Below are 57,671 nucleotides of genomic sequence, written 5' to 3' on the forward strand. Positions count from 1 at the left end.
ATAGGATATGGATTCAAACGTCTCATTCATCGGTAGGAATTAAACCTACATGAGTTTAGAGTTATTGTATTTTCTAGGTTCTAGAGAATACCCTCAGCGTTCCTACAATTGTAGTTAGGCTGAAACGGGTCGCACTAATTCATAATTGTCGTAATCGGTGAGCTAATTCTTGACGGTTATTTTCCCAATGGTTCGTGCCGTCTGCGTCGTCTTACAGCAGAGTCCCGTCAAGCGAGATAAGCCCTAAAGGATATGACTCCGCTACGAGATAATCTGTGACTTGACCACTCTTGAGCCAATAGAGCATTGGCAGTCGTTTTTTTTCTTGACCGCTCAATGCGCTGATAGCAGACAGTTTCAGCAATTTCTACTTTCAGTTTGTTACCCCTGAAAATCTATCTTGCACTTCTGTGTTGTTAATTTAGTGCCTTACTTCTGAGAATTGGTATGAGCAGCAAGTTTTAAATCAATAGCAATGTTGTTAACTAACTCGGCGACTATAGCTTTGCACCGTATTACTCAACAACATTGCTACCGTCATTGGACCAATGCCTCCAGGGACGGGGGTAATATGGCTGGCTACTGTCGATACTTCCTCAAAAGCCACATCCCCAACTAGCTTGGATTTTCCCGAACCAGTTTCTACTCGGTTAATTCCCACGTCAATTACTACTGCACCAGGTTTAACCATATCGCGGGTAATCATTTCTGGTCTTCCTACCGCAGCCACAATAATATCTGCTTCACGACATACTGCGCCTAGATCTTGAGTACGGGAATGAGCCATCGTCACGGTAGCATTTTTGGCTAATAACATTAGCGCGATCGGTTTACCTACCAAAATGCTTCTGCCAATTACCACTGCTTTCTTACCTTCTAGAGCAATATCGTATTCTTGTAGTAGCCTCATGACTCCCGCTGGAGTACAGCTACGTAAACCAGGCTCAGAGCGCACTAGCTTGCCCAAATTAACAGGGTGCAAGCCATCGGCATCTTTATCAGGATCGATACAGTGCAACAAGGTAATAGAGTCTAAATGTTTTGGCAAAGGAAGTTGAACCAAAATACCGTCTATGCGATCGTCTTGGTTGAGTCGGGCAATTACCTGTTCTAGTTCTGCTTGAGTAGTATGTTCGGGAAAATGCTGACCCATCGAGGCAATTCCTACCCTTTGACAAGCTTTTTCTTTATTACGAACATAAACAGCACTAGCAGGATGATCTCCGACCATTAATACTGCTAGACCAGGAGGACGATCCATGTTTGGCTCAAGCTGGACAATTTTAGCTTTTAATTCGAGCTGGATTTTTTTGGCTAAGGCTTGACCGTCTAACAGACAAGGGGTTGATGCAGACATAAATAATTTTAATAATAAAAAAAAGTTAAGCTGGACGTTGATCTTTGGTAAAGAGATAACCAATGTTGATTTCTAATTTAAGATTTAAACTAGTTATAGATAAACTTATACAAATTAGTGCTTGGAGCACATTATTGATTAGTTTAGTTGGTTGTCGAGCGTCCTTAATTGCTATTGAAGGAATTTCTGCCCAAAAAATCGGCAAAACGGTATATCTCAAGGGAAAAGTGGTGAATTTAGCTCCTTTTTTGGATTATGCTGCCTATCAAATTGAAGATGCTACAGGGAAAATTTGGGTTGTTACGACTCAAAAACCACCTGAGTTTGGTCAACCGATCGATATTAAGGGCAAAATTCAATATCAAAGCCTGATGTTTGCCAAACAAGAATTAGGAGATTTTTATGTAATTGAGTTAGAACAATTGTCGCTACCCACTGGGAAAAAATGACAAACAGCCTTTAGGGTAACTGTAAAGTAAAATTGCTCGGTATTTTTTTAAAATATATTAAATATATTAAAAATAAACTAAGTTTTATGAACAATCATCAAACTCAACAATTAATCTCTGTAGCTATGGCAATTATTTATCAAGATGGTAAGTATTTAATGCAGTTGCGCGATGATATTGCAACAATTGTTTATCCTGGGGTTTGGGCTTTCTTTGGTGGTCATTTAGAAGCTGGGGAAGAACCAGAAACAGCATTAAGAAGAGAATTAATTGAAGAGATTAACTATCCAGCTAAGCAGTTAACCAAGTTTTGCTGTAATAAGGCTGGTAATTATGTCCGACACTTATTTTCTTGTCCTTTGACAATACCTTTTAACGAATTACAGCTTCAGGAGGGATGGGATTTGAAATTACTGACTCTAGCTGAAATTAAGCAAGGATATGCTTATTCTACCAGAGCTAGAGCCAATAAAGCTCTAGGGAATATTCATCGTCAAATTATGCTCGACTTTATTACCTTTACAGAGCAAAGTTAAGTATGAAATACTACGAATTTAAGTTGATTACAATAGCAAAATGTTATACATATATAAAATACAGGCTTTTGTATGATGGAGTGAGATCAGCGCCGAATTTCACCCTAGAGTAAATTGGTGCAGCAAGTTTTTAATTAAATTAATTATTAATCCTATTTTTAGTAAATTCTTGATTGATACTTGACATACTTTTGAGGTGAGAAAAACAGGTCATCTTTACATTGATTTTCCTGCTTGTTTAAAAAAAGGTTCAATTTTTTTCGGTAACTTAACTGTAATAATCTTTACTATATATTGCATATAGCTCATGAACTATTCCTCCAAACGTTTTGGTTTAATTTTCAAATTAATCAACTCAAAAAGCTATCGTTTAGGAACAACAAAACTATTTGCTGCTGCTGCTGTTAGTTCGCTGCTTTTATCTCAAAGTAGTTCTCCAGCCAAGGCAGCATTAGAAGATAGCCCCAAAAACGTTATTGATGAAGTATGGCAAATCATTAATAGCGAGTTTGTTGATCGCGGATTTAATCATGTTGACTGGAAGCTAAAGCGACAAGAATTATTAAAGGGAGAGTATAGCGATCGCACCGCTGCCTACAAGACGATTCGCAAGTCTCTTGAGGGTTTGGGCGATCCCTATACCAGATTTCTAGCTCCAGAAGAATATGAAGATCTTACTAGTCAAACTTCAGGAGAGCTTTCAGGAATTGGTATTCGTCTAGGAGTCGATGAAAAAAACAGCCAGCTAACGATAGTAGAGCCGATCCCCAATTCTCCTGCCAGCAAAGCTGGATTGGCAGCAGGAGATCATATTGTCAGCATAGACGGTAAGCCTACTAAGTCGATGAGCTTGGAACAAGCCTCGGCAAAAATCAAAGGAGAAATCGGTACAAAAGTTAAGTTAAAAATTGCTCGTGAAGCCAAGCCAGATTTTGAAGTTGCGATCGCCAGAGAGCAGATTGAACTTCCTTCGGTGAGCTACAACCTTAACCAAGAGCAGGATTCCAAGGTAGGCTACATCAAGCTTGATGAATTTAGCTCCCATGCTGCCGAACAGATGCAGAAAGCCATTACCGACTTAAGCAAGAAGGAAGCTTCTGGCTTTATTTTAGACCTGCGGGGCAATCCAGGGGGTCTACTTTTCTCTAGTGTCGAGATTGCTCGGATGTGGATGGAAAAAGGCGCGATCGTGTCAACTATCGATCGCAAAGGTGGTAACGAAAAATTTTCCGCCAACGGTAAGGCATTAACCGATTTACCTCTAGTAGTTTTAGTAGATGGCTATTCTGCCAGTGCTAGTGAAATTTTAGCGGGAGCTTTAAAAGAAAATCATCGAGCCAAAGTAGTCGGCAGCCGTACTTATGGCAAAGGAACAGTACAATCAGTCCATTCCCTTTCTGATGGCTCTGGTTTAGCAGTTACTATTGCGCGCTACTATCCGCCCAGCGGTATTGATATCAATAAAAAAGGCATTGCTCCAGATATTAAAGTCGATCTTACCCGTGAAGATCAAACTAATCTCAGCATAAATCCCAACTTGATCGGCACTAATGCAGATCCTCAATACGCCAGAGCCGTTAACATCTTAAAAAACGAGTCGATTAGTAGCGATCGCACTTCTTCCGAGTCTCTAACCAATAGGCAGTTTACCCCTAATAAGCTCAAGATCGACTAACGCCATGACTTACGCAGACACACTGAGCAATTGGCGAAAGCGAAAGAGAAGTAACCAGGAAAATGATTTGCTTGGTACTTAATTTTAAGTTCCTCGCTGCTATTTTCTATGGAACTGTGTAAGTCCAATAAAATAATTCCAGCATTTACTTCATGTCTAAATATCATCTAAAACCGTAATTAGCTCAAAATATTCCAATACACTGTGAGTTTCAGCCTTTTTTTGGGCAACTTAACTTATATCCATAAGTTACAATTTTGGCTAAATAAATTTTCATGAGAACATCAGACATAGCATCCACCGTTAATTCACCCAGTAAAACTAGATTTATTGAAGAAATCTCAATCATCATTACAGCCCAGGATTTAACTCCGACTATGATGAGCCAAGATTTTCTTAAATTTAGCGGAATTATCCCCACAGAATGGGAACTATCTCAGCAGCCCATACTCAATCCCAATTTTGCTCAGCTCAACTTTACCAATGGTGTGGGGATCAATGCTCAACCGCGCACTATTACCTTAACTGAATCTTTAAACGACCAAAAATTAGACCAGCTGGCAATTCGCCAAGTAGCAGGCAAATATATTGAAAAGCTGCCTTATGCAGAATATATGGGATTAAGCTTTAGTCCCAAAATCTTGCTTCCGTTTCCTGACGCTCCTGCATCAGTGCGCCAATATATTACGGAAACTTTACTGGCTTCTGGTTCTTGGAAAAGGATTGGTAGATTTCCCGTACAGGCTGGCATTAACTTAATGTATCTTCTAGATCGATGTCAGCTGACAATCAGTATTTCTGAGGCTAAGTTACAGAAACCACAAGAACAGCCAATTACGGCAATTTTGTTTTCGGGCAACTTCAACTACAGCGTCAATTTAGGACAACACTCAGAAGATAGAATAGCTCAGGTTAATGATTTTTTGAACAATTGGGAAACTGATATTGAAGAGTTTAGGACAATAGTAAATCAGAAGTTTCTTGATTCTGGTAGCACCGATTCTAGCCAGTCTATTGGTGAAACCTGTCTATTTCCTGGTCAAACTCTCTAGCTTTTTTTGGTTAAACAATTACAATAGAAAGGTTGTCTTTTTAAAAAAAATAATTATGGCGGTACCAAAGAAGAAAACTTCTAAGTCAAAGCGTGATAGTCGCAAGGCTACCTGGAAACATAAAGCATCAGTAGAAGCACAAAAAGCCTTGTCTTTAGGCAAATCAGTATTATCTGGACGTTCTAACAGTTTTGTCTATCCTCAAGATGATGAGGAAGATAACGAAGAATAAAATAACTTGTGTCGGTATATTAAATCGGTAAAATGATGGTGTGTTTCCTTAAGGGTACGCACCTTTGTTTGTAGTAGTTGTTTAAGTTATGCCCAGAAAATTTTTTGAGAAACCCGAACCCTCCCAAAGCGATCGCGTTCCTCCTGGTCAATATTTAGCCAAAGGATTTCCTATCCTGTCCTATGGTGAAACCCCACAGGTTAGTACCGATGATTGGCTGTTTAAAGTATGGGGTTTGGTAGAAGATAAATCTTTTGACTGGTCAGATTTTATGAACTTACCCCAGCAAGATTTTACTGCCGATTTTCACTGTGTTACTCGTTGGTCAAAGTTAGATGTGACCTGGACAGGAGTAAAGGTTACTGATTTTCTCGATGCGATTAATCTCGACCCCAAAGCAACTCATATTCTGCAACACTGCTACGGTGGCTATACGACTAATCTATCTTTAGAAGATTTTGTTCGACCAGAAAACTTTTTTGCCCATACTCTCAACGGTCAACCTTTACCCGCCGATCATGGTGGACCGATGCGGTTGGTAGTGCCTCATCTTTATGCTTGGAAAAGTGCCAAGTGGATTAACGGTATTGAATTTTTAGACCAGGATCGAGAGGGTTTTTGGGAACGTAACGGCTATCATATGCGGGGAGAACCTTGGGCAGAAGAACGCTATGCGGGACGTTAGTCGTTCTTTACTGAGACAGAGATCGGCAAGTAGCGAGTAGCAAAATTATTGGTGGTATTATTGAGATTGAGATTCGGTGATTATTTCCTTGATTTTTGTCAGATCTAAAGGAGATAGAGCAGATTCTGCTGCACTTAACCACAATAAATACTCTATATTACCCGCAGGACCTGTAATCGGGGAAGTAGTTAAACCCTGATATTGCCAACCTAGTATTTGAGCTGCTTGCCATACCTGTAAAATTGCCGAAGCTCGATCTTCTAGGTTACGCACCACGCCTTTTTTGCCAATTCGTTCTCGCCCTACTTCAAACTGCGGTTTGACTAGTAATACTACTTCTTTGGGTGAAGCTAATAAGTTCCACAGAGGTTCAAGTACCTTAGTTAAAGAAATAAAAGACAGATCCATCACTCCCAAGTCTGCCATTTGCCGATCTTTATATAGCTCATGGGGAGTCAAATGACGAATGTTGGTTCTTTCTTTGAGGATTACGCGATCGCAAGTGCGAATACTCCAAGCTACTTGTCCATAACCCACATCCACGCCATAAACTAGCTTTGCTCCTGACTGTAGCAAACAATCAGTAAATCCTCCCGTAGAAATGCCACCATCTAAACAAATGCGATCGCTCACCTTAATCTCAAACTTTTGTAAAGCTTTAATTAATTTTTTTCCCCCACGGGACACATAAGGCGGTTGTTCCTTAACCTCAATCTCAGCCGTAGTTTTGACCTCTGTACCAGGCTTGTCGATAATTTCTTGATTGACCTTGACTTTTCCCGCCCTAATTAAACGCTGCGCCAAAGCCCTAGAATCACAAAGTTCCAGATTTACTAATAATTTATCTAACCGCTGTTTTGCCAATATTTATTTCAGTAGATGGGCAAATCACGCCCAAAGTATCTCTAACTAAGTCTATGTATTATATCGTTTTACTTTTCAGTTAAAACAAATGATTGAGCGAAAATACCATACACAAGCAGTTTGCCGGATCGAGAATGAGAAATAATTGAACCTCTGTTGCCCAAGAAAAAGCAGACAAGACCACGTAAGTAAAGCAAAAGAGATATTTTGAACGCCAGGTTCTGTGGCAGAAAATCAAACGGACAGAAAAATGCAGTGAACAACTAATTTTTTAGACAACAGTCCAAATAGAAAGTGAATGAAATCTCTGTCCCAAAATATCACCTTGATTAATATATTGAACTTGACTTTTGCCAATGAAATTCATCTAGACGGCTTGTTGAGTTCATTTAGCTTAGTAGTTATCAATACCCAGATTGTATTACAATTTGAGCTACGATTTTTGCAACACAACCTTGTAAAGTGAGGTACAAGTAAATAAAAGCATCAGGAGCAGTTATGTACGTGCTAATTGGTGGAGCAGGATTAGTAGGGCTTTCTTTGGCTCAAAAATTGGTAGAACTAGGTCATACTGTTGCCGTTATTGACATTGACCCGACCGCTTGCCGATATGCCCGTGAACAAGTGGGAGCGATGGCTTTTGAAGGAAGTGCAGTCAGTACAGAAGTGTTGTTAGAAGCTGGAATTCGTAAAGCTAACGCTTTGGCAGCTGTTTTGAGAAGCGATGCTTTGAACTTAGCAATGGTAACTCTTGCTAAACACTACGGTGTTCCCCATATTCTGACTCGGATGCGCCACTCTGATTTTGTTGAACCGCTGCGTTTGGTAGGAGCAAATCACATCATTAGTACTGTGGATCTAGCAGTTTCAACCATGGTGAATGCCATTGAGTACCCTCAAGTAGAATCGATGATGCATTTCGAGCAAGGGCAAATTGAGGTGTTGAAACTTTCCATTCCCAAAAATTGCTATGTTGTTGGTCGTAGCCTTGCCGAAATTGCTCAGGATTCGCGTTTTCCTAATGGCTCTTTAATTATTGGTTATCAACCCCATCCCCACGAATATTTAACGATTCCTAACGGTAGCACCGTACTCGAACCTAACTCAACTGTGCTAATTGTGACAAAACCTGGGTCATTGCATCAAGTGATTGATTTTATTGAAGGCTGCAAATAAATTTAATGAAGCTATATCCACATTTTTATTTAGCAATTGCTTTGATTTTTCTTGCGTCTTGCACATCATCAAAGAGTTCCCCAAAGTCACAATCTGATACTAATCAGGCAAATTCAGCTCAAAAGATAGTGACACTGAATAACAATTTCAAGATAGCAATGGGTCAAACTATCTATGTACCTGTCTATTCCCATATTTATCATGATGATCGACAAAGGATTTTAGATTTAGCAGCTACACTCAGTATTCGTAATACAGATTTGACCAACTCTATTATCGTTACTTCTGTACGCTACTATGACTCAAACGGTAAATTAATCAAGCAGTATTTGGAGCAGCCTGTTCAACTTGAGGCGCTAGCTTCTTATGATTTTTTTGTAAATAGAACTGATACCAATGGAGGTTTAGGAGCAAATTTTATTGTGGAGTGGGTAGCCCAAACAGAAGTTTATGAACCGATAGTAGAGGCAGTTATGATTGCTACCGAATTTCAGCAAGGAGTTTCTTTTGTTAGTCCTGGTAAGGTAATTAAAAGTCAAAATAGCTACAAAGGCTTATTGCCGAAACAAGGGTCTTGAACAGCTATTAATCATCTTCAAGTCGGAGTAATTGTTCATCAATTTTTTTTAGCCTGACACGCGCAATTTCTTCTGAGAGAATTTGCTGCCGCATTGCCCCATTGAGTGCAGCTTTCTCCGCTAGTAGCAATCGACGGCGAACGGCATCAAGTTTACCACTGTTGCCACTTTTGTTATCCAACTCATCAGGACGACGATTATAAAGCTCCCGCAGTGTCTTTTCTGCACTGGCAATTCGTACCTGATAAGCTGAACGCATCTCTTCATACACAGCTTTTGGTAACACTCCTGATTTCAACAAACTATCTAATTCATCTTGTGCTGCCTTACTTGTGATCAACTGGGCTTGCAATTCTTCAACTTGCTGCTGAGTCGCTGAAAACTTAGATAATTTTAAGCGTTTTACTAGCCAAGGCAAACTTAATCCCTGACCGACTAATGACACTAGCACACTGCCGAAGACTAAAGCGATGAGAACTTCTCGCCCTGGCAGGGTAGTGGGTAAGCTCAAAGCCAGTGCCATTGAAAGTGAACCTTTAATGTTGCCTAAAAAAAGTAAATGTTGCCAACGCAACGGAATTGGACGGTCAAACCAACGCACTATAGCGAGCAGAGGATAGACTGTAAGAACTCGTCCGACTTGATACGCCAAAACTGCAAGTAGAATTGCAGGTAAAGTCCTCCAGAGAATTACCAAATTTATTTCTACACCAATCAGCAAAAAAATAAAGGTGTTGACAGTAAAACTGGCATATTCCCAAAAACTCAACAAAGTGATGCGACTAGAAGCGGAAGTATTGCGAGAAAACCCTAAATTCCCAAAAATTAATCCAGCTACAACTACAGCCACAGCACCGGATACACCAATAAATTGCCCAACTTGAAAAGTTCCCAAGGCAACTGCCACTGTCAATAAAAGACTGCTAAGAGGATCGTCTAAACGGGCAAATATAGGTATGCTCAAGTAGCCCAGAACTAACCCGACGAGGCAGCCTCCTAGAGCGATAAATAGTAGTTGTTGAATTCCCTCTAGTAACGTGAGCGAACCCGTCGAATATACTTGCAAAATCAGATTGAACGAAACTAGAGCAGCAGCATCATTAAATAGGGTTTCTCCTTCAACAATGGTGGAAAGTCGAGAGGGTACTGGTATCTCCTTAAAGACAGCAATCATTGAAACTGTATCAGTGTTTGCCAGAATTACTCCTACAAAAAGAGCGGGTATCCAAGTCAGTCCCAGTCCAAATTTCAACACAACGGCAATAATAGCACTGGAAAGCACAGCTCCAGGCACTGCCAACAGAGCAATTGGTTTAAACGTGCTGCGTAGGCGGCTGACATCTGTATTAATGCCAGCTTCAAAAATGAGAATTGGCAGGAAAAGATTTAAAACAAGGGACGGGTCTAAACCAATGCGACGTGACAATAACTCAGTAAACGGCAAACCTGCCAACACTAAACCAGTGACATAAGGAAATCGTAACCGACGGGATAGTAGGGCTACACCAGTGGCAACGAGCAGGAGAATAATTGAAATCTTGACTAATTCGGTAACATTCACTTAGATACTGAGAATTTATTTGAATTCTATTAATAAACGTTGCCAAAAAGGTAATACAAAAGTTAAATTTCTGTAATATTTCTGTTGGTATAGAAGTAGCAAAGTCGACACTAGCCGCAATCATCTTCAGAAAGCGCGATCGCTTTAACTCAACTCAAGTAGTATCGTCAAATAGAAGCATTTATATGAACTAAATTAGTTCATCAAGTAAAAGTTAAACCTAGTCCAACTAAAAGCTAACATCGCCAAAATGTAACTCAGTTTAAAAAAAAAATAGAATTAATGTAATGGCTGAAAAGTAAAACCAGAGCCTGCAATATATTCTCACCATGCAAACCCTGGATCTGTTCGAGAAGTATCTTTTATCATATTAATTACTGTCCTTGGTCAAAGGCATCCGTCATTTGACTTAATTAACCAAAAGAAGTCAGCAAGATGACTTAGGTTGATAATTTAAAACCATTGTGGCGATAGACGTTAGCTATTAAATTACAAAAAGCTCGCTCAATACCTCAAAATTATTAAGTAAGTAAAAAATAAAATCCAAAAATTATTTTATGTTTGATGCTCTAGCAGATCGCTTGGATGATGCTTGGAAAAAGCTCCGCGGTCAGAATAAAATATCCAAAGCCAATATTCAAGATACCCTCAAGGAAGTCCGTCGCGCCCTATTATCTGCCGATGTAAATCTTCAGGTAGTCAAAGCTTTCATTGCTGATGTCGAATCAAAAGCTTTGGGAGAAGGAGTCATTTCTGGGGTTAATCCAGGTCAGCAGTTTATTAAAATTGTTTACGACGAGCTGGTCAAGGTTATGGGAGAAAGTAATGTTCCTCTGGCGCAAGCAGAGCAACCTCCTACGGTGATTTTGATGGCTGGTTTACAGGGTACTGGTAAAACTACCGCCACGGCAAAATTAGCTCTGTATTTACGTAAGCAAGAGCGTTCTTGTTTGATGGTGGGAACAGATGTGTATCGTCCGGCGGCGATCGATCAGCTGCTTACTTTAGGTAATCAAATCGATGTTCCAGTGTTTGAAATGGGAACTGATGCCGATCCTGTAGAAATTGCTAAGCAGGGTATAGAAAAAGCCAAAGAGCTTGGGGTGGATACTGTAATTGTCGATACCGCAGGACGACTCCAGATAGACAATGACATGATGGGGGAACTATCCCGCATCAAAGATACAATTAAGCCTGATGATACGCTTTTAGTAGTAGATGCGATGACAGGACAGGAAGCAGCTAGCCTGACCTACACTTTTCATGAGCAAATTGGTATTACAGGAGCGATCTTAACTAAGTTAGACGGTGATAGTCGTGGCGGTGCTGCCCTATCCGTTAGACAGGTTTCTGGACAACCAATTAAATTTGTCGGGGTTGGAGAAAAAGTTGAAGCCTTAGAACCCTTTTATCCAGACCGTTTGGCATCCCGTATTTTAAATATGGGAGATATTTTAACCCTGGTAGAAAAAGCTCAAGAAGAAATCGATTTAGCTGATGTCGAAAAGATGCAGTCGAAAATCATGGAGGCAAAGTTTGATTTTAATGACTTCATCAAACAAATGCGCTTGCTCAAAAACATGGGTTCTTTAGGGGGAGTTCTTAAGTTAATCCCTGGAATGGGCAAAATTAGCGGTGCAGACTTGGCTAAAGGTGAAACCCAGCTAAAGCGTACCGAATCGATGATTAATTCGATGACCAAAGCGGAGAAAGCCGAGCCTGACTTATTAGCCCAGTCTCCTAGTCGTCGTCGTCGAGTAGCCAGAGGCTCTGGGTTTGAGGAGAAAGACGTATCTAAACTAGTCAAAGACTTTACTAAAATGCGTTCGATGATGCAAAATATGGGTCGTGGGATGCCTGGAATGGGGATGCCTGGAATGGGAATGCCTGGAATGGGAATGCCTGGAATGGGTGGTGCGGGAATGCCGGGAATGGGAATGCCTGGAATGGATGATTATCCAGACCAGAGTAGAAGGAAAAAGAAAAAGAAGAAGAAAAAAGGCTTCGGCACATTATAGACTAGGAAATTGCCCAACTTAAGGCTAGGGAAAAATAGATAGATAGATTACAATCGTAAAGGACAAATTTGAATAACTAATGATTAAATTACGTTTGAAACGCTTCGGCAAAAAAAGAGAAGTTAGCTACCGCATCGTAGCTATTGAAAGTAAGACTCGTAGAGACGGTCGCCCGATTGAAGAACTAGGTTTTTATAATCCCAGAACAGATGAGACTAGATTAAATGTTCCTGCTATTGTCAAAAGATTACAACAGGGAGCGCAACCCAGCGAAACTGTAAGAAGTATTCTTAACAAAGCTCAAGTTTTTGAACAAGTAAATGCCAAATAAGACCGAATTATCTGGCGGTCAGATAGCGGGTAGTCCCGATTATGAGAAATTAGCTCGCTTTGTGATCGAACCTTTTCTCGAAAATCCTCAAACTTTATGCGTCAATTCTGAAATAAATCAGAGTAACGGCAAAATCTGGCTGAGAATTGCTTTTGAGCGAGACGATCGCGGTAAAGTCTTTGGGCGTGGCGGTCGCAATATTCAAGCCATCAGAACTACGATCAAAACCGCAGCGGTGACTCACGATGAGTCGGTCTTTATAGATATCTACAGTGATGAACCGCCCCAATCTGATGATTCTGGTCATCACGGTAGCGCACCTGGTAACTCCCGCAGAAGAAAAAGCCCTGGAAAGCCTGCACCCAAGATTGCAAAAAAGTAAAATTCTTGGTGTCATAAAACTAGACTTTGTTTGGGACAGTTATTGGTTAGCAGTTAGTTATTCCTCAACAACTGTTGACTGAAGAAGTCGTTGATGACTAATTTGGATTGCTAATTTAATGGCGGCTTTCATGCTACTGGCGTTAGCAATTCCTTGACCTGCAATGTCAAAAGCGGTGCCGTGGTCGGGAGATGTACGAATGAAGGGCAGTCCGATAGTAGTATTGATTGCCTGGTCAAATGCCATTAGCTTAACGGGGATTAATCCCTGGTCGTGGTAGAGAGCTAGGTAGGCATCGGCAATATTGGGTTTGACCTCATAGTTGCCGTACCAAGCCTGTCCTGGTTTTACCCACATAGTATCGGGTGGAATTAGCCCAACTAATTTTGCTTGAGGATAAGTAGCTTGGGCTTGTTTTAACCAGCCAAAGAGCCAATCTTGTTCTTCTGTGCCTAACTGTCCCGCTTCCCCACTATGGGGATTTAAACCCGCGATCGCAATTTTAGGCTGTTCGATCCCAAAATCTTGTTTTAGGCATTCAATCAATAAATCTAGCTTTAAGGTCATTAGCTCTGGAGTCAAGGCTTGAGACACATCTGCTAAAGGAATATGGGTTGTTGCCAACAGGCTGCGTAACATCCACCCTGTATAAGGAGACTGCCCAATAAACATCATGCCAAACTTAGCTACTCCTGCTCTTTGTGCCAAAACTTCCGTCTGACCAGGATATTCGTGTCCTGCTGCTTTCCAAAGTGATTTAGCGATCGGTGCGGTGACAATACCCTGAAATTTGTTCTCGAGGGTTAAAGCGATCGCTTTGTCTAAACAAGCAAAACTAAACTTCCCGCTGACGACATCTCCTTGTCCCAAAGTTATAGTCCCATCTATCGGGACATCTAAAATTGATAATGTCTGAGGATTAACTAAATCTTGTTGGGTTAACTCAGTTTGCTGTAGTAAATGTTCATAAGTAAACTGCAATAGTTGTCGATTGCCAATCACCATTATTTGAGATTTGGCAGCCAAAGAATCATCTGCTAAGGCTTTGAGAATAATTTCAGGGCCAATCCCCGCTGGATCGCCCATGCTGATAGCTAAAGAAGGAATTGTAGACATTTGAGATTCGCGATAATTAACTATAGATAATCTGACCTGATGATTTAAAATACCTATTATTGATTATGGTTGAGAATTAAAAATATAAAAAGCTAAAAGTGAGACAGTTGCGTCGCAAACTGTCGAACCCGAAGGGCTAAGAGCTTCAATCAAAATTCAAATCATCCTCTTAATAAATATCTAGGAAAAAACAGGAGAAATAGACATGAGCGCAGAGAGTATGTTGTTCAACGGAGCAATTTTATGTATTGTTTTGATTTTAGGCGGACTCAGCTTGGGCTTCCTCCTGCTGAAAATTCAAGGTGGAGAAGCAGAATAAGCTTTGATTGATTATTCTAAAAACTAAAAAGCGATCGCTCTTTGTATCGGGCGATCGCTTTTCTTTTGAGCATATATATTTAAGAAAAAGAGCCAATACCTAGATTACAACCACCAACTATCATACCCTGGCGATCGCGAATACTAAAGCCAAACTCTTTTCCTTCATCCCAACGCTACAAATAATTTATTTGCTATCCAACTACTTCTAAGTTTTGGACAAGCATATAGTAATGAGCGTTCTTGGTAATAATATATTGCACTATTATTAGTCTTGACGCGACAGTAGGTTTCTTGCATAAATATACTTTTTCGATGATAGTTTTTAATTCCTGACTCCTGACTTCATACCTAACCAAGATTTATGATTCGTGCATGAAGTCTAGTGTTAGTTGCTATCCACCGCAGGTAAATACCATACCCAATAGCTGATGAGTAACGGGTAGAGTATCAACAATCATGGTCACACATAGCAGCATCATGTAGAAGATAGAATACTTAAACATTCCACGGGCCAGTTGATTGCTGGTAGGATCTTGCTTTAATTTCCAGGCTTTGTAGAGAAACTTGTAGCCGAGGTAAACAGCGATCGCGCCATACACGATACTTAAATTACCTAGAGGATACATTAGTAATAGGCTACAGGGAACTACCAGCCAGCTATAAATCCAAATTTGTTTAACGGTTTCTTCTTCTCCTTTGACGACAGGTAACATTGGTACGCCTACTTCGGCATAGTCTTCTTTAATCATCAGTGCCAAAGCCCAAAAATGAGGAGGAGTCCAGAAAAAGATAATCGCAAACAGCAACCAGGGAACTAAGCCCAAATTACCTGTTACCGCAGCCCAACCAACCAAAGGCGGTATTGAGCCTGCTGCACCACCAATAACGATATTTTGGGTAGTGTGTCGCTTCAGCCAATGAGTATAGATCAGCATATAGAAAACAATGCCAGACATGGCTAGTAACGCTGCTAGAAGATTAGCGAAGACGGTTAATAAGGAAAAAGATAATATCCCTAAAACAGTAGCAAAAATCAAAGCATGAATTGGCTGCACTTTACCAGAAGGAATTGGGCGTTTGCGCGTCCGCGTCATCGTGTAGTCGATATCTTGATCGTAGATACAGTTAAGCACCTGTGCTGAGGCTGCTGCTAATGTTCCTCCTAATAAAGTAATTACCAGCAAGAAGGGGTCTACTCGGCCATCCGAAGCAATCCACATTGACGCTGCTGTGGTAATCAGCAATAAGGGAATAATCCGTGGTTTGGTTAATTGATAATAGCTTTTGATTACCTCACTAAAGTTTTGATTACTACTGGCTATACTTGTCCCTGTCATGATGATTATTCCTAAAATTGGTCTTGATGATTGGTGATATTGGAGTTGGGCAAAATAATTACTAAATTACTAAGCCAATAATTTGTTGTCATTGTTATCTCGTATTGCTAATACTGTGAAGGCAATTAATACTCCCAGTAAAATTGCTCCCACTGCTTGATGGGTAACGGTTAGGGGTTCAACCTGAAGATGCAGTTTAAAAGTAGCGATACCGAGTAAAATTTGCAAGCTGACTAATCCTGCTGCTGCATTGGCTAAAGTTCGCAGATTTTTATTTAACCCTGGAGTTTTCCAGGCGAACCAAACAACCGCTATTGTGGCTAAAGTAGGTGGCACTACTCCCAAAATATGAGCATTCATTACGTTACATAGCTGTGAGCCACCAAAACATTGGTGTAATGCCCAGCGTGAGCCTACTAATCCTCCTAGGATGCTTTGTAGGTAAACTAAGATAGCTGCACTCAACCCTATCCAACGTAGTTTTCCTGCTGCTTTTGTTCCTTGATATGGTGTTAGAGCCGTACCGATGATGATTAAAGTACTAAAGAATAGCAAAGCTGTCCCTAAATGTGCGGTAACAATATCAAAGCGTAACAGCTGAGTTACGGTAAGTCCGCCCAAGATTCCTTGAAAGACAATGAGGAATAAGGCGAAAGTAGCAGCCCAAGGTAACCAGTGGGGTAATTGCTTACGAAACCACCAAGATAATCCTGATAGAGCGATCGCGCTTACTCCAATTAAAGCTGCATCTAGACGGTGAAACCATTCCAGAAATACCTGTAGATTCATTTGTCTGGTAGGTACAAGCTGACCGTAGCATAAAGGCCAATCAGGACAGGCTAAACCCGCATTCATGACTCTAGTAGCACTCCCTACCGCCATCAACAGCAAAGTAGCGATCGCTATTTTCCAGACTAAACGTCTAATCCAAACTTGAGGTTGGGATACTTGCTCAGCATTGGTAATAGACGGTTGAAAAAATGATTCGGTCATAGCAAATTTGAGGAAAATATTTGGAAATAAAACTTGATTAAACTTGGAGAGATGCCTACGGTACAGCCTCATTTTGAGGATTTATACCGTATAGTTTGCCAAAAATACTATTCAGTTTGAGCGCAAAGCAGAATGCACCTGGGTCTTACTTTCAGTCCATTTAGTAATTGCCGAGTCTTGAAGACTTGCTCCACCAAGACATCGTTGACATTGTTAAAAAATGTTAAAAAATACAGTCGCTTTAAAATCAAACTATTATATTACGCGGGTTAACTTTATTATCTTTACTCTAGCGACCTTTTTCTAATAGTTTTATCTTTTTAGATATTCTTCAGATTGGCTGCTCAAACTAGCGAATAAAACTGAAATTTTGTGAAGAAAAAGTTAAGTTTAGCAAATACTAGCTTAATTTACGCTACCCCAATAAAGATCGGGGTTTAAAGATCCCAAACAAAAGCTGAAGAAACATTTTTATCTGGCAATAATTTTAGTTGGCTACCTGTTTATTCATGGGTAATCTGATCTACCCTAATAAGATAGGACGTAAAAATAATTTTGTAGCTAAAATTTTAAGATTAAAATTCTTGTCAGATTTTTTGCCTGTTAGCAGCAGACTAACAAGTTGAGATCCTTTAAACTGCTAAATAGACTAAGCAGTAAAGATTTGCGAACATACTACCCAGAATTATTATAGTGAACATTCCGAGCAGCATACTTACTCTGATCGCAGGAATAGCGATGACCTTGATCAGTTTATGGTACGGTCAAAACCACGGACTTCTGCCCACGGCAGCATCTAGCGATGCGGGAGACGTAGACGAGCTATTCAACTTTATGATGACCATAGCCACCGGTCTATTTCTTTTGGTTGAAGGTGTTTTGGTTTACTCAGTCATTAAATTCCGTCGTAAAAAAGGTGATACTACTGATGGTCCTCCCTTAGAGGGCAATGTGCCTTTAGAAATTGTCTGGACTGCCATCCCCACCGTAATTGTCTTTATCTTATCCATTTATAGTTTTGAAATTTATAACCGCATGGGCGGATTAGATCCGATGACGTCAGGAGATCCTGGTCCACAAATGGCTCATAATCATCATGGTGCAGCATTAGTAGCCTTAGACCCCAGTAAGCAAAATATAGCTTTAGGCTTGGGAGCTTCTCCCGGCTCAAATCAAGGTCTCAATCGCCTGGAAATCAAGGTCAACGGAATTCAATATGCCTGGGTATTTACCTATCCTGACACTGGCGTTATCTCAGGAGAAATACACGTACCTGTCAATCGCCCTGTAGCGTTAAACATGACTGCGGGAGACGTAATCCACGCCTTCTGGCTACCTGAATTTCGGATTAAGCAGGATGTAATCCCTGGTAGAGAAACTAATTTAGTTTTTACTCCTAATAAAGTCGGGCAATATCCTGTTGTTTGTGCCGAACTATGTGGTGCGTATCATGGCGGGATGAAAACCCAGCTTTATGTCCAAAGCGAAGAAGATTATCAAAAGTGGATTCAGGAAAACACTTTCGCGATGAATGATAACAGTAGCGAATCTGTGGCAATGAGTCCTGTAGCAAATTCCGATGATTCGGATGCAAAATTCTTAGCTCCTTATGCAAATGACATAGGGGTTGATGCTGCTGCTTTGGCACAGTTAAAACCTTAGCTTGTTTGCTAAGCTAATCCGCTAGCTGTATTTAAAAAGAGCTAATGGCTAATAGCTATTAGCTCCTAAAACAGATTAATTAGATTTTTAGATTACATACAGAATGAGTACAACATTAGAAAGAAATGCTCCCATAACAGCGCCAGAGCATAACGAACATCCTCAAAGAAAGTGGCAGGACTACTTTGGCTTTAGTACCGATCATAAAGTAATTGGTATTCAGTATTTAGTTACTGCTTTTTTCTTTTACTTTGTTGGTGGCGCAATAGCCGAGGTGATGCGTACTGAACTTTCTACTCCCGATCCCGATTTTGTGCAACCCGAGTTTTACAATCAGCTTTTGACTATGCACGGAACAATTATGTTGTTTCTGTGGATTATCCCTGCGGGGGCAGGATTTGCTAACTATCTAATTCCGCTGATGGTTGGGGCAGAAGATATGGCATTCCCCCGTCTTAATACGGTTGCCTTCTGGATGATCCCCCCAGGCGGTCTTTTACTACTAAGCAGCTTTTTTAACGGTGCGCCCCAAGCTGGTTGGACTTCCTATCCGCCGTTAAGTTTAATGAGCGGTAAATCGGGAGAAGAAATTTGGATTCTTAGCGTATTGATCTTGGGAGTATCTTCAATGTTGGGGGCAATTAACTTTGTCACCACTATCCTGTTGATGCGAATGCCCGATATGGACATTCACAGTATGCCTTTATTTTGCTGGTCAATGCTAGCAACTTCGGGCTTGATTTTGATTGGTACACCTGTACTAGGAGCGGCTCTAATATTACTTTCTTTTGACCTGATTGCCGGAACAGCATTTTTTAATCCTGCGGGGGGTGGCGATCCGATAGTTTACCAGCATATGTTCTGGTTCTATTCTCATCCTGCGGTATACATCATGATTTTGCCCTTTTTTGGCGCAATTTCGGAAATTTTGCCCGTTCATGCTCGCAAACCCATCTTTGGCTATAGAGCGATCGCCTATTCTAGTTTGGCAATTAGCTTCTTGGGTCTAATTGTTTGGGCGCATCATATGTTTTCTAGTGGTACTCCTGGCTGGTTGCGGATGTTTTTTATGGCAACCACGATGGTTATTGCCGTGCCGACGGGGATCAAAGTGTTTAGCTGGTGTGCGACTATCTGGGGTGGAAAACTCAGTCTCAACAGTGCGTTTATCTTTGCCGTTGGTTTCCTTTCGTCCTTTTTAATTGGTGGTTTGAGTGGGGTAATGGTGGCATCTGTGCCATTCGATATCCATGTCCACGACACTTACTTTATTGTGGCTCACTTCCACTACGTCTTGTTTGGTGGTTCGGTATTTGGCTTATTTGCAGGAGTTTATCACTGGTTTCCTAAAATGACTGGGCGTATGGTTAACGAAACCTTAGGTCGGATTCACTTTGTCATGACTTTTGTGGGCTTCAACATTACTTTTCTGCCCATGCATCAATTGGGTTTACAGGGTATGAACCGCCGTGTTGCTCTTTACGATCCTCAGTTTCAGACTCTTAACATGGTCTGTACGATTGGGTCATATATCCTGGCACTGTCTACCTTCCCCTTCATTATTAATATTATTTGGAGTTTGTATAAAGGAGACAAAGCTGCCCGTAACCCATGGCGTGCTTTAACCTTGGAATGGCAAACAGCTTCCCCCCCAATCATCGAAAACTTTGAAGAAGAACCCGTATTGTGGGCAGGACCTTATGATTATGGTGTAGATACGGAAAGTATCGATGGCGATGAAGATGTCCAAGATATGTTAGCAACAGTCACCGCCGAAGGTTCGTAAACAAAAGATATTGTAGGGGTTTGGCAATGCTAAATCCCTACCTGAGTTATTAATTCATGACAAATAAGTATATGCAAGGTTCAACCGTAGATAATAAATCCCAAATAGCGAATGCGAAGCTAGCCGAAGGCATCGCCTTTGAACAAGAAGCAGAACAGGGGCATCATGGACATCCCGATCATCGGATGTTTGGTCTATATATCTTTTTAGTTTCCGATAGCATGACCTTTATCGGCTTTTTTGCAGCATTGCTGATCTATCGGGCGATTATGCCCGTTTGGCCACCCGAAGGTACGTCTGAACTAGAATTGCTAGTTCCAATTATTAACACTTCAATCCTTGTGGCTAGTAGCTTTGTCATGCACGAAGGACAAAAAGCCTTGAAAAATGGTAATGTCAAAGGCTTGCAAAAGTGGTTTGCTATTACCGCAGCAATGGGTGCACTTTTCTTAGCTGGTCAGGCTTATGAATATTTCCATGCTGAGTTTGGTCTAACTACTAACCTGTTTGCTAGTTGCTTTTATGTCTTGACTGGATTCCACGGTTTGCACGTTTTGACAGGAGTATTACTAATACTCTCTGTTTTATGGCGATCGCGTGAATCAGGTCACTATTCTAGCAGCAGTCATTTTGGAGTAGAAGCAGCCGAGATTTACTGGCACTTTGTTGATGTTATTTGGTTAGTCTTATTCGTCTTGGTATATCTAATTAATTAATCTCTACGATAAATTTCTTCGATTCGAGCAATTTAATCAATTGGGGGCGTTGCAAAATGCCCCTATTTTTTTGAAATATATAATAAAATATTGGACTGATAAACCAGATGAAATATGCTGCAAATCTTTCAAGTATAATCTTCGTAACTTTTGGCATAATTGCTTTTCCTTTAAACGAAACCAAAAGAGCTTTAGCTATTGGGTGCGATACTTATTATCGAGTAACTGGACAAATCGCTGGCTGTAGCGATCTGTCTACTGAATTTGCTAGAGAAGTTTGGTTAGAAAGATATAGCGTTTGCTTGCAACAACAATTATCAAGAGAAATCTCTATTTACAACAATCAACTAGAAACTTATTATACTAAATGGAACAAAGATGCGGAACAAAATATAACCTTAAATAATATTTCGTTCCAGGAGCAAAATACATCGCCTCTTTCCTTATCACAAACCCAATCGGCAACTTATTAAGGAAACGCCGATTTCTGTAATCGAGAATAAATAAAATTAGAAAATTGATTTAGGTTATTGATTTTGTAGAAATGTTTAATTAAAGCATCTCTATTTTTTTATCTAAAAGTTTTCGCCCATGTAGTTGGTAGAGCCGATCGCAATTTATACTAAATCTTGTTCACAGAGGTTACTTTTAATTGCCCCCTTCGGATAGGTGTGGAATAAGCTTCTTAGCCAGAAGCATTTCCACCCACCCTAAATCCCCCAAATATGGGGGACTTAAAGAAATTCGATAATGACCTTTATCAATCGGATTTAGTATTAGATATCGCAACCATGAAAATAGGCGATTACCCTTCGGGCTTGCTCTAAAGGACTCGCTATGTATCGCGCTTCGCGATCGCGATAATTTACCGACTATATTTATATAGTTAGATGATCAAGCGGCGATCGCTGATTTACAAAAAGCGGCACAATTGTCTCAGCAACAGGGAAATACAGTACTTGATCAACAAACACAAGAGGTATTATAACAGGTGGAATAGATGAACGTTGAGCGCGTTAGTTCCTAATTATTAGCCAATAATTGCCGAGCAAAATGAGGCGATCGCAATTATTGAGCAGAAAAGTTGATTTTGTAGAATATGAATAATTGTTCATTGCTCCGATGAACCCTTTGCGTTAATAATTAAAAATAGGTAACTATACTTGGGTTTAATAAATAACGGCGATGAGCGCGATCGCCTTTGAGAGGATAATAAAATGTTAAATACTAAATCAGTTTTAGAAGTATTACGTCCCGTACAAGACCCTGAGCTACAAAAAAGTCTTGTCGAGCTAAACATGATTCGCAACGTGACTGTAGATGGAGGAAAAGTAAGCTTTACATTAGTATTAACCACTCCTGCTTGTCCTCTGAGAGAATTTATTGTTGAGGATTGTCAAACCGCGGTCAAAACACTATCAGGAGTAGAAACCGTAGAGGTAGAGGTAACTGCCGAAACTCCTCAACAGAAATCTTTGCCCGATCGCACTTCTGTTCCAGGAATCAAAAATATTATTGCGATCTCTAGCGGCAAAGGCGGTGTGGGTAAAAGTTCCGTGGCTGCTAATGTAGCGGTGGCTTTAGCTGCTAAAGGTTCAAAAGTCGGCTTGTTAGATGCTGATATTTATGGTCCTAACGCGCCTAATATGTTTGGCTTGTCTGATGCCAAAATTGCGGTTAAGCAAGGCAGCAGTGGCGAAATACTAGAGCCTGCTTTCAATCATGGCGTCAAGCTAGTTTCGATGGCATTTTTGATTGACCCAGATCAGCCTGTGATTTGGCGCGGTCCAATGCTTAACGGTATTATTCGGCAGTTTCTTTATCAGGTAGAGTGGGGCGAACTAGATTACTTAATCGTCGATATGCCTCCTGGTACAGGAGATGCTCAATTAACTATGGCTCAGGCTGTCCCAATGGCAGGGGCAGTAATAGTGACAACGCCTCAGACTGTATCTTTGATAGATGCTCGTCGTGGTTTAAAAATGTTCCAGCAGTTAGGCGTAAATGTACTAGGAATTGTCGAGAACATGAGCTATTTTATACCCCCCGATCGACCAGAAAAAAGCTATGACTTGTTTGGTTCTGGTGGTGGCGAAAAAACTGCTAGAGAATTGGATATTCCTCTATTAGGCTGCGTTCCTTTAGAAATTGCCTTGAGAGAGGGGGGCGATAACGGGATTCCCATTGTAGTTGCCCAGCCTGAGTCGGCTTCTGCTAAAGCTTTAGTGGCGATCGCCGAACAAATTGCTGCTAAAGTCTCGATCGCTGCCTTTGCATAAAGGGATTTTTTGTATTCATCCGTTATCGAATACAGTTCCCACTTCCAGGCGCATTCCATTAACAAAGTCCCAACCAGACTGAGCGCGTTTTCCCGCAAGCTGGACTTGTTTGAGGAGTAATAATTCTGAACCTGTTTGCACTACCGCACCCTGGTTCTTAATATTACTAACTATTTCTCCAGGTTTACCCGTAAGAGAGCATAATTCTGGATATTGCTGCTTTAGGCTGCTATATTCTTCTGGCAAGCTGTCGATAGTATTTTTGGTAATTGGAACTGTAGCAATAATCTTTAGTCTTTTAGCTTCTAACGTAGCAAAACAGTTGGGGAAAAAACCGCGCACCTGATTATGTATGGCGATCGCACTTTTGGACCAGTCGAGCGCAAAGTCAGATCCTGCGATCAGTCTGGCGTAAGTAGCCTGGCTATCATCTTGAGGAATAGGGGTAATTGCTTGTTCTAGTTTAAATAAAGTTTCTAATAATAAATCTGCCCCTTGGCCGGCAAGAGTCACGGCTAAATCGTGAGCATTATCCAGCAGTCCAATTTCTGTTTCGGCTTTGAGCAACATATCTCCCGTATCCATGCCCACATCCATTAACATCGTGGTAATTCCCGTAGTGCGATCGCCATTAACAATACTCCATTGAATTGGCGCAGCACCACGATAGCTTGGTAGCAAAGAACCATGAACGTTAATACATCCTAGTTTGGGCATATTCAAAATTTCAGCGGAGAGAATTTGCCCATAAGCTACAACTACGAAAAAGTCGGCTTCAGCAGCTTTAAGCCGATCCAGCGTTGGTCGATCTTTTTTAATTCTTTTAGGTTGCCAGACAGGTAAATTATGCTCTAGTGCTAGCTGTTTTACTGCCGAAGGTAGAGTTTTATTACCTCTACCTCTTCTCTTATCAGGTTGAGTTACCACCGCTACAACTTCAATGTCAGATTCCAGCAGTTTGATTAGAGTCGGAACAGCAAACTGAGGAGTACCAAAAAAAACTATTTTCATCTACTGAGTAATTTGGTGAAAGTTGTGAAATTGTCTGCCATATTGCAGTCAACTAAAGCGTTAATCAATTAGGCTAACTGCTTGAATTGGCTGTTCAATTTCTGCTTGATAAACTGGCAGTTCAAACCAGAAGGTAGTCCCGACACCTACTTCGCTGTCGATATAAACTCTGCTATTGTGCTTCTCGATAATATTACGCACGATGGAAAGACCTAAACCAGTACCTTCTAAAGTATGAACTCGATTTTCTACTCGAAAGAAACGTTCAAAGATAGCTTCTTTATCTTCGGTGGAAATGCCAATTCCCGTATCAGCCACTTCTATTTTTACGGCTAGCTGATTTAAAGTATTAGATTGTGCTGGGGTTTGGTAGGCACGAACGGTAACCTTACCTCCTGAATTAGTAAATTTCAGGCTGTTTCCTACCAAATTCGTCAAAACCTGTAGTATCAGATCGTAATTACCTAATACCAAGGGTAAATTAGGCTCTAATTCCTGATATAGTTCAATTCCTTTGTCTTTGGCGTTTAATTGACAGGTTCTTAAAGTCTGTTCGATTGGTTGATTTAAATCGACCTGACTCAAATTATAAGTGCGGGATGATTCTAAACGAGATAAATCTAAAACGTCATTGACTAAACGAGTCAGACGATCTGTCTCATGGTTAGCCGTATCTAAAAATTCTCGACGCTGAACTTGGGTTAGATCTTCACCATACTCTGATAACGTTTCAATGAAAGATTTAATGTTAAATAGAGGTGTCCTTAGTTCGTGGGAAACATTGCTAATGAACTGGCTTTTAGCTTCATTTAGTTCTACTTCACGGGTAATATCCTGAATCGTCATGGCAATTCCTTTGATATTGGCGCTACCACCATCCAAAACCCGACTTAACAAAACGCGGATAGTTCTAGGTATAGGTCGGTGAAGAGTAATGCGAAATTCATCGCGATCGCTAAAATGATGTCGTTCAGATTCGGCTAAAGCTAATTCTGATTTATTCTTTTCTAGTTCAACTTTTCTCTCAATCATCTGATAAAGAGGCTTAGTTAATTTAGTGGTTAACTCTGAGGGAAGGCGATGCAGCACATTATCGCCGATCGCATCTTCTGACCAACCAAAAATACTTTTAGCGGTAGGGTTGACCAGAATAATCTGCATATTAGGATCGATTAGTACCGCACCATCAGCGATCGTCGAAACTAAAGTTTCTAGCTTAGCTTTTTCGGCAGTTATTTCTTCAATGTTTTGCTCTTCATAGTTTTCTAGCTTTTCTGCCATCAAATTAAAGCTAGCGATTAATTCACCCAATTCCCCCCGCAGAGGCAGATCGATTCTCTGTTTAAAATTTTTAGCGGCAATATTTTTTACTCCCACCAAAAGTTCTTTAATCGGTCTGGTGATCATTAGAGCATTGAAGACGTTACCCAGGATTACCATAGCCCAGATAGTAATAAACACGGCGATAGTTACATCTCGCGTTAGATTTGATGATGCCACGATCGTTGGGTTGGGATTGATTCCCACTGCCAGTACCCCTAAATACTGACTATCTTGACGCAGAGGAACAAAAACATCTGTAACTTGCCCGTTAGGGGTCTGGTGCTGTCGGATAAAGGGCAAATCGCTGTTTTGAGCGTAGTCTTCAGGTAGCTTGATTCGACGTTTAATCGTCAGCGTGTTTTGATTTTCTGCCTGAGAATAGGGAATGCCAAAAAAGATATTACCTGAGCGATCGGCATAGATCAAATAGCGGATGCTAGAGGTGCTGCGATAGAAACGAGTCGAGAAATCAGCTAGACCCTGCATATCATTTTCCGCAACCAAAGGGGCAGCATTAGAAGCAATCAAAATACTGAGATCGCTGCCAAAACGTGTGTCGTTAATATTAGATTCTAATTGAATCGTATTAACTGCCCAAAAAGTCAAACTACTCATAATCAATGAAACAACCAGAGTAGCGGCAGCCATAAGTTTTGTCTGGAGGGTAAATTCCGACCACCAGAGGGCAATAATTTTTTTAATTTTGGCAATAAAGGTCAGCAATTTATTCAACAGTAATAATAAATATTAAGTTGCCTGAATTATAGTTTACCAACTGTGTAACAAACTATTGAGTAAATCTGATGATTTGATACTAATTAATGCTAATTAATTCTAATTTTATCTATACTTATGTCCAATATCACGACGGTAATACATTCCTTCAAACTGCACAGATTTTACTGCATCATAGGCGATCGCTACTGCCTGGGCAAAATTATCCCCTATGGCAGTGACACCCAACACTCTTCCACCATCGGTAACTAAGCGATCTTGCTGTAATTTTGTTCCTGCCTGAAATATAATTACTCCTTCTTGGTTAACTTCATTTATACCAGCGATCGCCTTCCCTTTTTCGTAGGCATCAGGATAACCACCAGAAGCAGCCACTACACATACAGCACTTCCAGCTTTCCAGCTTAGAGGCGGTAGTTGCTCTAATCTTTGTTCGACACAGGCAAGCAAAATTTCGTCTAAAGGAGTATTCAGTAGGGGTAAAACCACCTGAGTTTCAGGATCGCCAAAGCGACAGTTAAATTCAATTACTTTGGGATCGCCTGAGGGAGTAATAATTAAACCTGCATATAATACTCCTCGATAATCGATGTTTCTCTGATTTAGAGCTTCTAGGGTAGGCTGCAATATTTCTTGTTCGATTCTGGTCATCAATTCTGCTGTGACCAAAGGCACGGGTGAGTATGCTCCCATGCCTCCAGTGTTTTTCCCCGTGTCTCCTTCGCCAATGCGTTTGTGATCTTGGGCAGGAGATAAAGAACGAATAGTTTTACCGTCGGCGATCGCTAATACTGATACTTCCGCTCCAGTTAAAAATTCTTCAACTACTATTTTGCCAGAATCTTTACCCAGTAATTCATCTACCGCGGCGATCGCCTCTTCCAGAGTAGCCGCCACAATAACTCCTTTACCCGCAGCCAACCCATCAGCCTTAACTACAATCGGCGCACCAACTTGTTGAATATATTCTTTAGCAGTAACCGCATTGGTAAAAGTCTGAGAGACTGCGGTGGGAATATTTGCCTGGGTCATAATCTCTTTTGCCCAAGACTTGCTAGATTCAATTCTCGCTCCTGACTTAGTAGGACCAAATACAGCAATGTCGCGCTGGCGTAGATAATCAACAATTCCTAGCGACAAGGGAACTTCTGGACCGATCGCAACCAAAGAAATTTGATTTTCTAATACCGCCCGAGCAATTCCCGCAAAATCATCTACAGCCAAGGGCAGGTTTTGGCAGTTTTTCAGCGTGGCAGTACCGCCATTGCCAGGAGTACAGATAACCTGTTCTACGTTAGGAGATTGTAATAACGTCCAAGCTAAGGCGTGTTCTCTACCCCCGTTGCCAACTACTAATACTTTCATGATCTAGATAACTACTTTGCCGGTTTGTAATTATCTCATGACTGTTGATGCTTAATTGCTAATTGTTGAAAAAGTTGAGCTACTTGGTTTAAGTCTTTATCACCAGGCGATCGCTCTACGCCACTAGAAAGGTCAATTCCGTCTGGCTGGAGACATGCTAAGGCATCGGTGACGTTATTTGGAGTTAATCCTCCTGCCAACATCCAGGGCAGAGCTGGTTTGTACTGAGCCAAATTTTGCCAGTTAATAGTTTTCCCTGTACCACCGAGCATTTGGGGCTGATATGCGTCTAGCAAAAGAGTATCTACGCAATTTGAATAAGCAGTGGTTTCGGCTAGAGATGCGGCAGATTTAATCCGAAACGCTTTAATTAATTCAACTTCTGGAGCGATCGCCAGACGTAACTGAAGGCAAAAATCAGGAGATTCTGCACCGTGAAGCTGGATTGCGGTGAGATTGGCTTTAATTACTACTGAGGTTATTTTTGCCAGGGAATGATTAGCAAACACACCTACCTTGTCGGTATGAGATGGCAAATGCTCGGCGATCGCTCTGATTTTATCTGGAGTAAGATAACGAGGTGACTGCTCGACACAGATAAAACCAATACTGTCTGCCCCTAGTGCAGCAATTTTCTGACCCTGCTTAATTTGGGTAATTCCGCATATTTTAACTCGCATTGGTTCTATAACTCCTGAATAAAGGTTTTTTTTTGCAAAACTTTGGACTACTGTTAATTATTTAGAAGAAACGCGGTTTTGCACAGAGAGATTTTTATAATTCCTATAAACAAAACCATTGGCAAAAAATATTTAAAGAGCAAGAGAGTAGAGATTTATCATGATATCTAATTTTATTTTTGCAGTTCAGTACACTCCTTCCACCATTGACTGGAATCCTACCGTAGCCATAATCATGATTATGGCTAATCTGTTTTGCATAGTTGTCGGTCGTTATGCAATTCAAAATTCAGGACAGGGTCCTGATTTGCCCGTTCCCAAACCAGAAGTATGGGATAATTTTGGCGTTCCTGAATTATTAGCAACTACGAGTTTGGGACATATATTGGGAGCAGGAATTATTTTAGGATTAGGCAATGCAGGGGTTTTGTAGTAGTGAACCACGGACAATGGACTTCTGGCACGAATCATAAATCTTGGTTAAGTCAGAAGTCAGGAGTCAGGAGTCAGGAATTAAAAACTATCATCGAAAAAGTATTATTTATGCAAGAGGTCTAATGGAACAATATCTAATAATCAATTTTGTTGATTAAATTTCCATTTTAATAAACTAGGATCTAAAAATTTCACCAGTCTTAAGGGGAATTTGCTGTTGCTAATCACTGCTCCATATTCAGCATTAAGATAATCAGCGTAAACTGGTTGCTCTGTAATGTACGTACCAAAAAAAGCCAAGCCCAACTGTTGAACATAGTTTTGGGCTATTTTTGGACTAGGCCCGATCGCCTGTGTGGGTACGGGTATGCTACCAGCGGATTCATTTAGGGTAGAAAAATGTGTCCCGCCTTTAAGCAGCACCAAATACTTCTCGGTGCTAGTGAGCCAGGTAAAAGGAATAATTTGCTCGGGTAATGCAGGGGTAATCGGGTCAGCACTGCCCGAGATGAACATTACTGGGATATCAATCTCACTTAAGTTCTCTTGACCAAATACAGAGCTAACCAAAGGGTTAATCGCGATCGCTGCTTTAATTCGTTCGTCTTTTAATTCAGCTGGACTAATTCTAGCTGGTAGCTGTAATGCCAGGCATTGAATCAGCAAAGATAAATTCCAAGAGTTGTCTAGATCGGGGCAATCACGTTCGAGTGTATGCCAATTTAATTCTGCCCCTGCTAGTGCCAGAGTAGTATATGCGCCAAAGGACTGACCGATCATGCCGACATTGTTAGTATCGATTCGACTAGCGTAACTTTTGGCTAATCTATCGAGTAAAAATTTAATATCAAGAGGTCGATCGATCAATTCTTCTGGAGGAGTAACATTGCTATCTAAACCGCTCAGCAAAGCTTCAATTTGTTTCGCGCTGCTGCCTGGATGTTCTGGTACGGCAACCGCAAAACCATGAGAGGCTAAATGTTGGGCAAAGTAGGCAAATGTGGTCAGATCTCCACCCAAACCATGGGAAATAACCACTAAAGGTAATGGCTCTTGGCTTTTAGTTATGGGTAGATATAGTTCTACGGGAAAAGTGCGCTCGCGGTTTAAATCTTTCATGGTCAACATCTCTCGGCGATAGCGATATTCTCCGGGAATTGACAAATCTAAATTTCTAACTAGAGGCATTGTCTCAGCAATTTCTTGACGTTCTCTGAGTGATTCTTGTTCTACCGTCGAAATTGCGTAAGCATTACTTTGAACTACCTTGCTCAAATTTTTAACAATTTCTAATCCTTGGCTAGAATCAACTCGCAGCACATCGGTAGGAAATTTCTTCAGTACGTTGAGGGGAGTCAAGCCCTCTTGGTCTGCTGCTGCCAAAATTAAAGCAGAACGAAGCGCGTAAAAACCAGGTTGGCGTGCTTTAGTTTTAATTACCCGTGCGACTCGCTCTAAAATTTTCTCTCCCTGATAAGAAAAAAGAAATTGCGCGATCGCTAGAGGACCAAAATCAGCACTAGTACTCAAACCAACTTTAAACTGTTCTAACTGCTGTGGAGTTAGAAAATCAGCATAGCTTTTTAATGCTCCTTCCAGCTCGCCTGTTTGAGCATAAGTTTCCAAAGAATCAACCGATACCGAAAATTCTAACGCTCCATAATTAAGAATAATATCTTCTGCTCCCACTGCTTTTTTGCCTAAATATCCCCACAAACCCACACAACAGCCGATCTGTAAAGCTCCTAAAGTAAGACGTGACCAGATCTTACTAGGTTGTAAGCTGGTTCGGTTTGGCATTGAATTTGTGAATGAAGCAAGAATCATTCTAAATTAGGAAAATATGAACATTAAGTAATAAAACTATTACTGTTTTAACATTTTCGTTCGATTTATTTAATTAACGCGAATTTTGGCTGAGCTTAAAAACAATTTTTTTACCCAAACCAGCGGCAATTATTGATGAGAAAAACATACAGCTCATTATTTGTAGCCTATGGCTCTGGCGATCTAGAACTACCTTTACCCGAGCTGACATTGATTCAGGTCTACCTTTGGTTTTAAAATTAATGCTTCTCATTTCAGCTTTAATTGGCAGATTTTTAATTTACTATCAAATATTGACAAGATGAAACAGCTCAAAGGACGGGATCTACTCAGCACTGGCGATTTAAACACAGCAGAAATCACCGATTTGCTAAAATTAGCTCGTCAGCTAAAAAGCAAGGAGTTAGAGATTAAATGCAACAAAGTTTTAGGACTGTTGTTTTATAAAGCCTCAACTCGCACCAGAGTTTCCTTCACTGTGGCAATGTATAAGTTAGGAGGACAGGTCATTGACCTCAACCCTAGCGTGACCCAGGTTGGTCGTGGTGAACCCATAGAAGATACCGCTAGAGTTTTAAACCGCTACCTGGATATTCTGGCGATCCGTACCTTTGCTCAACAAGATCTCGAAACTTTTGCTAACTATGCCCAAATTCCCATTATTAATGCTTTGACCGACTTAGAGCATCCTTGCCAGATCTTGGCAGACTTGATGACGGTTCAAGAATGCTTTGGCTCGCTACAGGGCAAAACTTTAACCTATTTGGGAGATGGTAATAATATGGCTCACTCATTACTGTTAGGTGGGGCGCTAACGGGTTTAAATATAAGAATTGCTACACCCCAGGGTTATGAGCCAAAACCCGAAATTGTCAAACAGGCTCGAGCAATTGCTTCAGGCAAATCAGAAATAGTTGTTACTCAAGATGCGATCGCTGCGGTCGAAGGAGCGCAGGTGGTATATACCGACGTTTGGGCAAGTATGGGACAAGAAGAGCTGGCAAATCAAAGAATTCCGCTCTTTCAGCCCTATCAAGTCAATCAGCAGCTATTAGAACACGCTGACTCCGAAGCTATTGTTCTCCACTGTCTACCCGCCCACAGAGGAGAAGAAATTACCGCTGAAGCAATTGAAGGTGAGCGATCGCGAGTTTGGGATCAGGCAGAAAACAGAATGCACGCTCAACAAGCATTACTAGCTAGTTTACTGGGATGGGAATAGCATCACCCCCTTAAATAGATTAAATTCCTGAAATTCGACGTTCACACTGAGCATAGCGATCGCTTTCCATGTAGTTCAATAACCAGCTAGCAATAGTAGCCCGACGAGTTTGTCTAGGTCCAAATTCTCCTAGCTTATAACCTTTAAAATCCAATTTTTCTTTGAGAAGCTGTTTGTTTTCCTTGGGAATCGAACGAGTTAGCTTTACCGTTGGTGGACGATTAGCAATAAAGTCTGGTGGTTCGGGATATTTCTCTCTCCAGTCGTCGGCAACCTCGGTTGTATTCCAGGTTTGGCTGGCTGCATCATAGCGATAGCCTAAATAATGCCAAACTAGTTGATTAGCGATCGCATCATCTAGTTCTTCATTGAGGATTGCCCAAACTGTATCAGTATTTAAACGAGGTAAAGTCAATAAGGTAGACATAAATAACCTGAGTTTTTATAAAAATAATGTATGTAGATCGTCACTAATAATCGATCTAAATCCAGCATAAACCCAGGCAAAATATTTTTTCCTAAAAATATGTTGAGCAAGTTGGTTTAATCTTGCTGCCTGCTATCGGAATTACTTCTCTATGTACTTGCAGCGACAGTTTTTTAAAACTACTAATTCAATTTGAGTCGGATTGAGAAAAATTTGCTCTGGTATCAAACTGTACTGAAAATTTAACAATTTGAGTTGTATTGTCAGTAGCACAATTCAATCTCGTTCTTTGGATCTGCCAAAGCCAAACTTGATGAACGCTTTTAATCTGTCCGTCACAGAAAATGTTCCTCAAACTAAGCCAGCTATGAATAGCTACCCAGAGCTAGATAGCTTTTTAAATATTTTGCGATCGCTGATTCGTGAACCTTCGGTTGTGGGCTGCGAAGATTCTTTTTTTCGCGTACTCAGTCGAGAACTAGAAGAAATTGGGGTTCAGGTACAATACTATTATGGCGTTCTAGTAGCACAGGGTAGCAAGCCCCACGATCTAATCCTCTCAGCACATATAGACCGTCACGGCTTATTGTGTACGGGAGCAAATGAGTTTCAATATGCCGCCTTTGTTTCGGGCAACAGCAGCGATTTGACGGGAGACTCTGTTTCTGAACAGATGATGCACACCATCGAGAATCGATTTCAAGGACAGCAGGTACAGGCGCATCTGCCCTATACGGGAACTTATTTAGGTCAGGGATACATCGTCAACTCTTATATTTGCCCTGCAAGAAACAACCTAATCTTTGAACTGGATGGTTTGGAGTTTTTACAGCCAGGTACGCCCATTTCTTTTCTCGATCGCCTAAAAGTCGCTAATGGACGTATTTCCGCTCAAATAGACAACGTAGTTAGTGCAGCTTTGATCGTCTACCTGTTCCGCCGTGGTTTTTCAGGCACTGCCTTATTTACCGCCCAAGAAGAAGCAGGTAAAAGTTGGCGTTACGCTCTTTCTTGGTTTCAACGCCAGCAACTAACCACACAACGCTTGTTAGTCCTAGATACTAGCCCTTATCCCACAACCGAAGCAGCAGAAGCACAACAAGTAGTACTGCGTCACAAAGATGCCAATGGTTTTTTTGCTCCAGAATTAACCGCAGAAATAGCGCAAAAGTGCGAACAGATGGAAATTTCTTATTCTTACAAAGATGAGTATATCGAAGCTCAGAACAAACTACGCAGCCAACCCTATTCGTTAGGTCGAACTGAATTGGGGAGAATAGCAACAGCAACAGACGGGCAGATCAACGGCACTACTCTACAAATTCCTTCCACTGATTATCATACTTCCGACGAGACTACTTCTCTATCTTCTATTGAGGCAGTAATTAGGATATTGATGTCTTATGTGGAGTGAATAAAGCTGAGAAGATGCTGGGCTACAGTTTGAGGTTGCTCCCAGTGGGGTGTATGTCCGACTCCCCGAAGCCAAATTAATGCTGAATCGGCGATCGCCTGTTTGAATCTACTCGCTGCTTCTGTGCCTAACATTTCATCTCTCTCACTCCAGAGAATCAAGGTGGGCTGAGTAATTAAAGGAATACGGTTAGCTAAATAATAATAGCCACCACTGCGGGTAAAATCTCTGATTGCTCTTTCCCAGTTGGGCATTAATGAAGGCAAAGCAGCACAGCGAATCGCATCTTCGATATTGGCGTCGAATAAATCAAAACTTTTTCCCCAAAATAGAGTTTGAATCCTTCGTTGTCGCCAAAACTCTACCGCTAGCCAGTCAATTGGTTCAAACAGGAATTTTCCCAAGAGAAAACTACCGCTATAACCTACTGAATTAATTAAAACTAATTTATCTACTGCTTCAGGATAGGTAGTAGTAAAATCAATCGCAACCGCACCACCCATAGACGCACCGACTAGAATGACTGGACGTTTAATCATCTTCTGCCAAAAACAGTGCAGATGCTCCTTAATTGTTTGAGGATTGTAAACTATATTTAATAAACGTTCGGTAAACCCGAAGCCCAATAAATCTACAGTCCAAGTTTGTTGGTTTGTTGCTAATAAAGGATAAAGACGACGAAACTCAAGCAAGGAACTGTCAAAGCCGTGTAATAGAAGAATAGGCGGATTATCCTCCCCTAATTTTACATAGGCTGTATTAATTGCCCTGTTTGATAGAGAAGTTGAAATTGGAATACGCTTAATGCTTTTGGCTAAGGAAATGGAATCGCTATTTTCTAATAGGTTTGTCGCTTCGGGCAGAAAGTCAGGAAACATGATTAGGTTGTAGCGATCGCTATGATCGATAATCTTTTAAATGTACAATGCGATCGCCAGTTCTGCTCCAAGATTTAACCAAGATTTGATTATGTATCGACAGGGCATCTTAACTAATGTGCTTAATCCCAAAGTTGCTCTATTTTTTCTAGCATTATTACCACAATTTGTCGCGCCAACTACTAGCTATCCAATGTTTTCGTTTTTTTTAGGTTGTTTGTTTATCACTACTGGCACTTTGTGGTGTCTATTTGTTGCCTTAGTAGCTGCAAAAGCTTCCACTATCGTTCGCTCCCAAACTTATCTGCTCAATATAGTCAACGAAAAGAACTGGAGTAATTTTTATTGGTTTAGCAATTAGACTCGCTACCGAACAGGTAGAATAGATTACTAAAAATTGCTATATTAAAATATTTAATTTTGTACCTTGCCAAAATCAAAAGCTTTGCCTACTGTAAAACACAGCAGGTTTAATTCGAGCAGAAATAGCTAGAGAGAAAATGGCTTTGCTTTCTCTCTAACAGAAATTAGTTGGCATTAGCTAAGAGTGTCTTTGGCTTTATCTATTGTTTTGTCAAAAGTGTTTTGGACTTTATCAACTCTTTCTTTTACTTCTTCTGGTTGGTCATCAGTTACCTTGTCCATAGCTTCTTTAGCTTTCATTCCAGAATTTTCAGCTATTTGTTTGGATTTATCGTCATTACTCATTGCTGCTTTTTCCTTAATAATATTTCATTTTTATTACTAATAAAAATCCTAATCTAGTTTTATTTTCAACTAATCTATCAAAAGAAATAGTTAACTATGAGCGACTTTGTTGAGAAGTCCAATGCTGTAGTCTGTTATCTACTGCCAATCTAATAAACTGAGTACTTCATCAGCGGAAAAAGAACGTTTTTGCTCGATCGCCATATTTTTGATTCTTTCTCTAAACTCCTGATATTTTTCTGGGGGTAGAGGTTGATTGAGGTGATGCTCAAAAAGATATTGGAAATTGCTGGCGCCACTAAACTTACCAAACCAGACTTCGGGTTTTCCTTGGGCAAAAAGATAATAGCTAGAGCGATCGCAACATAAAGAATCAACATGAATACCTGTTTCGTAGCGCAAACTTGCAGGAGAGTAGGGGGCGTTGGCGTAAAATCCTTTGTTGCTTAAATAGTTAGTCACCTCAGCCAAAGCATCGTAGTTAATTCCAGCTACCCGCCAGCCATAGCGTAACTTTAAACCATTGAGAACCTGTTCGATCGCCACATTGCCCGCTCTTTCGCCAATTCCGCCAAAAGTCCCCGAAATTCCTGTTGCCCCGGCTAGAATTGCCTGGATGGTATTTTCTAAAGCCAAACCGCGATCATTATGGAAATGGACAGTAAGAGGCGTTTTATTGTTCGTAAATTCAATTAGATTACGCAGCCAAAGTTTGGTGTCTTCGGGGGTGAGAACACCCACGGTATCGCAAAGCAAGAAGTGACTGATGTAGGGCTGAAATTTAGTAATACACTCGACTAAGAAATCAAAATCAGCGCGACTGGCATCTTCGGCGGCAAAACAAATCTTTAATCTTTGAGCAGCAGCATATTTCAAGTGTGCTAAAACTTTAGTGATCATTTTTTGGCGGATCTGCTCGATCGCTGCTGGATTTTCAGCTGCTTGATCGCGAAACTCAGGATCTCGCAGTGAAAGTAAGCGATCGCTTACCGCATTAAACAGAATAATTGTTTCCACACCGCAGTCTTTAGAGCGATCGATGTATTTTTTTTCCATCATGGTAGAAGCAACGAGGGTTTGTTGCATTCCCAGATTAATTAGACGTTTAGCTAACTTAGCCTCTGTCTGATGTATGGCTGGCATCAAGGCGAGGTAATGCACTCCAGTCTTGACAATTAGTTGAGCTAGTTCATGTTTGGTTTGAGCATCAAAAAAAATGCCTACCTGTTGTTCTCCGTCTCTTAGAGTTTCGTCAAAAATAGTGAGGGCAATCGTTTTCATCACCAAACATTAGCACAATAGTAATACAGAATATGCGATTTAATTAAATAAAATGGATTTTGAATCAAGATATCGCCTCAGCTGCGACAATTTGCTATAAAGTAACTCTAAATTTGATAAATCGGTAGTGAGTGGGTTAAATAGCATCTATGAAACAGTTGGACGAACAAGTAAATATTTCTCTCAGTCATGGGGCTGAATTACCCAATTCTGTTTTAGCAACTACTAATTTATCAAAACTTATTCATCAAGCAGCAGCTAACAACACGGGAATTACTTATTACAGCGATAAAAAACCAGGGTGTAGGTTCGATTTTCAATCTTATGCTGATTTACTCACACAAGCTCAACGTATTTTAAAATCTCTGCGCGATCGGGGTTTACAGCCACAAGACAAGGTAATTCTACAGCTTCAAAATCCCCGATATTTTTTTGCTAGTTTATGGGGCTGTTTCTTGGGAGGTTTTGTACCAATTCCTTTGGGGGTAGATCTGGCGCCTAACCTGACGGATCGCAGCAGTATACTAAATCGAGCGTGGGAGTTATGCGATTCGCCGTTAATTATTAGCGATCGCGAGATTAAAGATTTAGCTTCGCTTAGAGTTGAGGATTTATTAGCTAACGAACCTGACGATCAATGGCATTGCGGTAAATTAGATGATTTAGCCTTGTTGTTATTTACTTCTGGCAGTACGGGAAAGCCTAAAGCAGTCATGCTGTCGGCGCGTAACCTCATAGCCAGTATTTATGGCATGGCCCAAATAAATCAGCTTACTGGGCAGGATATATCTTTAAACTGGATGCCCCTCGAACACGTGGCTAGTTTGGCAATGTTTCATCTGACGCAGGTGTATTTAGGATGTCAGCAAATTCACGTCAAAAGCGAACTGATTCTGCAAAATCCGCTACAATGGCTGGATTTAATCGATGAATATCGGGTTACGGCTACTTGGAGTCCTAACTTTGCCTATAACTTAGTCAATGAAAGGTTAGAGGATACAGCCCAACGTAATTGGGATTTATCTTGTCTGCGCTGGATGGGTAATGGGGCGGAGGCGGTTGTCGGTAAAACTACGCAGCGGTTTTTGAAGTTACTATTACCCTGTGGTTTATCGCCGAATGCTCTTAGTCCTGGTTACGGAATGTCGGAAACGACGTCAGGAATAACCCATTCTAATGACTTTTATCTTAACCTAAATCGAGAATTTGTTTCGGTCGGCGCACCTATCCCTGGAGTATCTTTACGAATTGTCAATCAAGCTCAGCAAATTTTGCCAGAAGGTGAGGTTGGCTTATTGCAGGTAAAGGGTCAAACGGTAAGTGCGGGGTATTATCAGCAGCCTGAATTAAATCAGGAAATATTTACTGCCGATGGTTGGTTAAATACGGGGGATTTAGGTTTTTTAAGTTCAGGAAGATTGACAATTACTGGCCGTCAAAAAGATGTGATTGTTATTAACGGGGTTAACTATTATAACCATGATATAGAAACGGTAGTTGAAGCGATCGCCTCGGTTACGGTTTCTTATACTGCTGCCTGTGGCGTTAAAGATAGTAACCAGCAAGAGCAAGTAGCTATTTTTTTTAATACCCAAGAGTCAGAAGATCGCTTGAGTGAATTAATTAATCAGATCCGCAAAAACGTTTTTACTCAAATCGGCGTCGCGCCAGTCTATATTATCCCCGTAGAGAAAGAAACTATTCCCAAAACGGCGATCGGCAAAATTCAACGATCGCAGCTTAGTCAAAGATTTGCCGCCGGGGAATTTGATCGACGAATTACAGAAATTGCCGAATTATTTAACCAGAGAAATTTAAGTCAGCAAGAGTTACCTGGTAATGCGATCGAACAGAAATTAGTTGAGGTATGGCAAGAAGTTTTAAACCTACCCACAGTTAGCGTCAAGGATAACTTCTTTGAATTGGGGGGAAACTCTTTATTGCTGATGCAGGTATTGAGTAAACTGACTGAATATAATCACTTGTCTGCGGTGACGTTGTTTCAATACCCTACTATTTCTGCTTTGAGTAATTATCTTAATTGCGATCGCGAATCTATCGCCGTACAGCAGGGTAAACGCAAAGGAGAATTACGACGCAAAGCGACGGGTAATAAAGATGTAGCAATTATTGGGATGTCCTGTCGTTTTCCTGGGGCAAATAATTTAGAAGAGTTTTGGGATAATTTATGTAATGGTGTAGAGTCGATTAGCTTTTTTGACGATGCAGAAATTCTAGATGCGGGAGTCGCTGCCGAGTTACTTAATCATCCTCACTATGTCAAAGCCAGTCCTATTCTGGAAGACATTGAAAGCTTTGATGCCGATTTTTGGGGTTATAGTCCTAAAGAAGCCCAGTTACTCGATCCGCAACAGCGTTTATTTCTCGAATGCGCTTGGTCGAGTTTAGAAGATGCGGGGTATGATTCTTTGACCTATGAAGGAGATATCAGCCTTTATGGTGGTGCAGCCAGCAACACTTATCTATTGAATAATCTTTATCCCAACCGTCATCTTGTTGACGAGCAAGACAGTATGGGGATAATAAATTTAAGCTCGATGGGAGGCTTTCAGGTTACTACGGCAAACGACAAGGACTATCTTACCACTAGGACATCCTATAAACTCAATCTTACAGGTTCGAGTGTCAATGTGCAAACCGCTTGCTCTACATCCTTAGTCACGGTGCATTTAGCCTGTCAAAGTTTAATTAACTTAGAATGCGATCTGGCTCTAGCTGGCGGTGTTTCCGTCCACTCTCCCCAGAAAATGGGTTATTTATACCAAGAAGGTATGATTTTGTCTCCCGATGGTCACTGTCGGGCTTTTGATGCGGAAGCGACCGGTACTATCTTTGGTAGTGGTGTGGGAATGGTAGTATTAAAGCTGTTAGAGCGAGCAATTGCCGATGGCGATCGCATTTACGGGGTGATCAAAGGATCGGCAGTTAACAATGATGGCGGTATAAAAGTCGGTTATCTCGCGCCCAATGTAGACGGACAAACTAGAGTCATAGCTGAAGCTTTAGCCTTTGCCAATATACCACCTCAATCTGTCAGTTATATTGAAGCTCACGGTACAGGAACAAAGTTAGGCGATCCGATTGAAATTACCGCCCTAACTCAAGCCTATCAAAACGATCGCCAAGATACAGGTTATTGTGCGGTTGGTTCAGTTAAAACCAATGTCGGACATCTACAAATGGCATCGGGTATTGTGGGCTTAATTAAAACTACCCTGTGTTTATATCATCAAGAAATTGCTCCCAGTCTACACTTTAAACAACCTAATCCCCAAATTGATTTTCCAAGTAGTCCTTTTTATATCAATACGCAGTTGCAACCTTGGGAATCAACTAACTATCCCCGTCGTGCTGGCGTTAATTCTTTGGGTATTGGTGGTACTAATGCTCATGTAATTTTAGAAGAGTTTGTCACTAAAAAAGCAGTAGACGAGCAACAGCTTCCAGCATATTTATTGACTTTATCAGCCAAAACTCAAGCTGCCTTACAAGAATTAGTCAAAAGCGATCGAGACTATTTATTCAAACATCCAGATATTCGTTTACCAGATATTTGTTTTACTAGTAATATCGGCAGACACCACTTCGATTATAGAGTGGGTATTGTTGCGAGTAACAAATTAGAATTAGTCGATAAATTAAACCAGATATCTACAGGTGAACTTGTTCGGCAGAATAACAAACTAGCCTTTTTGTTTACAGGACAAGGTTCGCAATATGTAGGTATGGGACAACAGCTATATAAAACTCAGCCTGTTTTTCGAGAAAATTGCGATCGCTGTTTGGAGATTTTACAACTTTATCTTGACCTACCAAATGTGAGGATGAAGGGCGGTTTGTTTCTACAAGATGAATTCGCTCTCAATCAGACAGAATATACTCAACCCTTATTATTTACGATTGAATATTCTCTGACCAAACTATGGCTATCGTGGGGGATTAAACCCGATGTAGTCATGGGACATAGCATCGGAGAATATGTAGCTGCAACTATCGCGGAAGTGTTTAGTTTAGCAGATGCTTTAAAGTTGGTAGCAATTAGAGGTAAGTTAATGCAAAGCTTATCTAAGAATGGGGCGATGTTAGCTGTTTTCTGTTCTCAAGCAGAAGTTGATTTAAACTTAGATGAAAATATCAGCATTGCGTCAGATAATGGAACCCATTTAGTACTTTCTGGGTTGCAAAGTGAGATTAATAATATTGCTAAAAAGTTAGAGTTACGAGGAATAAAAACGCAATTATTAAACGTATCTCATGCTTTTCATTCTCATTTGATGCAGCCGATTATCGCAGAATTTAAAACAGTGGCACAAACTATTAATTATTCTTTGCCACAAATACCGATTGTTTCTAACCTGACGGGGGAATTAGCCGATAAAACTATAGCTACCGTAGATTATTGGGCAAATCATATTTTGCAACCCGTTCAATTTGCGAAGAGTATTCAATATTTAGCTCGCCAACAAATAAATATTTTTCTGGAAATTGGCACAAAACCAACGCTAATAGCAATAGTAAAAAGTATTTTAGACCGTAAATTATTTTTACCTAGTCTTGATTCTAAACAAGATGATTGGCGACAAATGTTAAACAGTTTATCACAGTTATATATGGCTGGATTAGACATTAATTGGTCACAAGTTACGCAAAACTATAATGCTCAAAAAATATCTTTACCTACCTATCCTTTTCAGCGCCAAAGATACTGGTTCGATCTGCCTAAAGATATTAATCTAGTTCGGGCTCAAAGTAAATGCGATCGTCATCCTCAAAGATTAATTCATCCCCTACTTGGAAACCCATTATCTTCTCCCTTAAAACAAAAAATTTTTCCAGTTAATCTACAGGCTAATACGATTGACTGGCTACAAGATCACTGTTTAGATAACAAGTCACTTTTTCCAGGTACGGCTTATTTAGAAATGGCGATTGCATCTGGATTATTTAAGTTTAAAACTAACCAGTTAACTATTGAAGATGTAACTATTAATTCTCCTCTCTATATAAAAGATGATTTACCCGAAATTCAATTAATTTTATCTCCTAAGCAAGATACTGCTACCTGGGAGATTTATAGTTTAGATAACGGTGATTGGCAATTACATTGTGCTGGTAAAATTTTAGCTTCAAATCAAACAGCAACAAGTATTGAATTAGCAGCGATTAAAGCGCAATTTCAAAATGCTCAATTGGATGTTGAACAATACTATTTACAATGTAAACAAGGAGGACTAAATTATGGTAAAAGCTTTCAGGGAATAAAACAATTATGGGCAAAAGATAACCAAGTATTAGGAGCAATTGAGTTACCCAGTAATTTAAACAGCAGAGAATACCATTTACATCCTGCACTATTAGATTCTTGCTTACAAATATTATTTGCAGCTAAAGCTGCAGAAGATCGAACTACAACTTATATACCTGTCGGTTTAGATAAATTAAATCTATATACTCTGGCTGACAACAAAGTTTGGAGTTATCTCGAATTAAGACAAGATAATAGCCAGAATAAAATTATAATAGCAGATGTTTGGTTATATAGCGATCGCGGCGATCTAATTGCCAAACTTGAAGGCTTGAAATCTCAGGCGATTAATTTCCAACCCCATTGGCATAATTGGCTATATCAGCAGGAGTGGATTAAGCAGTCTTTACTAACAAAATCTTCTTTATCCAATCAGGCTGGTACGTGGTTGGTTTTTGCAGACAACACGGGTATTAGTGAAAAGTTAGTTACGCTATTCAAAATACAGCAGCAGCAATGTCATCTAGTTATCCGCAATACTGTTACAGATAACCCTGAAGCATTTCCAACTCTAATTCAACAGCATGAAGATATAGCAGGAGTTGTTTATCTCTGGAGTTTAGATAGTGTAGAAGATTGGACAGAGTGTAAAAGTTATTTGTATTTAATCCAGGCTTTGATCCAACACCCAGCTAATCCTCCCCTGTGGTTGGTTACCCGCAACGCACAACCTGTAGATAACTATCAACTGACATCAGGAATTAACAACTCTTGTCTTTGGGGAATGCAAAAAGCGATCGCACTAGAACATATAGAATTAAAATGTGTTGGTATCGATCTAGATCGCAATCCTACAGATAACGAAGCCGAAAGTATTTTTCAAGAAATCTGCACGGGAGAAATTGAACAGGTTGCATATCGCCGTCATCAACGTTATGTATCGCGTTTAGTTCAAGCTAACTTAACTGAATCTAAATTAAATCAACAGCTACAAATAAGTCATGCGGGTAATTTAGATAGTTTGCAGTGGAAACCGATTACTCGTTCACAACCTCAAGATCGTGAAATTGAAATTGAGGTAAAAGCAACTGGGTTAAATTTCCGCGATGTAATGATCGCTTTAAACTTATATCCTGACGAGACAAAATTTTTAGGTTTAGAGTGTGCGGGAGTAGTTACCGCAGTGGGTAAAGCAGCAGGCGACTTTCAACTTGGGGATGAAGTAGTTGCTATATCTGCCAACAGCTTTAATCAGTATCTTACTGTTGATTCTAGACTGGCTATCCATAAACCAGAATTCAGTTTTGCTCAAGCTGCAACTATTCCCGTAACCTTCCTCACTGCTTATTACACCCTTTCTTCTGTAGCGCAACTACAGCCAGGAGAAAAAGTCTTAATTCACGCAGCAGCAGGTGGTGTCGGTTTAGCCGCTATTCAAATAGCACAACGTCTAGGCGCAGAGGTTTTTGCTACGGCTTCGACTCCCAAGTGGGAATTGCTTAAGTCTATGGGAGTAACTAACATCATGAACTCCCGTAGTCTGAGTTTTGCTGAAGAAGTTATGTCTGCAACCCATGGTGAAGGTGTGGATGTGGTGTTAAACTCTCTTTCTGGTGAATTTATCTCCAAAAGTATCTCGGTGTTAAACGATCGCGGACATTTTATCGAGATAGGTAAACAGGGTATTTGGTCGGTCAACGATGTCGCCCAAGTTAAGCCAAGTATTAATTACTCGATTGTCGATCTGTGGCAAATTACTCAAGAACAACCTGAACTAATTCAGCAGATGTTGGCTAAGTTGCGATCGCAATTTATGACCAAAGAACTAAAACCTCTACCCCACAAAGTATTTACTCGGGACAACACTATCGCTGCTTTCCGCTATATGCAGCAGGGGAAACATCAGGGAAAAATTATTATTACCCAGGACAATAGATCGGATAAACGTGAGGGTAAACAGTCGTTTGCCCCTACCACTAACTGCACCTACCTCATCACAGGTGGAATGGGTGCAATTGGCTTGGAGGTAGCGCAATGGCTAATAACCAAGGGCGTAACTAATCTTGTCTTGCTTGGACGTAGCGGAGTAAAACCCGAATTACGGGACAAACTGCAAAAAATACAAGAGAATGCTCAAGTTAATCTTATTAAAGCAGATGTTGCTGATACAAATCAACTAGCCCAGGCTTTATTACAAATTGAATCTACATTACCACCCTTGCGCGGAGTAATTCATTGTGCAGGAGTTATCGACGATCGCAGCATATCTAACCAAGATTGGTCGAGCTTTAGCGAAGTTCTCGCACCCAAAGTACAGGGAGCATGGAATTTACACTCCTTAACCCAGAAATACGCCCTAGAAAGCTTTATTTTATTCTCTTCGGCTAGTTCTCTCTTAGGTTCGCCAGGACAAGCTAATTATTGCGCTGCTAATGCTTTTCTCGATACTTTAGCCCATGGTCGCCGTAGTTTAGGATTACCTGCGATCGCTATTAATTGGGGTGCATGGAACAATACGGGATTAACTGCTAACACGCAAATAACCGCTAGTCTGCAACAGAGAGGAATTGGCAGTATTAAACCGATTCAAGGAATAGAAATATTAGAACAGTTACTATTAGATTTTCCAGCGCAAATTGGCGTAGTTCCTCTTGATTGGCAGGTATGGCAAGAAAATAATCTTGCTACTCCTTTTCACAGTAATTTTGTTTTAACCAATACTTCGGGCAATAATACTGATATTAAACAGCAACTATTAACTATAGATATTACTCAACGCCGAGATTTATTAATTAAAAATATTAGTGAACAAGTAGGCAACATTTTAGGTATCAAAGATCTTAATAAGATTGATGTAAATTTAGGTTTTTCCGAATTGGGTTTAGATTCCCTCGGTTCAGTAGAACTAAGAAATAAACTTCAGTCTAGTTACGCTCTAAAACTATCTCAAACGGTTATTTTTGATTATTCTAATATTAATTCACTAGCAGATTATTTATTAACAGTCATTTGGGAAAATGTGCCAATCAAAGATAATATTGATTTTAAAGATAACACCCAAACTCAAGTTGAAACTATGACGGATGTTGAAGCAGAAGCTTTACTTTTAGAAGAATTAAAAGACTTTGATTTTTAAGCCGCTTTGCTAATAGCTATTAGCTTTTGAACTTTGAGAACGTTGAGTAATTTCTTGAGCGATCGCCTTTAAAGTATTTTCCAAATAACTTTCATAAATGCCATAAAAAAAAGGCTTCTCTGTATTGGATTCAGGCTCTACTTTTACCCGATGAGTCACTAGTATTTGGCGAGAATTTATCTGTTTTATTTGCCAAGTTCCTGATAAAGATTTTAGATCGCCTTGGAACTGCTGAAAATCTACTTTATATGGCTTAGTTTCTTTCGCCTCAATTTGTACCGTAAATTTTTCTTTAAAAAACAATAAGTCAACAACATTTACCTGCTCGAATATTTTGCGATCGCCTCGCTCTACAACTATCTTACTTGAGGCAATATTTGGCATAAAACTAGGAAAATTGTTGTAATCAGTTAATACTTGCCATGCTGTATCGAGATTACCTGTTGCCAATACTTGTCCAAGATAAGCTCCCTTTTCACCCTTAAGTATTACCTTGCCTTGATTTAAGTTAGTCTGTTCTTGAGTTGATAGTTTGACTTCACTGGCAGCATTCTGAGCCAAGACAGTAAAATTTAGACTAAAACTAATCAACCCAATAAAAAGAGTAATTTTAGTTAATTTGAGATAATTAAACATTAATTATAAGGGCAGTAATTAGGGTTAATTAAACATCAAGAAGTAACAATTTTAACAGAGAGATCGCCAATCTGGTTCCAGCAAATTAAACTAATTTATGACTAATCTTGCCTTGAATTGCGGAAATACTAACTACCCTGGGAGAAGCTAAATAACTTTTTCCTGTAGGATCGCCAGTACGCCCTGTAAAATTGCGGTTAGTTGCATAAATTCCCGTCTCCTGTTTACCTAACACTCCCTTACCAGAATTAATACAAGCACCACAGCCAGACTTAAGAATTTGCACGCCTGCTCGTTCAAAAATATCAAAGTAGCCCAACGCTTCTGCTTGCTGACGTACTGACACAGAAGCGGGAACAACATACATTTGCACGTTTGGGTTAACACGCCGATTATCTAACACCTTGGCTACCTCGGCTAGATCCGATATTTTCCCCCCTGTACAAGAACCAACAAAGGCGAGAGTAATTGGTACTTCTGGTAAATCACTAATCCCAACAACCCGATCTGGTTTTGGGGGACAGGCTATTTGAGGTTCTAAATGAGTCAAATCGAATTGGTAAATGCGATCGTATTCAGCATCCGCATCGCCTGTTATAGCGTCAAACTCAACTTGATCAACGGTCAGAGCAGGCTCCGTCGTTTTATATGCGGAGCGGTATCCTTTAGGACGGCGGAGTAATCTCTGACTTTGCTCTTGGAGATATTTAGCGGTAATAGCATCAGGTGCAATCAAACCGCACATTGCGCCACACTCAACCGCCATATTACTAAGAGTCATCCGTTCATCGATGGATAGCTGTTGGATAATACTTCCCCCAAATTCAATTACCTTCCCAATTGCACCCTGACAGCCGATCTTACCCAAGATAAAAAGCATAATATCCTTGGCACTGAGATGTTCGGGTAAAGTTCCTGAAAGCTCAAGCACAATTGTATCGGGAACACGAATCCACATATCCCCTGTAGCTAGTATGTTTGCCATATCGGTAGTTCCTACCCCCGTCGAAAAACTACCAAACGCGCCATAGGTACAGCTATGAGAATCAGTACCCGCAATAATCATTCCTGGATGGATTAAACCCTGTTCTGGTAACAAGACATGACAAATTCCCGCTGCTTCCCCAGGTGAGACTAGATCGAACAGCTTGCAGTTATATTGAGCAGCAAAATCTACCATATCCTGATAAAGCTTAGTAGCCTGGGAATCTACTCTAATATCATTAACTTGAATAAAATGATCGGCAACTAACACCACCTTGCTAGCGTCCCAAATTAGCCTATTTTCGCCAAAATTTTGCTGAAATTGCCGAAATACTGGTGCTGCGATCGCATCATGAGACATTGCCAAATCTACCTTGGCAAATATAACCTCCCCAGGTTGCACATAACCATTTCCTGAAGCTTTAGCGAGCATTTTCTCCGTCATGGTCATCAAGCGAGGTGCTGTATTACTTTGGGGAACAGTAATCTTGTTGTTTAGACGCTGTTGATTAAAAGCAGTTAATCCCCCTGCTGTGGAAATAGCTTTGACTACGGGATTGTCTTGATGATCGCCAATAATTTCCAAATCCAGACCAATATTTATACTGTTGCGGTAAAAAATTTCGGCAAAAGACTCAGCGCGAACTAACTTAATTCCTGCTGCTTTGATGGCTATGGGTGCATACTCCCGACTCGAACCACAGCCAAAGTTCGATCCTGCTTCAATCACCTGGTAATCTAACAAGCGATCGATGCCGATTATATGTTCTAAAACATAGTGCTTCAGGTGTTCGGGATCGGGGTTAGTAGTACGATGAGCAGGAATAATGTCATCGGTATTAATATCATCGCCAAGTTTTAGTGCTTTCATAATGTTTTTTAGCTATTAGCTATTAGCTTTTTTAAATATTGATATACATTACTATGTTTTCTTTCGATCTTTGGCGTATTCTACTCTATCACTTTGAACAATTTAATCGTTCCAATAAGTACTTCTTTGGAAAGGATAGGTAGGAAGGGTTATTTTTTTGCCACCACTTTTTTTAGCTAATACTTTCCAGTCGATCGCTATTCCTAATACATATAGTTGAGCTAGTCCAGATAATATTTGCCAATTGTTTGATTCAGATTTAATTTGAGAGCAGATAATATTTTGTGATGCGTTATTTTTTCTAGTTATGGTGGTGTTATTTAACTCCCAACAAATATCGGCTAGATCCGAAGCAACTAAAGGATTAGCAATTAAAGATTCGATTAATTCTGGTAACTCTTTACTTGCTGATTGTGATTTTAAAGCAAGTCTTGGTTCTTGATTAAGATTAGCCTTTCCCTGCCATAATTTTGTTGGGGTTTCCCCAGAAATAAACTGAGTTAATTTAATTTGTAAATCTGCGGTAGAAGTTACGGTAGTAGCTAAGCGATGATTAAAATGCGATCGCCCTGTATTTGTAGTACAGCAGATATCTTCAATTAAAAGATGGGGATGTAATTTTAAAAAACTAAGATAGTTTGTCGTGAGTTGAGACAAAGCTTGATTACTTCTGGCTGATAAAGTAAATAAAAATATATCTTGCTCCGTGTCTCCCCGTTTTCCCGTCTCCCCCTCCAGAGAAATACTAGCTTCTTGAACCACAACATGAGCATTAGTACCGCTAAAACCAAAACCACTAACTCCAGCTAGGCGGGGTTGTGCTGTTTTGTTCCAGGGTATCGCTTTCTCTGGTAGTTGGAACGGTAGATTTTGCCAATCTACATTATTATTTAAATTTTTTAAGTGTAGATTACGAGGAATCAACTTATTTTCTAAAGCTAAGACAGTTTTAATTAAACTAGCTATACCCGATGCCGATTCTAAGTGACCAATGTTAGTTTTTACCGCACCTAAAATTAACTGTTGATTATCTGGAAATACTTTGCTCAAAGCTTCAATTTCGATCGCATCTCCCAAAGCTGTTCCCGTACCGTGGGTTTCTAGATAACTAACCTGTTGTGCTTCGATTCTACTGTTAAGCAAAGCCTGTTTAATTACTGCTTGCTGAGACAAACTATTAGGAGTGGTAATACTGCTGGTGCGTCCATCCTGATTAGTAGCCGAACCTAATAAGATAGCTCTAATATTATCTCGATCGGCGATCGCATCACTAAGTCTTTTCAATACGACTATGCCGCAACCTTCAGATCGCACAAAACCATTTGCATCGCGATCAAAAGTCTTACAGCGTCCATCAGAGGACAGCATTTTTGCTCTTGAAAAATTTAGACTAATCTTGGGAGAAATTAAGCGGTTAACTCCTCCTGCTAGAGCCATATTGCACTCGCGATCGCGTAAACTTTTAATCGCTAGATGTACTGTGACTAAGGAAGATGAACAAGCCGTATCTAGCGAGATACTCGACCCGGTAAAATTAAAAAAGTGCGATATACGTCCTGATGCCAAACTATGAGTATTCCCTGTAGTAAGATAAGCATCAATCTCTGTTTCTTTTTGGTTCAATAGCTGATGCCAATAGTCTATAGCTGAAACACCGATAAATACTCCAGTCTGGCTACCTTGAACTAAATCGGCAGCAATAGCTGCATTTTCCAATGCTTCCCAACTAACTTCTAATAATAATCTTTGTTGCGGATCTAAACTAGCAGCTTCTCTGGGTGCAATACGGAAAAAACTAGCATCAAATTCTTTGAGATGAGGCACAAATCCACCGTAGGTAGAGCAAATTTTTTCTGGTGTCTTCGATTGAGTATCGTGGTATTTCAACTCCTCCCAGCGTTCGTTAGGAATCTCAGTAACAGCATCTCTTCCCTCTTTTAACAACTGCCAAAATTCCTCGGAATTATCTGCGCCAGGAAAACGACAACCCATACCTACTACAGCAATTGACTCATGTTTAGCCTGTTCGAGAGTCTTTAGTTTGCTTTGCATTTGTCTCAGCGCAAGTAAAGCCTTTTTAGTAGGAGATAAATCCATTGTTTAATCACCAATTACAATTAGTGACAAGTTAAGGTTGTGTGTTGTTTGTCAATTGGTTTGTAGCGCACAAAGCGAAGTAATGCTGCGTCGTCTTACGACGACGATCTGCGCGGGGCGTATAAAGGAGGACACGGGTGGCGAACCAAGTTCGCCACCGTGAGATGTCCGTGTCGCAGCAAAGCTACGACCATATGCGAAGCGGTATCCTTTAGGACAGCCCCTTGCGTACGCGCTGCGCTATTAGCTATTAGCTATTAGCTTTATCTATCAATGGCATACTGATTGTTTTTAGCCATGACTAAAGAATAAGATATTGCTGCGTACATTGCCCAAAAAGAACTACTCATAGTGGTTATAGTACCCTCGGTTAAATTCGACAGCAAAATATACGACATAAACAAAAGAGGCCAAAACCCTTCTGGAGCATTGGTTTTTCTCAGCAACGCTAAAGATTGCCCTATGGTAGTAAGAAAACTTACCATGAACACAATTAACCCAATCAATCCAATGGAGAGCCAAATATCGAGAAATCCGTTGTGAGCATAAATTATAGGTATTCTCATTGCCAACTGCACATAGCCAGAAGGTCCTTCATAACCATTCCAAAACGCAGCCAGTCCGTAACCCAACCAAGGACGTAGTTGAATCTGATCCCAAACATATTGCCAAATATCTGTTCTTCCTGATAAAGTCGCGTCTTTTCCTACAGAACCAAACAAAGAATCCGAACCAATATATCCAGTAACCAAAACAATAGCAAACAAACCAATGATGGTTAGGGCTAATACTGCTAAAATGAGCACTTCATATCGCCATCGGAAAATACGATAGATAATACACAACAGCAACATGAAGACAAAAGTACCTAGAGCTGTTGTGGATTGAGACAGGGTCATGGCAGCACAGCTAAGAGCTAACAAGCACCAATAAATCCAGCTATATTTTTGTCCTCGAAGAGCGTTTAAGCAAAAAATAACGCCGCTAGGAGCCATAAATGCGCCAAACTGATTTTTATGTGTGAATACGCCTCGCAAAGCGCCTTCATGGACCCCAGCCATTAATCCGTATTGGGGTATGGCTACTACAAACAAAACACTTAAAATCAATAGTAATCCATAGGTCCAACCTAGCAAATCCATCTGTTCCGTAAGACTGTAGCGGGTTGCCAAATATAGACCAAAAGCAGTGGTTCCGAGCGCGTAAATAGTAAACCTCAGAGTTTGGTCTGGATTTATTGACCAAAAATAGGAAAAACAAACGATTCCCATTAATATCCAAAGAAATTTATTGTCAAAAAGCACTGGCAGAAACCTTTTCCATCTCACCGTCAAAAGAATCAAGGTGATCGCGTAAATTAGGAGTGAGATCTTGGCATTGAGCGACAAATCGAAGCTGCTAAGATCTATACCATCTCCTTCATTAACTCCTTTAGTTAGAAGAAGAGGCGTGATGGCATTAGACATATGAATTAAAGCGAATATGGAAAAAACAAATTCAAAAATTCTCAGTGTACTGCCTTGGCTTTTTGTCTGTATATAAACGCTGTCCATAAAGACTAAAATAATTTAACTGTTTTTTAAGGTTAATCGATCCTCCATAGCTTTGACAGTAATTTTTAGTAATCACAAAAACAGAAATAATCTTAAATAATCTTACTCAGAAAGAGGAGTCGCGATCGCATGACCGACACACCAATCAATTGTGTCATAAGAGTTTTCAATCTGAGTGACTTGATAATTTAATGATTCCAAGAAATCAGCTAATTCTCGATACTTGCGTTCGTAACCAGCGCGATCGCTATCATCAACTTCATAGATAATGGTTGGCTGATAAGTTTTAATAGTTTCGCTCATTCCCTTGAGTACGTCTAATTCTGCTCCTTCAACATCTACTTTGACAAAGTTGGGAGGCGTAATGCGGTTTTGAGCAATTAGATCGTCTATTGAAACCAAATCAATAGTTACTTCTCCTGCCAAATCTGGTGGTGCATCAGCCGTAGCCAAAGCGTGTCCTCCAGAATACTTAGCCAGTAATAGTTGTCCTTCTCCTGAGGTATTAGAAACGGCTTTTTCAATTACTTCTATTTGGTTGAAATCATTTAGCCGAGCATTATGACGAATGCTATTAGCATTTCCTTCTCCTGGTTCAAAAGCGTAAACCTTGCCCGTATTACCGACTAATTTAGCGGCAATTATGCTAAAAAAACCTACGTTTGCCCCAATATCATAAAAAACATCTCCAGCTTGCAAATGTTGAGCAAAAATATTTTGAATCGGGATTTCATAAGTACCTAACGCTAATTCGGGACAGGATTCTCCTGAATTAAACTTTAATCCTTTAGCCACGCCATTTCTCACGGCTACGTCTCGCTGGCGTAAACCCGCACTAGCCAGACGATATTTTAAAGAACTAGGGTTGGAACTAGCTAAACTTTCGAGAACGTTTACGGGAAAAAGGGGTAAAAGGTTAAATACTGCTTGTTTAATCATAATTTTGCTCCTGCAACTATAGTGCGACGAAAGATTTCTTGGGTTTGAAAGAAACATTCTAGCCATTCTCCATCGGAGACATCTTTGAGTAGTCCCCAGTTAGGATCGTTGACTAAAGGTTTCATTTGAGTCTGATGTTGAGCCAAAGCAAGCTGTTTTTGTGACTTGACAGGTTCGATTTCAACACGGTAATTAAATTCTTGAACTAGCTGTAAACCACATTTTGCCTTGATGCTGGCTTTAAAATAGGCAATTTTTGAGTCTTGATCTCCTGTTTTCGTCCAGGGAAAATGATGCCAGTACCAAACGGGATATTCATAGACGGTAACTTCTTTAGTATAGTTTTGTAATGCGGCTAAAACGATTTGATTTGTCGCTAGATGATCGGGATGAGTTTCGCGAATATAAGGAATAAATACCTGCTGAGGCTGTTTTTGCTGAAGTAATTTATTGACCTGAGCGATCGCTTTTGCCGATGACTGCTGCAATTCTCCGTCACGAAAAGCCAAAAACACCACATTCTCTGAAGCTACGCCCAAGGTTTCAGCGGCTTTAACTGCCTCTTGTTGACGCAACGTAATTAACTCAGCATCTGGGATAAAGCGATCGTGAGAACGACTGCCATCGGTCATAAAGACAATTTTTACCTCTGCACCCAAGGCGCGTTTGCGCATAATTGTTCCGCCACAGCCGAGGGTTTCATCATCCTGGTGGGGGGCAAAAAACACTGCTGAAGCTGCTAAATCTTCAGTTGATAGGGGGTCAATTTTATCAATTTGCTTAAGATAGCGATCGCGCAACTGCTTTCTGAGAAACATTAGATTTCAGCTTTACTCCTATGTCTGCATAACAATCTACTAAACTTTCGGCAATTTGTGACCAACAATAGCGTTGCAAAACTTTTTTTCTGCCTGCTTTTCCCATTTCTCTAGCTCGATCGGGATCGGCGATTAATTCTACGGCTGCATCCGCTAAAGCCTGAGGATTTGCAGGCTCTACCAATAAACCATTCACCCGATCGTCGACAATTTCTGGCATTCCGCCAATTTTTGTCGCAATTACTGGAGTCTGAGTTGCCATTGCCTCGACCAAAGTCATACCGAAAGCTTCACTAAGAGAAGGATTAATCAAGACATCGGCATTTTGATAGTAAGGTAATAGTTCTGGTTGAGCTAGTGAACCCGTAAAAATTACTTGAGAAGCTAAATGAGGCGGAATTTTGCTTTTAAGATGTTCGAGATAATCAATACTGTAAAAAGGTTTTAGAGCCTGTACTTCAGGTTCAGGCTGCAAATCACACAGCAGTTCTTGAACAATTACCAGATGTGGTCCAGCAATAGTTAAGACAGCTTGGGGATACTGCTCTGTTATCTTGATAAAAGCATCGATTAGATCGTGAACGCCTTTTTCAGGAGAAATACGACCGACAAAAAGCAGTTGGGGCGCATTTGGCTCGTGTTGAGGGCGAGAATTAACAGAAGGTACAAAATAATCTGCATTGACACCATTGTTAACCGTGCGACAAATCCCCGCATATTCAGGTAAGCGAGTCTTAATTTTGTTAGTAATGTAGTCACTACAGCTAATAATTAAGTCTACTTCTTTTAAACGAGACGCGATCGCATCTCGATCCAGTCGATTCAACCATTCACAATGCAGATGGATAATTATCTTGGCATCCCGATTGCGATCGCGAATTATCGGCACAAATTGGGAGAAGTTATGAATATGAATTATGTCGCACTTGCATCGAGCAGCGTCTTGAGCGATCTGCCAAACATAGCCCAAATAAAACCAAGCAGAACCAAAATAAGGCAATTTGGCTTGAAAATTTAGTAAACTGGCGATTTTTCTGGGAATTTTCAACCAGATATCATCTGGTTTAATAGATATAGCTCGGTATTCTAGCGGAAAATCCGTTTTCAAGTTGTGTTCTGATTGCTTATTGGCATTGAGCTTAGCTTCGCAACCATAGTAGATAATCTGACCATACTTACTAAGGTAACGGCTGACTTGATAACTCCAAATCCCAGTTGAATCGCTACCCCTGGGTAAAGCGGCAATCGTCCAAGGTTGATTGACAAAAGATAATTTCAAACTAATGACATCTCCTATTCAAGTATTAAATAAAAATATCACCTTTTTAAAATATTTAATATCTACCTTTTGCCTGATGAATTATCAATTATTGTATTGATTGTTAATCTAATTACGTTTTTTTTCCTGCTATTTATTTACAAAGTCTTAATATTATTATTTTCCGCTTCACTCAAATTTTATCTTCAGCCATAGTTATGCCTTATGTGCAACATAAAAATTAAGAAAAGTTTACATATAAAGATTTAAAAAAGTAGCTAAATTATCAATTGTTAGTATAATTATTAAGAATTGCTACTCTTTTATGTTTTTTGGTCTATTTTATTAATTTTGAAAAAGTTAAGACAAAAACTTAAACATATTTCTCAGAAGTCAATAGTCAAAAATAGCCTTTGGGAATTATTAGCCAAGCTAGTTAATATCGGCTGTCAAGCAGCTTACTTTACCGTTATTGTGCGGGTTCTTGGCACAGAAAATTATGGTGCATTTGTGGGGATTACTGCTTTAGCTGCTCTGATTTTTCCTTTTGCTAATTTGGGCAGTGGAGATGTTTTAATTCAGCAAGTATCTAGAGATAGAAAAGTGTTTTCTACCTATTGGGGAAATGCTTTAATAATTATTTGTATTGCCAGCTTACTGTTAACAACAATTGCTTACTTTATATCTCCTTTTATTTTTGCCGAAATTATTAGTTTGCCAGCTATATTAGCTATTTTATTAGCAGATTTAACTGGTTTGGCTGTGTTTATGGTTAGTGCTAAAGCGTTTATATCTCATAATTTATTAAAAAATTCTTCTTTATTACAAATTATTAATACAATCACCAAATTATTAGCATCGATACTGTTAGCAACCTGTTATCAAAAACCCTCTTTATTACAGTGGTCTTATTTATATTTATTAAGCTCGCTAATTACAGCAGTCGTCGGGATTGTTTGGGTAAATAAAACTTTAGGCAAACCCAAGGTGCTTTCCCAGGCCATACCAGAGATGGCTAATCAAGGAATTTACTTTGCCATCGGCGAATCTGCTTATAATATCAACTCCGATATTGATAAAACAATGCTAGCAAGTATGTCTACCCTGGAAGCAACAGGTATCTATGGAGCAGCATATCGCTTAATTCAAGTTGGTGGTATTCCGATTTATGCAGTACTATCCGCTTCTTATCCTAAATTTTTTCAGGAGGGAACAAAAGGAATTAAGGGCTGCTTGAGTTTAGTCAAACGACTTTTACCTTTGGTCGTAATTTATGGGATTATTTCCTTAATAGGTTTTTTATTTTTTGCTCCTGGGATTGTTTATATTTTAGGAGATGAATATCAAAATGCGATCGCCACAGTACGCTGGCTTGCACCCATCCCGATTATCGGTTCGATACAGTTGCTCTTAGCAGATACCCTTACGGGTGCAGGTTTTCAGAAAACTCGCAGTGCTATTCAGGTAATCACCGCCTTAGGCAACGTCGGATTGAATTTCTGGTTAATTCCCTTATATTCCTGGAAGGGTGCTGCTTGGGCAACATTAACTTCTGATAGTTTTCGGATTATTGGTTTGGCGATCGCTGTAGGCTGGTTTTATCACCAACAAAGAACCAGAGTTTAATTATTCTTTCATCACCATAAAATTGCTAAAGCCACTGCCAGTATCATTACCCCACTCCCAGTTAGCGACAATGCCAAGACGATTAATACTTAGAGCATTAGCCCAGGGATAAACATCGGTGAGGGCGCGATAAAGAACGGTTTGCTGGTTAACCCGCACGGTATAGTTATTACCATCAAAGACAACCCTGAGGGTGTAGGGTTGCCCAAAAGCGATCGCCTTGCCAATGTTGGACCACACTGCATCGTAAATTTCTTCAAACCCATCGATACGGAAAAAACAAGAAATGGATTCTCCTTCATAAAAATCATCCAACCAGGTATTGATAATAATGTAATTATCTTTGTCCTGCCAAAAGATTAAGCCACCTCGTCCTTTTTCTCCTTGTCCCCTTTCTTTCCCTGGAGGAAAAATCGTTACTGACATATCAGCAAAACTAGAATGATCCCAAGCCACAGTATAGGCAGTACGCCCTGGTAAGGGATGCTCAACGCTAGCCTCTATTTTAGTAATGCCCGATTGCATTTTGAATGCACCCTGACCAAGAGTTTTTGACCAGACTTTATTGCCTAGAGAGGTAGTTTTGCCAGTTAAATCTCCTTGCCAAAAATTGAAGTCATCTTGAATAACAAGATCCGATCCTTCGCGCCACCAAGGAGAACCCAGATCGAGATTGGGAATAGTTACCGTGCGAGGATGAGCTTCAAAGTGACGTAAATATAAATTGGATGCCTTAAATATGGTTACACCGATTCCTGTAGCCTCAGCTAATTGCTTGTCTAGAGAAACGCCTTGCGCAGCTATGCCGTTGGGCCGATCGCCGACTAGCTTACCATTAAGATAAATTCTGAATTCTTGTCCGTCATCTAAAATTTGCCAATATGTAACGCTATTAGGCACAAGATAATCTTCAGTACTAATATATATTTCTTTTGTTTGTCCAGCCTCAATTAACTGAAGACAAAGCTGTTCCTGATTAAGACGACAACACCAATAATTATCTCGATCGCGAAATCTCCAGATTATGCCCAAATCTGCTGGCGCATCTCCCGTAAATATTTCTAAATGTAATAATCCAGAATTTGCTTGAGGATCGAGAATAGCCAGACTATTGTTTTCTCTTGCCACCAAGCCCTTTTCCGTCCGCTCAAAACCGCCAGACAAAACTGACCAACTTCCTCCTACCTCAGCAGCAGTATTCGTTAGGTTGCTTTGTCCTATTAAGGAGTCTGCTGCATGAGCCGTACCATACCAAGTTTCTAATTCAGCGATTGTCTCAACTTTGACTCCAGATACTCTAGTCTCAGCCCGAAAGCCAATTTGACCGAGAACGCTTTGATGAACACCTGCATACACGGTAGCTTCAGAATTAACGCCATCGATCGCTACTGGACGTAGCTGAGGATAGGCTGATAAGCCATAAACCTGTGGTAAAGATGCAGCATAGTAAGCTGCACCCTGTTCTCTCAAGATAACCACATAGTATACGGGGACGTTTTGCAGTCCCCGAAAAATAGGTAATAATTTTGTTCCTACTGAAGCTAGCAACTCGCCATTTTCTGCTCCCGTAGCTCGCACGACGAAACCATTGCCTGTTTGCGTTGGGTTATTTGGCACTGCATCAGCAAACCAACCAACTGCTAAATTATCGTCAATTGGAGGTAGAGGAAAGAATTTAGTCACCTCAGATGCGATGCGTAACCAACCTAATAAACGTTTTACTGTTTCCTGCTTTTGTTTACTACCCAACCAGGCTACAATCCGCTGCATTACCGATTCAGTTTCACTACCTTTGAGCCAACGAGAAATTCTTTTATAGAGCCATTCAATAGTTTCCGCTTGAGAAGTATTATGACCGTTAAGGATTAACACGGCTACAGCTAATCCATTCTGGCGTTGATATTCACCGTAGGCAATACCCTGTCTACCCCAGCCTGGTTGAATCAAAGGTTTAAAACGTAGGGCATTATTGTCTATAGCGATCGCCTTTTCTCGATCTATTCCCTTTCTCTCAATACCTCCTTTGCATTTAGTGTCGATCGTCTTACCTAAAGGGCGATCGTCTTGAAAACTAT

General features: G+C 40.3%; 47 protein-coding genes (1 of these 47 running past the window's edge). 24 read left to right on the forward strand and 23 right to left on the reverse strand.

Annotated elements, in window-relative coordinates; genetic code table 11:
* Nucleotides 1-481: 481 nt before the first annotated feature.
* Nucleotides 482-1,357 carry a bifunctional methylenetetrahydrofolate dehydrogenase/methenyltetrahydrofolate cyclohydrolase FolD gene (gene folD, locus V6C71_11290; GenBank protein HEY9769059.1) on the reverse strand — a complete coding sequence of 292 codons (876 nt, stop codon included), beginning with the start codon at nt 1,355-1,357 and terminating at the stop codon, nt 482-484.
* A gap of 134 nt (nt 1,358-1,491) precedes the next feature.
* On the opposite strand from folD, the gene V6C71_11295 reads away from it, so the two are divergent.
* The 6 genes from V6C71_11295 (at nt 1,492) to V6C71_11320 (ending at nt 5,986) form a co-directional block, all read left to right on the forward strand.
* Nucleotides 1,492-1,806 (forward strand): hypothetical protein, encoded by a 315-nt coding sequence (locus V6C71_11295; protein ID HEY9769060.1) that lies wholly within the window; start codon nt 1,492-1,494, stop codon nt 1,804-1,806.
* Nucleotides 1,807-1,892: 86 nt separating this feature from the next.
* Nucleotides 1,893-2,342: an NUDIX domain-containing protein gene (locus tag V6C71_11300; GenBank protein ID HEY9769061.1), complete on the forward strand. Its 450-nt coding sequence runs from the start codon at nt 1,893-1,895 to the stop codon at nt 2,340-2,342.
* Nucleotides 2,343-2,649: 307 nt separating this feature from the next.
* The gene (ctpB, locus tag V6C71_11305) at nt 2,650-4,017 is read left to right on the forward strand and encodes a carboxyl-terminal processing protease CtpB (protein ID HEY9769062.1); all 1,368 of its coding nucleotides are present in this window, start codon (nt 2,650-2,652) and stop codon (nt 4,015-4,017) included.
* Nucleotides 4,018-4,292: 275 nt separating this feature from the next.
* On the forward strand, nt 4,293-5,069 hold the full coding sequence (locus V6C71_11310) for a hypothetical protein (protein HEY9769063.1): 777 nt from the start codon (nt 4,293-4,295) through the stop codon (nt 5,067-5,069).
* A gap of 55 nt (nt 5,070-5,124) precedes the next feature.
* Nucleotides 5,125-5,301: a 50S ribosomal protein L32 gene (gene rpmF / locus V6C71_11315; GenBank protein HEY9769064.1), complete on the forward strand. Its 177-nt coding sequence runs from the start codon at nt 5,125-5,127 to the stop codon at nt 5,299-5,301.
* A gap of 88 nt (nt 5,302-5,389) precedes the next feature.
* The gene (locus V6C71_11320; protein HEY9769065.1) at nt 5,390-5,986 is read left to right on the forward strand and encodes a sulfite oxidase-like oxidoreductase; all 597 of its coding nucleotides are present in this window, start codon (nt 5,390-5,392) and stop codon (nt 5,984-5,986) included.
* 57 nt (nt 5,987-6,043) lie between these two features.
* Here the strand turns inward: V6C71_11320 and V6C71_11325 are convergent, their stop codons facing one another.
* Entirely contained in the window at nt 6,044-6,850 is an 807-nt protein-coding gene (locus V6C71_11325) for a TlyA family RNA methyltransferase (protein ID HEY9769066.1), read from the reverse strand.
* 498 nt (nt 6,851-7,348) lie between these two features.
* Here V6C71_11325 and V6C71_11330 point away from each other — a divergent pair, with 498 nt between their 5' ends.
* Both V6C71_11330 and V6C71_11335 read left to right on the forward strand, forming a co-directional pair.
* Nucleotides 7,349-8,026, forward strand: a complete 678-nt coding sequence (locus V6C71_11330; protein HEY9769067.1) for a TrkA family potassium uptake protein — start codon at nt 7,349-7,351, stop codon at nt 8,024-8,026.
* Nucleotides 8,027-8,184: 158 nt separating this feature from the next.
* Nucleotides 8,185-8,604: a DUF3124 domain-containing protein gene (locus V6C71_11335; GenBank protein HEY9769068.1), complete on the forward strand. Its 420-nt coding sequence runs from the start codon at nt 8,185-8,187 to the stop codon at nt 8,602-8,604.
* 7 nt (nt 8,605-8,611) lie between these two features.
* Here V6C71_11335 and V6C71_11340 read toward each other — a convergent pair whose 3' ends face one another.
* On the reverse strand, nt 8,612-10,165 hold the full coding sequence (locus tag V6C71_11340) for a cation:proton antiporter (GenBank protein ID HEY9769069.1): 1,554 nt from the start codon (nt 10,163-10,165) through the stop codon (nt 8,612-8,614).
* Nucleotides 10,166-10,722: 557 nt separating this feature from the next.
* On the opposite strand from V6C71_11340, the gene ffh reads away from it, so the two are divergent.
* The 3 genes from ffh to V6C71_11355 all read left to right on the forward strand — a co-directional run bounded on the left by ffh (nt 10,723) and on the right by V6C71_11355 (nt 12,896).
* Nucleotides 10,723-12,183 carry a signal recognition particle protein gene (gene ffh / locus V6C71_11345; GenBank protein HEY9769070.1) on the forward strand — a complete coding sequence of 487 codons (1,461 nt, stop codon included), beginning with the start codon at nt 10,723-10,725 and terminating at the stop codon, nt 12,181-12,183.
* A 79-nt stretch (nt 12,184-12,262) separates the two neighbouring features.
* Nucleotides 12,263-12,514 (forward strand): 30S ribosomal protein S16, encoded by a 252-nt coding sequence (rpsP, locus tag V6C71_11350; GenBank protein ID HEY9769071.1) that lies wholly within the window; start codon nt 12,263-12,265, stop codon nt 12,512-12,514.
* The gene (locus V6C71_11355; protein ID HEY9769072.1) at nt 12,504-12,896 is read left to right on the forward strand and encodes a KH domain-containing protein; all 393 of its coding nucleotides are present in this window, start codon (nt 12,504-12,506) and stop codon (nt 12,894-12,896) included. The genes rpsP and V6C71_11355 overlap by 11 nt, the downstream gene beginning before the upstream one ends.
* Nucleotides 12,897-12,953: 57 nt before the next feature.
* Here V6C71_11355 and pdxA read toward each other — a convergent pair whose 3' ends face one another.
* The gene (gene pdxA, locus V6C71_11360; GenBank protein HEY9769073.1) at nt 12,954-14,012 is read right to left on the reverse strand and encodes a 4-hydroxythreonine-4-phosphate dehydrogenase PdxA; all 1,059 of its coding nucleotides are present in this window, start codon (nt 14,010-14,012) and stop codon (nt 12,954-12,956) included.
* Between the two features lie 205 nt (nt 14,013-14,217).
* On the opposite strand from pdxA, the gene V6C71_11365 reads away from it, so the two are divergent.
* A complete protein-coding gene (locus V6C71_11365) occupies nt 14,218-14,331 on the forward strand; it encodes a PetM family cytochrome b6-f complex subunit 7 (protein HEY9769074.1) in 114 nt (37 codons plus the stop codon).
* A 394-nt stretch (nt 14,332-14,725) separates the two neighbouring features.
* Here V6C71_11365 and V6C71_11370 read toward each other — a convergent pair whose 3' ends face one another.
* Together V6C71_11370 and V6C71_11375 are read right to left on the reverse strand one after the other, a co-directional pair.
* Entirely contained in the window at nt 14,726-15,670 is a 945-nt protein-coding gene (locus V6C71_11370; GenBank protein ID HEY9769075.1) for a heme o synthase, read from the reverse strand.
* A 69-nt stretch (nt 15,671-15,739) separates the two neighbouring features.
* Nucleotides 15,740-16,663: a heme A synthase gene (locus V6C71_11375; GenBank protein HEY9769076.1), complete on the reverse strand. Its 924-nt coding sequence runs from the start codon at nt 16,661-16,663 to the stop codon at nt 15,740-15,742.
* Nucleotides 16,664-17,356: 693 nt separating this feature from the next.
* On the opposite strand from V6C71_11375, the gene V6C71_11380 reads away from it, so the two are divergent.
* The 5 genes from V6C71_11380 (at nt 17,357) to V6C71_11400 (ending at nt 23,106) form a co-directional block, all read left to right on the forward strand.
* Nucleotides 17,357-18,325, forward strand: a complete 969-nt coding sequence (locus V6C71_11380) for a cytochrome c oxidase subunit II (protein HEY9769077.1) — start codon at nt 17,357-17,359, stop codon at nt 18,323-18,325.
* A 103-nt stretch (nt 18,326-18,428) separates the two neighbouring features.
* Complete coding sequence (gene ctaD, locus V6C71_11385) at nt 18,429-20,111, forward strand: cytochrome c oxidase subunit I (protein ID HEY9769078.1); 1,683 nt, start codon at nt 18,429-18,431, stop codon at nt 20,109-20,111.
* 56 nt (nt 20,112-20,167) lie between these two features.
* Nucleotides 20,168-20,827 (forward strand): heme-copper oxidase subunit III, encoded by a 660-nt coding sequence (locus tag V6C71_11390; protein ID HEY9769079.1) that lies wholly within the window; start codon nt 20,168-20,170, stop codon nt 20,825-20,827.
* Between the two features lie 107 nt (nt 20,828-20,934).
* Nucleotides 20,935-21,300: a hypothetical protein gene (locus tag V6C71_11395; protein HEY9769080.1), complete on the forward strand. Its 366-nt coding sequence runs from the start codon at nt 20,935-20,937 to the stop codon at nt 21,298-21,300.
* Between the two features lie 744 nt (nt 21,301-22,044).
* On the forward strand, nt 22,045-23,106 hold the full coding sequence (locus V6C71_11400) for an Mrp/NBP35 family ATP-binding protein (GenBank protein ID HEY9769081.1): 1,062 nt from the start codon (nt 22,045-22,047) through the stop codon (nt 23,104-23,106).
* Between the two features lie 15 nt (nt 23,107-23,121).
* On the opposite strand, the gene fmt is transcribed toward V6C71_11400, so the two are convergent.
* The 4 genes from fmt to V6C71_11420 form a co-directional block, all read right to left on the reverse strand.
* Nucleotides 23,122-24,117 carry a methionyl-tRNA formyltransferase gene (fmt, locus tag V6C71_11405; GenBank protein ID HEY9769082.1) on the reverse strand — a complete coding sequence of 332 codons (996 nt, stop codon included), beginning with the start codon at nt 24,115-24,117 and terminating at the stop codon, nt 23,122-23,124.
* A gap of 60 nt (nt 24,118-24,177) precedes the next feature.
* Nucleotides 24,178-26,172 (reverse strand): ATP-binding protein, encoded by a 1,995-nt coding sequence (locus V6C71_11410; GenBank protein ID HEY9769083.1) that lies wholly within the window; start codon nt 26,170-26,172, stop codon nt 24,178-24,180.
* A gap of 108 nt (nt 26,173-26,280) precedes the next feature.
* Nucleotides 26,281-27,540: a phosphoribosylamine--glycine ligase gene (purD, locus tag V6C71_11415; GenBank protein HEY9769084.1), complete on the reverse strand. Its 1,260-nt coding sequence runs from the start codon at nt 27,538-27,540 to the stop codon at nt 26,281-26,283.
* A gap of 35 nt (nt 27,541-27,575) precedes the next feature.
* A complete protein-coding gene (locus V6C71_11420) occupies nt 27,576-28,220 on the reverse strand; it encodes a phosphoribosylanthranilate isomerase (protein HEY9769085.1) in 645 nt (214 codons plus the stop codon).
* A 160-nt stretch (nt 28,221-28,380) separates the two neighbouring features.
* On the opposite strand from V6C71_11420, the gene psaK reads away from it, so the two are divergent.
* Both psaK and V6C71_11430 read left to right on the forward strand, forming a co-directional pair.
* Nucleotides 28,381-28,653, forward strand: a complete 273-nt coding sequence (gene psaK, locus V6C71_11425) for a photosystem I reaction center subunit PsaK (GenBank protein ID HEY9769086.1) — start codon at nt 28,381-28,383, stop codon at nt 28,651-28,653.
* Between the two features lie 2 nt (nt 28,654-28,655).
* A complete protein-coding gene (locus tag V6C71_11430; protein ID HEY9769087.1) occupies nt 28,656-28,778 on the forward strand; it encodes a hypothetical protein in 123 nt (40 codons plus the stop codon).
* Between the two features lie 18 nt (nt 28,779-28,796).
* Here the strand turns inward: V6C71_11430 and V6C71_11435 are convergent, their stop codons facing one another.
* Nucleotides 28,797-30,455, reverse strand: coding sequence for an alpha/beta hydrolase (locus tag V6C71_11435; GenBank protein HEY9769088.1), 1,659 nt, complete (start codon nt 30,453-30,455; stop codon nt 28,797-28,799).
* 328 nt (nt 30,456-30,783) lie between these two features.
* Between V6C71_11435 and argF the strand changes: the two genes are divergently transcribed.
* On the forward strand, nt 30,784-31,704 hold the full coding sequence (gene argF / locus V6C71_11440; GenBank protein ID HEY9769089.1) for an ornithine carbamoyltransferase: 921 nt from the start codon (nt 30,784-30,786) through the stop codon (nt 31,702-31,704).
* 19 nt (nt 31,705-31,723) lie between these two features.
* Here argF and V6C71_11445 read toward each other — a convergent pair whose 3' ends face one another.
* Nucleotides 31,724-32,131 carry a DUF1823 family protein gene (locus V6C71_11445; protein HEY9769090.1) on the reverse strand — a complete coding sequence of 136 codons (408 nt, stop codon included), beginning with the start codon at nt 32,129-32,131 and terminating at the stop codon, nt 31,724-31,726.
* A gap of 250 nt (nt 32,132-32,381) precedes the next feature.
* Between V6C71_11445 and V6C71_11450 the strand changes: the two genes are divergently transcribed.
* A complete protein-coding gene (locus V6C71_11450) occupies nt 32,382-33,545 on the forward strand; it encodes a hypothetical protein (protein ID HEY9769091.1) in 1,164 nt (387 codons plus the stop codon).
* On the opposite strand, the gene V6C71_11455 is transcribed toward V6C71_11450, so the two are convergent.
* Nucleotides 33,533-34,423 carry an alpha/beta fold hydrolase gene (locus tag V6C71_11455; GenBank protein ID HEY9769092.1) on the reverse strand — a complete coding sequence of 297 codons (891 nt, stop codon included), beginning with the start codon at nt 34,421-34,423 and terminating at the stop codon, nt 33,533-33,535. The genes V6C71_11450 and V6C71_11455 overlap by 13 nt on opposite strands.
* A gap of 40 nt (nt 34,424-34,463) precedes the next feature.
* Between V6C71_11455 and V6C71_11460 the strand changes: the two genes are divergently transcribed.
* The gene (locus V6C71_11460; protein HEY9769093.1) at nt 34,464-34,784 is read left to right on the forward strand and encodes a LysE family transporter; all 321 of its coding nucleotides are present in this window, start codon (nt 34,464-34,466) and stop codon (nt 34,782-34,784) included.
* 176 nt (nt 34,785-34,960) lie between these two features.
* Here V6C71_11460 and V6C71_11465 read toward each other — a convergent pair whose 3' ends face one another.
* Both V6C71_11465 and V6C71_11470 read right to left on the reverse strand, forming a co-directional pair.
* Nucleotides 34,961-35,131: a hypothetical protein gene (locus V6C71_11465; GenBank protein ID HEY9769094.1), complete on the reverse strand. Its 171-nt coding sequence runs from the start codon at nt 35,129-35,131 to the stop codon at nt 34,961-34,963.
* Between the two features lie 138 nt (nt 35,132-35,269).
* A complete protein-coding gene (locus tag V6C71_11470; GenBank protein ID HEY9769095.1) occupies nt 35,270-36,412 on the reverse strand; it encodes a 2-isopropylmalate synthase in 1,143 nt (380 codons plus the stop codon).
* 149 nt (nt 36,413-36,561) lie between these two features.
* Here V6C71_11470 and V6C71_11475 point away from each other — a divergent pair, with 149 nt between their 5' ends.
* Nucleotides 36,562-44,814, forward strand: a complete 8,253-nt coding sequence (locus V6C71_11475; protein ID HEY9769096.1) for an SDR family NAD(P)-dependent oxidoreductase — start codon at nt 36,562-36,564, stop codon at nt 44,812-44,814.
* Nucleotides 44,815-44,823: 9 nt separating this feature from the next.
* Here the strand turns inward: V6C71_11475 and V6C71_11480 are convergent, their stop codons facing one another.
* The 7 genes from V6C71_11480 to V6C71_11510 form a co-directional block, all read right to left on the reverse strand.
* A complete protein-coding gene (locus V6C71_11480) occupies nt 44,824-45,450 on the reverse strand; it encodes an SRPBCC family protein (protein ID HEY9769097.1) in 627 nt (208 codons plus the stop codon).
* An 85-nt stretch (nt 45,451-45,535) separates the two neighbouring features.
* Nucleotides 45,536-47,305: an aconitase/3-isopropylmalate dehydratase large subunit family protein gene (locus V6C71_11485; GenBank protein ID HEY9769098.1), complete on the reverse strand. Its 1,770-nt coding sequence runs from the start codon at nt 47,303-47,305 to the stop codon at nt 45,536-45,538.
* 102 nt (nt 47,306-47,407) lie between these two features.
* The gene (locus V6C71_11490) at nt 47,408-49,402 is read right to left on the reverse strand and encodes a beta-ketoacyl synthase N-terminal-like domain-containing protein (protein ID HEY9769099.1); all 1,995 of its coding nucleotides are present in this window, start codon (nt 49,400-49,402) and stop codon (nt 47,408-47,410) included.
* A gap of 263 nt (nt 49,403-49,665) precedes the next feature.
* Complete coding sequence (locus V6C71_11495) at nt 49,666-50,868, reverse strand: O-antigen ligase (GenBank protein ID HEY9769100.1); 1,203 nt, start codon at nt 50,866-50,868, stop codon at nt 49,666-49,668.
* A gap of 189 nt (nt 50,869-51,057) precedes the next feature.
* Entirely contained in the window at nt 51,058-51,894 is an 837-nt protein-coding gene (locus V6C71_11500; GenBank protein ID HEY9769101.1) for an FkbM family methyltransferase, read from the reverse strand.
* Nucleotides 51,891-52,712 (reverse strand): PIG-L family deacetylase, encoded by an 822-nt coding sequence (locus tag V6C71_11505; protein ID HEY9769102.1) that lies wholly within the window; start codon nt 52,710-52,712, stop codon nt 51,891-51,893. Before V6C71_11505 ends, V6C71_11500 begins: the two co-directional genes overlap by 4 nt.
* Nucleotides 52,675-53,991, reverse strand: coding sequence for a glycosyltransferase family 4 protein (locus V6C71_11510; protein ID HEY9769103.1), 1,317 nt, complete (start codon nt 53,989-53,991; stop codon nt 52,675-52,677). Before V6C71_11510 ends, V6C71_11505 begins: the two co-directional genes overlap by 38 nt.
* A gap of 330 nt (nt 53,992-54,321) precedes the next feature.
* Here V6C71_11510 and V6C71_11515 point away from each other — a divergent pair, with 330 nt between their 5' ends.
* Nucleotides 54,322-55,596: a flippase gene (locus V6C71_11515; protein HEY9769104.1), complete on the forward strand. Its 1,275-nt coding sequence runs from the start codon at nt 54,322-54,324 to the stop codon at nt 55,594-55,596.
* On the opposite strand, the gene V6C71_11520 is transcribed toward V6C71_11515, so the two are convergent.
* Nucleotides 55,597-57,671: the 3' portion of a hypothetical protein gene (locus V6C71_11520; protein ID HEY9769105.1), read on the reverse strand. The gene runs 19 nt beyond the window's last position; the window shows 2,075 of its 2,094 coding nt (coding positions 20-2,094); its start codon lies beyond the right edge, outside the window; the stop codon is at nt 55,597-55,599. It abuts the gene before it with no gap.

This window comes from Coleofasciculaceae cyanobacterium (assembly GCA_036703275.1).
Lineage (GTDB): Bacteria > Cyanobacteriota > Cyanobacteriia > Cyanobacteriales > Xenococcaceae > Waterburya.

Excerpts from the sequence above, each read along its gene's own strand:
- V6C71_11370 (HEY9769075.1), bottom strand. The coding sequence starts at position 15,670 with ATGACAGGGACAAGTATAGCCAGTAGTAATCAAAACTTTAGTGAGGTA.
- V6C71_11320 (HEY9769065.1), top strand. The coding sequence starts at position 5,390 with ATGCCCAGAAAATTTTTTGAGAAACCCGAACCCTCCCAAAGCGATCGC.
- V6C71_11390 (HEY9769079.1), top strand. The coding sequence starts at position 20,168 with ATGACAAATAAGTATATGCAAGGTTCAACCGTAGATAATAAATCCCAA.
- V6C71_11435 (HEY9769088.1), bottom strand. The coding sequence starts at position 30,455 with ATGCCAAACCGAACCAGCTTACAACCTAGTAAGATCTGGTCACGTCTT.
- V6C71_11455 (HEY9769092.1), bottom strand. The coding sequence starts at position 34,423 with ATGTTTCCTGACTTTCTGCCCGAAGCGACAAACCTATTAGAAAATAGC.
- V6C71_11335 (HEY9769068.1), top strand. The coding sequence starts at position 8,185 with ATGGGTCAAACTATCTATGTACCTGTCTATTCCCATATTTATCATGAT.
- V6C71_11485 (HEY9769098.1), bottom strand. The coding sequence starts at position 47,305 with ATGAAAGCACTAAAACTTGGCGATGATATTAATACCGATGACATTATT.
- ffh (HEY9769070.1), top strand. The coding sequence starts at position 10,723 with ATGTTTGATGCTCTAGCAGATCGCTTGGATGATGCTTGGAAAAAGCTC.
- ctaD (HEY9769078.1), top strand. The coding sequence starts at position 18,429 with ATGAGTACAACATTAGAAAGAAATGCTCCCATAACAGCGCCAGAGCAT.
- V6C71_11460 (HEY9769093.1), top strand. The coding sequence starts at position 34,464 with ATGTACAATGCGATCGCCAGTTCTGCTCCAAGATTTAACCAAGATTTG.
- V6C71_11445 (HEY9769090.1), bottom strand. The coding sequence starts at position 32,131 with ATGTCTACCTTATTGACTTTACCTCGTTTAAATACTGATACAGTTTGG.
- fmt (HEY9769082.1), bottom strand. The coding sequence starts at position 24,117 with ATGAAAATAGTTTTTTTTGGTACTCCTCAGTTTGCTGTTCCGACTCTA.
- V6C71_11500 (HEY9769101.1), bottom strand. The coding sequence starts at position 51,894 with ATGATTAAACAAGCAGTATTTAACCTTTTACCCCTTTTTCCCGTAAAC.
- ctpB (HEY9769062.1), top strand. The coding sequence starts at position 2,650 with ATGAACTATTCCTCCAAACGTTTTGGTTTAATTTTCAAATTAATCAAC.
- V6C71_11475 (HEY9769096.1), top strand. The coding sequence starts at position 36,562 with ATGAAACAGTTGGACGAACAAGTAAATATTTCTCTCAGTCATGGGGCT.
- purD (HEY9769084.1), bottom strand. The coding sequence starts at position 27,540 with ATGAAAGTATTAGTAGTTGGCAACGGGGGTAGAGAACACGCCTTAGCT.
- folD (HEY9769059.1), bottom strand. The coding sequence starts at position 1,357 with ATGTCTGCATCAACCCCTTGTCTGTTAGACGGTCAAGCCTTAGCCAAA.
- V6C71_11365 (HEY9769074.1), top strand. The coding sequence starts at position 14,218 with ATGAGCGCAGAGAGTATGTTGTTCAACGGAGCAATTTTATGTATTGTT.
- V6C71_11310 (HEY9769063.1), top strand. The coding sequence starts at position 4,293 with ATGAGAACATCAGACATAGCATCCACCGTTAATTCACCCAGTAAAACT.
- pdxA (HEY9769073.1), bottom strand. The coding sequence starts at position 14,012 with ATGTCTACAATTCCTTCTTTAGCTATCAGCATGGGCGATCCAGCGGGG.
- V6C71_11330 (HEY9769067.1), top strand. The coding sequence starts at position 7,349 with ATGTACGTGCTAATTGGTGGAGCAGGATTAGTAGGGCTTTCTTTGGCT.
- V6C71_11505 (HEY9769102.1), bottom strand. The coding sequence starts at position 52,712 with ATGTTTCTCAGAAAGCAGTTGCGCGATCGCTATCTTAAGCAAATTGAT.
- V6C71_11355 (HEY9769072.1), top strand. The coding sequence starts at position 12,504 with ATGCCAAATAAGACCGAATTATCTGGCGGTCAGATAGCGGGTAGTCCC.
- V6C71_11400 (HEY9769081.1), top strand. The coding sequence starts at position 22,045 with ATGTTAAATACTAAATCAGTTTTAGAAGTATTACGTCCCGTACAAGAC.
- V6C71_11375 (HEY9769076.1), bottom strand. The coding sequence starts at position 16,663 with ATGACCGAATCATTTTTTCAACCGTCTATTACCAATGCTGAGCAAGTA.
- V6C71_11490 (HEY9769099.1), bottom strand. The coding sequence starts at position 49,402 with ATGGATTTATCTCCTACTAAAAAGGCTTTACTTGCGCTGAGACAAATG.
- V6C71_11300 (HEY9769061.1), top strand. The coding sequence starts at position 1,893 with ATGAACAATCATCAAACTCAACAATTAATCTCTGTAGCTATGGCAATT.
- argF (HEY9769089.1), top strand. The coding sequence starts at position 30,784 with ATGAAACAGCTCAAAGGACGGGATCTACTCAGCACTGGCGATTTAAAC.
- V6C71_11480 (HEY9769097.1), bottom strand. The coding sequence starts at position 45,450 with ATGTTTAATTATCTCAAATTAACTAAAATTACTCTTTTTATTGGGTTG.
- rpsP (HEY9769071.1), top strand. The coding sequence starts at position 12,263 with ATGATTAAATTACGTTTGAAACGCTTCGGCAAAAAAAGAGAAGTTAGC.
- V6C71_11395 (HEY9769080.1), top strand. The coding sequence starts at position 20,935 with ATGAAATATGCTGCAAATCTTTCAAGTATAATCTTCGTAACTTTTGGC.
- rpmF (HEY9769064.1), top strand. The coding sequence starts at position 5,125 with ATGGCGGTACCAAAGAAGAAAACTTCTAAGTCAAAGCGTGATAGTCGC.
- psaK (HEY9769086.1), top strand. The coding sequence starts at position 28,381 with ATGATATCTAATTTTATTTTTGCAGTTCAGTACACTCCTTCCACCATT.
- V6C71_11495 (HEY9769100.1), bottom strand. The coding sequence starts at position 50,868 with ATGTCTAATGCCATCACGCCTCTTCTTCTAACTAAAGGAGTTAATGAA.
- V6C71_11465 (HEY9769094.1), bottom strand. The coding sequence starts at position 35,131 with ATGAGTAATGACGATAAATCCAAACAAATAGCTGAAAATTCTGGAATG.
- V6C71_11470 (HEY9769095.1), bottom strand. The coding sequence starts at position 36,412 with ATGAAAACGATTGCCCTCACTATTTTTGACGAAACTCTAAGAGACGGA.
- V6C71_11420 (HEY9769085.1), bottom strand. The coding sequence starts at position 28,220 with ATGCGAGTTAAAATATGCGGAATTACCCAAATTAAGCAGGGTCAGAAA.